The sequence below is a fragment of the Candidatus Mycobacterium wuenschmannii genome, from assembly GCF_030252325.1.
GTDB lineage: Bacteria > Actinomycetota > Actinomycetes > Mycobacteriales > Mycobacteriaceae > Mycobacterium > Mycobacterium wuenschmannii.
This window is the reverse complement of sequence record NZ_CP126981.1, coordinates 2,455,608-2,511,665: the sequence shown is the minus strand read 5'-3', so window position 1 is coordinate 2,511,665 and position 56,058 is coordinate 2,455,608. Positions and strand designations below refer to the sequence as shown.

The 56,058-nt window shown below is 66.3% G+C and carries 57 protein-coding genes, 1 pseudogene and 1 riboswitch (2 of these 59 running past the window's edge); of the genes and pseudogenes, 32 read left to right on the top strand and 26 right to left on the bottom strand.

What is annotated here, in order from left to right; translation table 11 throughout:
• The 5 genes from glyA to PT015_RS11810 all read left to right on the top strand — a co-directional run.
• Nucleotides 1-371, top strand: the final stretch of a protein-coding gene (gene glyA, locus PT015_RS11830; protein ID WP_285191068.1) for a serine hydroxymethyltransferase. The gene continues 904 nt to the left of window position 1, outside the view; only the last 371 of its 1,275 coding nucleotides appear in the window; its start codon lies off the left edge, out of view; it ends in the stop codon at nt 369-371.
• Between the two features lie 61 nt (nt 372-432).
• The gene (locus PT015_RS11825; protein WP_285190801.1) at nt 433-1,263 is read left to right on the top strand and encodes an acyl-ACP desaturase; all 831 of its coding nucleotides are present in this window, start codon (nt 433-435) and stop codon (nt 1,261-1,263) included.
• Between the two features lie 300 nt (nt 1,264-1,563).
• On the top strand, nt 1,564-2,874 hold the full coding sequence (locus tag PT015_RS11820; RefSeq protein ID WP_285191067.1) for a PhoH family protein: 1,311 nt from the start codon (nt 1,564-1,566) through the stop codon (nt 2,872-2,874).
• 26 nt (nt 2,875-2,900) lie between these two features.
• The gene (locus PT015_RS11815) at nt 2,901-3,785 is read left to right on the top strand and encodes a polysaccharide deacetylase family protein (RefSeq protein ID WP_285190800.1); all 885 of its coding nucleotides are present in this window, start codon (nt 2,901-2,903) and stop codon (nt 3,783-3,785) included.
• Nucleotides 3,742-4,593 carry an alpha/beta fold hydrolase gene (locus PT015_RS11810; RefSeq protein WP_285190799.1) on the top strand — a complete coding sequence of 284 codons (852 nt, stop codon included), beginning with the start codon at nt 3,742-3,744 and terminating at the stop codon, nt 4,591-4,593. The genes PT015_RS11815 and PT015_RS11810 overlap by 44 nt, the downstream gene beginning before the upstream one ends.
• Before the next feature lie 4 nt (nt 4,594-4,597).
• Here the strand turns inward: PT015_RS11810 and PT015_RS11805 are convergent, their stop codons facing one another.
• The 3 genes from PT015_RS11805 to glpX are packed head-to-tail and all read right to left on the bottom strand — an operon-like array spanning nt 4,598 to nt 7,661.
• The gene (locus tag PT015_RS11805; protein ID WP_285190798.1) at nt 4,598-5,062 is read right to left on the bottom strand and encodes an ester cyclase; all 465 of its coding nucleotides are present in this window, start codon (nt 5,060-5,062) and stop codon (nt 4,598-4,600) included.
• A gap of 2 nt (nt 5,063-5,064) precedes the next feature.
• Complete coding sequence (locus tag PT015_RS11800; protein ID WP_285190797.1) at nt 5,065-6,462, bottom strand: class II fumarate hydratase; 1,398 nt, start codon at nt 6,460-6,462, stop codon at nt 5,065-5,067.
• A 26-nt stretch (nt 6,463-6,488) separates the two neighbouring features.
• Entirely contained in the window at nt 6,489-7,661 is a 1,173-nt protein-coding gene (glpX, locus tag PT015_RS11795; protein WP_390887974.1) for a class II fructose-bisphosphatase, read from the bottom strand.
• Between glpX and PT015_RS11790 the strand changes: the two genes are divergently transcribed.
• Nucleotides 7,573-8,229: a DUF4245 domain-containing protein gene (locus tag PT015_RS11790; protein WP_285190795.1), complete on the top strand. Its 657-nt coding sequence runs from the start codon at nt 7,573-7,575 to the stop codon at nt 8,227-8,229. The genes glpX and PT015_RS11790 overlap by 89 nt on opposite strands.
• Nucleotides 8,230-8,240: 11 nt before the next feature.
• Entirely contained in the window at nt 8,241-9,038 is a 798-nt protein-coding gene (locus PT015_RS11785) for a dienelactone hydrolase family protein (RefSeq protein ID WP_285190794.1), read from the top strand.
• Here the strand turns inward: PT015_RS11785 and PT015_RS11780 are convergent.
• The 7 genes from PT015_RS11780 to PT015_RS11750 form a co-directional block, all read right to left on the bottom strand.
• Complete coding sequence (locus PT015_RS11780) at nt 9,035-9,886, bottom strand: SDR family NAD(P)-dependent oxidoreductase (protein WP_285190793.1); 852 nt, start codon at nt 9,884-9,886, stop codon at nt 9,035-9,037. The genes PT015_RS11785 and PT015_RS11780 overlap by 4 nt on opposite strands.
• Nucleotides 9,883-10,638 (bottom strand): SDR family NAD(P)-dependent oxidoreductase, encoded by a 756-nt coding sequence (locus tag PT015_RS11775; RefSeq protein ID WP_285190792.1) that lies wholly within the window; start codon nt 10,636-10,638, stop codon nt 9,883-9,885. The genes PT015_RS11780 and PT015_RS11775 overlap by 4 nt, the downstream gene beginning before the upstream one ends.
• On the bottom strand, nt 10,635-11,681 hold the full coding sequence (locus tag PT015_RS11770) for an NAD-dependent epimerase/dehydratase family protein (RefSeq protein WP_285190791.1): 1,047 nt from the start codon (nt 11,679-11,681) through the stop codon (nt 10,635-10,637). Before PT015_RS11770 ends, PT015_RS11775 begins: the two co-directional genes overlap by 4 nt.
• A 37-nt stretch (nt 11,682-11,718) precedes the next feature.
• Nucleotides 11,719-12,846: a 3-beta-hydroxysteroid dehydrogenase gene (locus tag PT015_RS11765; RefSeq protein WP_285190790.1), complete on the bottom strand. Its 1,128-nt coding sequence runs from the start codon at nt 12,844-12,846 to the stop codon at nt 11,719-11,721.
• A 63-nt stretch (nt 12,847-12,909) separates the two neighbouring features.
• A complete protein-coding gene (locus PT015_RS11760) occupies nt 12,910-13,137 on the bottom strand; it encodes an exodeoxyribonuclease VII small subunit (RefSeq protein WP_285190789.1) in 228 nt (75 codons plus the stop codon).
• Nucleotides 13,134-14,360: an exodeoxyribonuclease VII large subunit gene (gene xseA / locus PT015_RS11755; RefSeq protein ID WP_285190788.1), complete on the bottom strand. Its 1,227-nt coding sequence runs from the start codon at nt 14,358-14,360 to the stop codon at nt 13,134-13,136. Before xseA ends, PT015_RS11760 begins: the two co-directional genes overlap by 4 nt.
• A complete protein-coding gene (locus PT015_RS11750; protein WP_285190787.1) occupies nt 14,357-14,923 on the bottom strand; it encodes a lipid droplet-associated protein in 567 nt (188 codons plus the stop codon). Before PT015_RS11750 ends, xseA begins: the two co-directional genes overlap by 4 nt.
• Before the next feature lie 88 nt (nt 14,924-15,011).
• Between PT015_RS11750 and PT015_RS11745 the strand changes: the two genes are divergently transcribed.
• Complete coding sequence (locus PT015_RS11745) at nt 15,012-16,013, top strand: 4-hydroxy-3-methylbut-2-enyl diphosphate reductase (protein ID WP_285190786.1); 1,002 nt, start codon at nt 15,012-15,014, stop codon at nt 16,011-16,013.
• Here the strand turns inward: PT015_RS11745 and PT015_RS11740 are convergent.
• Entirely contained in the window at nt 16,010-17,041 is a 1,032-nt protein-coding gene (locus tag PT015_RS11740; RefSeq protein ID WP_285190785.1) for a DUF6542 domain-containing protein, read from the bottom strand. The two genes, PT015_RS11745 and PT015_RS11740, sit on opposite strands and share 4 nt — an antisense overlap.
• 87 nt (nt 17,042-17,128) lie before the next feature.
• Here PT015_RS11740 and ychF point away from each other — a divergent pair, with 87 nt between their 5' ends.
• The 3 genes from ychF to PT015_RS11725 all read left to right on the top strand — a co-directional run bounded on the left by ychF (nt 17,129) and on the right by PT015_RS11725 (nt 20,141).
• A complete protein-coding gene (gene ychF, locus PT015_RS11735) occupies nt 17,129-18,229 on the top strand; it encodes a redox-regulated ATPase YchF (protein ID WP_285190784.1) in 1,101 nt (366 codons plus the stop codon).
• A 207-nt stretch (nt 18,230-18,436) separates the two neighbouring features.
• Nucleotides 18,437-18,880, top strand: a complete 444-nt coding sequence (locus PT015_RS11730; protein ID WP_285190782.1) for a hypothetical protein — start codon at nt 18,437-18,439, stop codon at nt 18,878-18,880.
• Between the two features lie 361 nt (nt 18,881-19,241).
• Nucleotides 19,242-20,141: a PE-PPE domain-containing protein gene (locus PT015_RS11725; protein WP_285190781.1), complete on the top strand. Its 900-nt coding sequence runs from the start codon at nt 19,242-19,244 to the stop codon at nt 20,139-20,141.
• Between the two features lie 11 nt (nt 20,142-20,152).
• On the opposite strand, the gene PT015_RS24690 is transcribed toward PT015_RS11725, so the two are convergent.
• Nucleotides 20,153-21,109, bottom strand: a complete 957-nt coding sequence (locus tag PT015_RS24690) for a peroxiredoxin (RefSeq protein ID WP_285190780.1) — start codon at nt 21,107-21,109, stop codon at nt 20,153-20,155.
• A gap of 93 nt (nt 21,110-21,202) precedes the next feature.
• Between PT015_RS24690 and PT015_RS11715 the strand changes: the two genes are divergently transcribed.
• Both PT015_RS11715 and PT015_RS11710 read left to right on the top strand, forming a co-directional pair.
• A complete protein-coding gene (locus PT015_RS11715) occupies nt 21,203-21,586 on the top strand; it encodes a PH domain-containing protein (protein ID WP_285190779.1) in 384 nt (127 codons plus the stop codon).
• Between the two features lie 22 nt (nt 21,587-21,608).
• Complete coding sequence (locus PT015_RS11710) at nt 21,609-22,631, top strand: DUF6670 family protein (protein ID WP_285190778.1); 1,023 nt, start codon at nt 21,609-21,611, stop codon at nt 22,629-22,631.
• Between the two features lie 4 nt (nt 22,632-22,635).
• Here the strand turns inward: PT015_RS11710 and PT015_RS11705 are convergent, their stop codons facing one another.
• A complete protein-coding gene (locus tag PT015_RS11705) occupies nt 22,636-23,001 on the bottom strand; it encodes a hypothetical protein (RefSeq protein WP_285190777.1) in 366 nt (121 codons plus the stop codon).
• A gap of 111 nt (nt 23,002-23,112) precedes the next feature.
• On the opposite strand from PT015_RS11705, the pseudogene PT015_RS11700 reads away from it, so the two are divergent.
• From PT015_RS11700 to PT015_RS11680, 5 genes and pseudogenes are all read left to right on the top strand, one after another.
• Nucleotides 23,113-23,349: pseudogene (locus tag PT015_RS11700) on the top strand (VOC family protein); the annotation flags it as partial.
• A gap of 181 nt (nt 23,350-23,530) precedes the next feature.
• Nucleotides 23,531-23,866: a hypothetical protein gene (locus tag PT015_RS11695; RefSeq protein WP_285190776.1), complete on the top strand. Its 336-nt coding sequence runs from the start codon at nt 23,531-23,533 to the stop codon at nt 23,864-23,866.
• A gap of 45 nt (nt 23,867-23,911) precedes the next feature.
• Nucleotides 23,912-24,427, top strand: coding sequence for a restriction endonuclease (locus tag PT015_RS11690; protein WP_285190775.1), 516 nt, complete (start codon nt 23,912-23,914; stop codon nt 24,425-24,427).
• Nucleotides 24,428-24,464: 37 nt separating this feature from the next.
• Nucleotides 24,465-24,806 carry a hypothetical protein gene (locus tag PT015_RS11685; protein ID WP_285190774.1) on the top strand — a complete coding sequence of 114 codons (342 nt, stop codon included), beginning with the start codon at nt 24,465-24,467 and terminating at the stop codon, nt 24,804-24,806.
• Between the two features lie 39 nt (nt 24,807-24,845).
• Nucleotides 24,846-25,244, top strand: coding sequence for a VOC family protein (locus PT015_RS11680; RefSeq protein WP_285190773.1), 399 nt, complete (start codon nt 24,846-24,848; stop codon nt 25,242-25,244).
• Here the strand turns inward: PT015_RS11680 and PT015_RS11675 are convergent.
• Nucleotides 25,228-25,845 (bottom strand): TetR/AcrR family transcriptional regulator, encoded by a 618-nt coding sequence (locus tag PT015_RS11675; RefSeq protein WP_285190771.1) that lies wholly within the window; start codon nt 25,843-25,845, stop codon nt 25,228-25,230. The genes PT015_RS11680 and PT015_RS11675 overlap by 17 nt on opposite strands.
• 87 nt (nt 25,846-25,932) lie before the next feature.
• On the opposite strand from PT015_RS11675, the gene PT015_RS11670 reads away from it, so the two are divergent.
• The gene (locus PT015_RS11670) at nt 25,933-26,841 is read left to right on the top strand and encodes a metal-dependent hydrolase (RefSeq protein WP_285190770.1); all 909 of its coding nucleotides are present in this window, start codon (nt 25,933-25,935) and stop codon (nt 26,839-26,841) included.
• Nucleotides 26,841-27,947, top strand: a complete 1,107-nt coding sequence (locus PT015_RS11665; protein WP_285190769.1) for a DUF7802 domain-containing protein — start codon at nt 26,841-26,843, stop codon at nt 27,945-27,947. Before PT015_RS11670 ends, PT015_RS11665 begins: the two co-directional genes overlap by 1 nt.
• Here the strand turns inward: PT015_RS11665 and PT015_RS11660 are convergent.
• Complete coding sequence (locus tag PT015_RS11660; RefSeq protein ID WP_285190768.1) at nt 27,829-28,524, bottom strand: guanylate cyclase; 696 nt, start codon at nt 28,522-28,524, stop codon at nt 27,829-27,831. The two genes, PT015_RS11665 and PT015_RS11660, sit on opposite strands and share 119 nt — an antisense overlap.
• 75 nt (nt 28,525-28,599) lie before the next feature.
• Between PT015_RS11660 and PT015_RS11655 the strand changes: the two genes are divergently transcribed.
• On the top strand, nt 28,600-28,758 hold the full coding sequence (locus tag PT015_RS11655; RefSeq protein WP_197503136.1) for a hypothetical protein: 159 nt from the start codon (nt 28,600-28,602) through the stop codon (nt 28,756-28,758).
• A gap of 10 nt (nt 28,759-28,768) precedes the next feature.
• Here the strand turns inward: PT015_RS11655 and PT015_RS11650 are convergent, their stop codons facing one another.
• Both PT015_RS11650 and PT015_RS11645 read right to left on the bottom strand, forming a co-directional pair.
• Nucleotides 28,769-29,746: an IS481 family transposase gene (locus tag PT015_RS11650; protein WP_285190767.1), complete on the bottom strand. Its 978-nt coding sequence runs from the start codon at nt 29,744-29,746 to the stop codon at nt 28,769-28,771.
• 109 nt (nt 29,747-29,855) lie between these two features.
• Complete coding sequence (locus PT015_RS11645) at nt 29,856-30,644, bottom strand: adenylate/guanylate cyclase domain-containing protein (protein WP_285190766.1); 789 nt, start codon at nt 30,642-30,644, stop codon at nt 29,856-29,858.
• Between the two features lie 261 nt (nt 30,645-30,905).
• Between PT015_RS11645 and PT015_RS11640 the strand changes: the two genes are divergently transcribed.
• Nucleotides 30,906-32,303 (top strand): glucose-6-phosphate dehydrogenase, encoded by a 1,398-nt coding sequence (locus PT015_RS11640; protein WP_285190765.1) that lies wholly within the window; start codon nt 30,906-30,908, stop codon nt 32,301-32,303.
• A gap of 17 nt (nt 32,304-32,320) precedes the next feature.
• Nucleotides 32,321-33,349 (top strand): phosphogluconate dehydrogenase (NAD(+)-dependent, decarboxylating), encoded by a 1,029-nt coding sequence (gnd, locus tag PT015_RS11635; RefSeq protein WP_285190764.1) that lies wholly within the window; start codon nt 32,321-32,323, stop codon nt 33,347-33,349.
• Here gnd and PT015_RS11630 read toward each other — a convergent pair whose 3' ends face one another.
• Nucleotides 33,350-34,216 (bottom strand): alpha/beta fold hydrolase, encoded by an 867-nt coding sequence (locus PT015_RS11630; RefSeq protein ID WP_285190763.1) that lies wholly within the window; start codon nt 34,214-34,216, stop codon nt 33,350-33,352.
• 104 nt (nt 34,217-34,320) lie between these two features.
• On the opposite strand from PT015_RS11630, the gene PT015_RS11625 reads away from it, so the two are divergent.
• From PT015_RS11625 to PT015_RS11615, 3 genes are all read left to right on the top strand, one after another.
• Complete coding sequence (locus PT015_RS11625) at nt 34,321-34,797, top strand: VOC family protein (protein ID WP_285190762.1); 477 nt, start codon at nt 34,321-34,323, stop codon at nt 34,795-34,797.
• A gap of 79 nt (nt 34,798-34,876) precedes the next feature.
• The gene (locus PT015_RS11620) at nt 34,877-35,773 is read left to right on the top strand and encodes an alpha/beta fold hydrolase (RefSeq protein WP_285190760.1); all 897 of its coding nucleotides are present in this window, start codon (nt 34,877-34,879) and stop codon (nt 35,771-35,773) included.
• A 46-nt stretch (nt 35,774-35,819) separates the two neighbouring features.
• Nucleotides 35,820-36,173, top strand: coding sequence for a DUF732 domain-containing protein (locus PT015_RS11615; protein WP_285190759.1), 354 nt, complete (start codon nt 35,820-35,822; stop codon nt 36,171-36,173).
• Here PT015_RS11615 and PT015_RS11610 read toward each other — a convergent pair.
• Entirely contained in the window at nt 36,170-37,531 is a 1,362-nt protein-coding gene (locus PT015_RS11610; RefSeq protein ID WP_285190758.1) for an HNH endonuclease signature motif containing protein, read from the bottom strand. The genes PT015_RS11615 and PT015_RS11610 overlap by 4 nt on opposite strands.
• Nucleotides 37,532-37,622: 91 nt before the next feature.
• Here PT015_RS11610 and PT015_RS11605 point away from each other — a divergent pair, with 91 nt between their 5' ends.
• Nucleotides 37,623-38,861 carry a WS/DGAT domain-containing protein gene (locus PT015_RS11605; protein ID WP_285190757.1) on the top strand — a complete coding sequence of 413 codons (1,239 nt, stop codon included), beginning with the start codon at nt 37,623-37,625 and terminating at the stop codon, nt 38,859-38,861.
• A gap of 4 nt (nt 38,862-38,865) precedes the next feature.
• On the opposite strand, the gene PT015_RS11600 is transcribed toward PT015_RS11605, so the two are convergent.
• Genes PT015_RS11600 through PT015_RS11590 form a run of 3 tightly spaced genes read right to left on the bottom strand, consistent with a single transcriptional unit; the run spans nt 38,866 to nt 41,485 of the window.
• A complete protein-coding gene (locus PT015_RS11600) occupies nt 38,866-39,423 on the bottom strand; it encodes a MarR family transcriptional regulator (protein ID WP_285190756.1) in 558 nt (185 codons plus the stop codon).
• On the bottom strand, nt 39,420-40,889 hold the full coding sequence (locus tag PT015_RS11595; RefSeq protein WP_285191065.1) for a pyruvate, phosphate dikinase: 1,470 nt from the start codon (nt 40,887-40,889) through the stop codon (nt 39,420-39,422). The genes PT015_RS11600 and PT015_RS11595 overlap by 4 nt, the downstream gene beginning before the upstream one ends.
• Before the next feature lie 23 nt (nt 40,890-40,912).
• On the bottom strand, nt 40,913-41,485 hold the full coding sequence (locus tag PT015_RS11590; RefSeq protein ID WP_285191064.1) for an NADPH-dependent F420 reductase: 573 nt from the start codon (nt 41,483-41,485) through the stop codon (nt 40,913-40,915).
• Between the two features lie 123 nt (nt 41,486-41,608).
• Between PT015_RS11590 and PT015_RS11585 the strand changes: the two genes are divergently transcribed.
• Nucleotides 41,609-42,124 carry a DoxX family protein gene (locus tag PT015_RS11585; RefSeq protein ID WP_285190755.1) on the top strand — a complete coding sequence of 172 codons (516 nt, stop codon included), beginning with the start codon at nt 41,609-41,611 and terminating at the stop codon, nt 42,122-42,124.
• Here PT015_RS11585 and PT015_RS11580 read toward each other — a convergent pair.
• Nucleotides 42,108-43,565 (bottom strand): short-chain fatty acyl-CoA regulator family protein, encoded by a 1,458-nt coding sequence (locus PT015_RS11580; RefSeq protein ID WP_390887973.1) that lies wholly within the window; start codon nt 43,563-43,565, stop codon nt 42,108-42,110. The two genes, PT015_RS11585 and PT015_RS11580, sit on opposite strands and share 17 nt — an antisense overlap.
• Nucleotides 43,566-43,652: 87 nt before the next feature.
• Here PT015_RS11580 and prpD point away from each other — a divergent pair, with 87 nt between their 5' ends.
• From prpD to PT015_RS11560, 4 genes are read left to right on the top strand one after another with little or no spacing between them, the layout of a single operon-like run.
• Entirely contained in the window at nt 43,653-45,158 is a 1,506-nt protein-coding gene (gene prpD, locus PT015_RS11575) for a 2-methylcitrate dehydratase PrpD (RefSeq protein ID WP_285190753.1), read from the top strand.
• Nucleotides 45,155-46,072, top strand: a complete 918-nt coding sequence (gene prpB / locus PT015_RS11570) for a methylisocitrate lyase (protein WP_285190752.1) — start codon at nt 45,155-45,157, stop codon at nt 46,070-46,072. The genes prpD and prpB overlap by 4 nt, the downstream gene beginning before the upstream one ends.
• Nucleotides 46,069-47,196, top strand: a complete 1,128-nt coding sequence (locus tag PT015_RS11565) for a bifunctional 2-methylcitrate synthase/citrate synthase (protein ID WP_285190751.1) — start codon at nt 46,069-46,071, stop codon at nt 47,194-47,196. Before prpB ends, PT015_RS11565 begins: the two co-directional genes overlap by 4 nt.
• Nucleotides 47,197-47,199: 3 nt before the next feature.
• On the top strand, nt 47,200-50,586 hold the full coding sequence (locus PT015_RS11560; RefSeq protein ID WP_285190750.1) for a pyruvate carboxylase: 3,387 nt from the start codon (nt 47,200-47,202) through the stop codon (nt 50,584-50,586).
• On the opposite strand, the gene PT015_RS11555 is transcribed toward PT015_RS11560, so the two are convergent.
• The 3 genes from PT015_RS11555 to PT015_RS11545 all read right to left on the bottom strand — a co-directional run.
• Nucleotides 50,566-51,489: a mycobacterial-type methylenetetrahydrofolate reductase gene (locus PT015_RS11555; protein WP_285190749.1), complete on the bottom strand. Its 924-nt coding sequence runs from the start codon at nt 51,487-51,489 to the stop codon at nt 50,566-50,568. The genes PT015_RS11560 and PT015_RS11555 overlap by 21 nt on opposite strands.
• A gap of 116 nt (nt 51,490-51,605) precedes the next feature.
• A riboswitch (cobalamin riboswitch) is annotated at nt 51,606-51,793 on the bottom strand.
• A gap of 53 nt (nt 51,794-51,846) precedes the next feature.
• The gene (locus tag PT015_RS11550; protein WP_285190748.1) at nt 51,847-54,714 is read right to left on the bottom strand and encodes an MMPL/RND family transporter; all 2,868 of its coding nucleotides are present in this window, start codon (nt 54,712-54,714) and stop codon (nt 51,847-51,849) included.
• A 24-nt stretch (nt 54,715-54,738) separates the two neighbouring features.
• Nucleotides 54,739-56,058: the end of an AMP-binding protein gene (locus PT015_RS11545; RefSeq protein WP_285190747.1), read on the bottom strand. It continues 2,862 nt past the right edge of the window; 1,320 of the gene's 4,182 nt are visible here — the last part of the coding sequence; the start codon falls outside the window, past its right edge; it ends in the stop codon at nt 54,739-54,741.

Below are 56,058 nucleotides of genomic sequence, written 5' to 3'. Positions count from 1 at the left end.
TCGCCAAGGCGGGCGTCTCGGTGGTCAGCCGCGGCACCGATGTGCACCTGGTGCTGGTCGACTTGCGCGACTCGCCGCTGGACGGTCAGGCCGCCGAGGACCTGCTGCACGACGTCGGCATCACCGTGAACCGCAACGCGGTGCCCAATGACCCGCGGCCGCCGATGGTCACCTCCGGCCTGCGGGTCGGCACCCCGGCGCTGGCCACCCGCGGTTTCGGCGACGCCGAGTTCAGCGAGGTCGCTGACGTCATCGCGACCGCGCTGGCCGCCGGTACCGCCGCTGACGTCGCGTCGCTGCGGGACCGTGTCACGCGTCTGGCCAGGGAGTTTCCGCTCTACGACGGCCTGGAGGACTGGTCGCTCGCCTGACCGCACCGACCCGCGCGGGTCAGATTTCGGATAACTGTGTACGCGGGTTATAGTTACTTTTATGGCTGTCAAACCCGTCGCTGACGCATTGATGCTCGAGCTCGAGCCGGTGGTCGGCGCGAACCTCGACCGGCATATCGGCACCGAGAAGACTTGGTACGCGCACGACTTCGTGCCGTTCGACCAGGGTGAGAACTTCGCCTTCCTCGGTGGCCGCGACTGGGACCCCGCCGACGTGACGCTGCCGAAGGCCATCACCGACGCCTGCGAGATCCTGCTGATCATCAAGGACAACCTGGCCGGCTATCACCGCGAACTCGTCGAGCACTTCATCCTCGAGGACATGTGGGGCCAGTGGATCGGCCGTTGGACCGCCGAGGAGCACCTGCACGCGATCGCGTTGCGCGAATACTTCGTCGTCACCCGTGAGATCGACCCGACCGCCAACGAGGACGTCCGCTTCGAGCACGTCGCGAACAAGGGCTACCGCGCCGACCAGTTCTCCAAGATCGAGACCCTGGTGTTCATGGCGCTGTTCGAGGGCTCCCATGCGGTCTTCAGCAACAATCTGGCGGCGCAGATCGAGGAACCGGTGCTGGCCGGGCTGATCACCCACATCGCGCGGGACGAGGTGCGGCACGAGGAATTCTTCGCCAACCTGGTCGCGCATTTGCTGACCTACAGCCGCGACGAGACCGTCGCCGCGATCGCCGCGCGCGCGGCAGAGATCGACGTCATCGGTGCGGACATCGACGCCTACGCGGACAAGGTGCAGATCGTTGCCGAGGCAGGCATTTTCGGCCCCGACCAACTGCGCGAGGTCATCTCCAAGCGGATCACCGCCTGGGGCGTGGCCGACGAGCCTGCCCTTCAGCAGTTCGTCATCAGCTAGTCACGGCGCGCCTGCGCGGCGCGTGTGCTTCGACGCGGGTACCGTCGCAGTCGATGGCTAGCGACATGCTCTGCTATCCGGGCGGCGCCTCTCGATTCGACCTCGAAAGGACCGCCGGCCCCGGTCCTTGCGCCGCGGCCCCCGCCGATTCGTCCGTGCGGGCCGCACGGGCATTTAGCCCGGTGAGAAAGCCTCGCGCGCTTGGGTGGTGGTGGGGACTCCACCCGCATGCGGCAGCGAGCCGGGCGATGAGCTCGAGGAGCGCTCGTGACTGAATCTCCGGCGGTTATTTCGGACCAGATGGACCAGGACACCATCAGGACCTACGTGCTCGACACGTCGGTGCTGCTGTCCGACCCGTGGGCCTGCTCCCGCTTCGCCGAACACGAAGTCGTCGTTCCGCTGGTGGTGATCAGCGAGCTGGAAGCCAAACGGCACCACCACGAGTTGGGTTGGTTCGCCCGTCAGGCGCTCCGCTTGTTCGACGACATGCGCATCGAGCACGGGCGCCTCGATCAGCCCATTCCCGTTGGGACACAAGGCGGTACGCTGCACGTCGAACTCAACCACCAGGACCCGTCGGTGCTGCCGGCCGGTTTCCGCACCGACACCAACGACTCCCGCATCCTGTGCTGCGCGGCCAACCTCGCCGCCGAGGGCAAGCGAGTCACGTTGGTCTCCAAGGACATTCCGCTGCGCGTCAAGGCCGGCGCGGTCGGCCTGGCCGCCGACGAGTACCACGCGCAGGACGTCGTGGTCTCCGGCTGGACCGGCATGACCGAGGTGGAAACCACCGCAGATGACATCGACGTGCTGTTCGCCGACGGCGAGGTCGACCTCGAAGCTGCGCGAGACCTGCCGTGCCACACCGGAATTCGTCTGCTGGCCGGTAGCTCACATGCACTCGGCCGGGTGAACGCCCACAAGAAGGTGCAGCTGGTCCGCGGCGATCGCGAAGTGTTCGGCCTCCGGGGAAGGTCAGCCGAACAACGCGTCGCCCTCGATCTGCTGCTCGACGAGTCGGTCGGCATCGTGTCGCTGGGCGGCAAGGCCGGCACCGGGAAGTCGGCGCTGGCCCTGTGCGCCGGCCTGGAAGCCGTGCTGGAGCGGCGCACCCAGCGCAAGGTGGTCGTGTTCCGTCCGCTCTACGCGGTGGGCGGTCAGGAGTTGGGCTACCTGCCCGGCAGCGAGAGCGAGAAGATGGGCCCCTGGGCTCAGGCCGTCTTCGACACCCTTGAAGGGCTGGCCAGCCCGGCGGTGCTGGAAGAGGTGTTGTCCCGCGGCATGCTCGAGGTGTTGCCGCTGACTCACATTCGCGGTCGCTCGCTGCACGACTCCTTCGTGATCGTCGACGAGGCCCAGTCACTGGAACGCAACGTGTTGCTGACCGTGCTGTCCCGACTGGGTGCTGGCTCGCGGGTGGTGCTGACCCACGACGTCGCGCAGCGCGACAACCTCCGCGTCGGTCGGCACGACGGCGTCGCGGCGGTGGTCGAGAAGCTCAAGGGGCACCCGCTGTTCGCGCACATCACGCTGCTGCGCAGCGAGCGGTCGCCGATCGCGGCGCTGGTCACCGAGATGCTGGAAGAGATCAGCGGCGCTCCGATCTAAATCTCTGCGGCCGGTAAACTTCGGCCGTGCCGAAACGACCCGACAGCCAGAAGTGGCGGTACCTGCGGACCGTCGCCGGCGTCGCGGCCGCCGCGGTCGTGGTCACGGTCGGAGCGCTCACCGGACACGTCCGGTTTGCCCACGCCAACGACGTGGTGGATTGCGCACAGGTCAAGTGCGTGGCGCTGACGTTCGACGACGGGCCGACGCCGTTCACCGACCGGTTGCTGGGCATCCTGAAGGCCAACGACGCCAAGGCGACGTTCTTCGAAATCGGCAACAAGGTCGCCGCCAACCCGGCGGGCGCCAAGCGGGTCGTCGAGGCCGGCATGGAACTCGGCAGCCACACCTGGGAGCACCCCAACATGACGACGCTGCCGGCCGCCGACGTGCCGAGTCAGTTCTCCCGGGCGACCGACGCGATCGCCGCGGCCACCGGGGTGCGGCCGACACTGTGGCGGCCGCCGGGCGGGCTGACCAACGCCGCCGTCAACGAGCAGGCCGCCAAAGCCGGTCAGGCCGCAATCCTGTGGGACGTCATCCCGTTCGACTGGATGAACGACTCCAACACCGCGGCCACCAGGTTCATGTTGTTCACCCAGATCAAGCCCGGGTCGGTGGTGCTGATGCACGACACCTACTCCAGCACCGTAGATCTCGTGGAGCAGTTCATCCCGGTGCTCAAGGCCAACAACTATCACCTGGTCACGGTCAGCCACCTGCTGGGCACGCGCGCACCCGGCAGCGTGTACGGCTCACGCGACAACGGCCCGCCGGCCAACGCACTGCACGACATCCCGGCCTCGGAGATCCCGTCACTGCCGCATACGCCGTCACCCGCACCGATGCCGAACTTTCCGATCACCGATGTGGCAGGCCAGAATTCGGGCGGACCGAACAACGGGAGCTAGGGCGATTCACCGATTCGAGCTGCCTGACGGCGCCGCGCTGACCTACACCGATACCGGCCAGGGGCGGCCCGTTCTCCTGCTGCACGGCGTCTGCATGTCGCGAATGTTCTTCGAGCGCAACATCGCTCCGCTATCCCGGCAGCATCGCGTGATCGCGGTGGACTTCCGTTCGCACGGTAAATCACCCAGACGCGAGGGCGGTCACACTGTGGCGCAGTACGCGCGCGACGTGCACGCGTTGATCGAGCACCTCGGCATGGATGGCGTTATCGCGATCGGGTGGTCGATGGGAAATTTCGTGCTGTGGGACTACCTACGGCAATTCGGCGCCGACCAATTCACCTGCTTTGTCAATGTCTCCCAAGGACCTTCGGACCTGATCCAGGAAGACTGGCCGATCGGCTTCGCCGACATCCCGCAACTGCACGGCTTTGTCGCGGACATCCAGGACGACTTCCGGGCATTCCTGGCCGATTACATCCCCACCATGTTCAAGAACGAACTCCCACCCGAGCAGCTGACCAGATTCGTCGACTCGGCCTGCGCCGTGGGCGCCAACGCTGGAGCACTGATCCTGATCGACCAGACGCTGCAGGACTACCGAACCGACATACCCGGCTTCACCGTTCCGCATCTGCTGGTGTGGGGTCGCGACGAGAAGACGATGAAGCTGGCGTCCCAGGACTGGCTGATGAAGCAACTGCCCAGCGCCGAGTCGGTCGTATTCGACGACAGCGGGCACTGCCCGATGTGGGAAGAGGCGGACCGCTTCAACGACATCGTCGTCGACTGGATCAGCCGCCACTAGAACCCTACTGCCCGGGCAGGTCACCCGCCGCGGCCAACGCCAGCAGCTCACCCCGCCCGATCTGGGTGACCAAGCTGGCACTGTCAAAGTAGATGCGCTCGTTGGTGATTCGCTCACCGTCGAAGGAGAACACCGCGATGATCGGCACCCGGAACGCCTTGCCGGTCGGCGGCATGCCATAGAACTCGCCGAGATTCGTTCCCAGAAGGTCGAATTCGGTGATCACCGCGTCGTGTGTCACGTGGAAGCGCGCGTTCTCATGACGCTGGTCGGGGAAGGCGGTGCGCGTGATCCGGTAGTAGTTCATGACCTCGTCGTCGCCGTCGTACACCTGGCCGGTGGCCATGATCTCGTAGCGCGGATGCCCGTTGAAGGTCGCCAGCGTGCGATCGAACTCCTTGGTCACCTCGGTGTCCATGTGCTCCTGGATGAGCGCGAGGCGGCGTTGGCGGAGTCCGTCGTCGAGCATGGCTACTCCTTGACTTTGGCCATCGCGAGCACGTCGAGACGGCGGTCCAGTTCCTCTTCGGACAGCTTGTCACCGATCAGGCCGCGGTCGATGACCGTTTGCCGAATCGTCTTCTTTTCCTTGACCGCCTGCTTGGCCACCGCGGCGGCCTCCTCGTAGCCGATCGCCGAGTTCAGCGGCGTCACGATCGACGGCGACGACTCGGCCAGTTCGCGCAGGTGCTCCTCGTTTGCCTTCAGGCCGACAATGCAGCGCTCGGCGAACAGCGTCGAGACGTTGGTCAGCAGCTTGAACGACTCCAGGATGTTGCGGGCCATCATCGGGATGTAGACGTTCAACTCGAACGCGCCCGACAGCCCACCGACGGTGATGGCCGCGTCGTTGCCGATGACCTGCGCGGCGACCTGGGTAACCGCTTCTGGCAGAACGGGATTGACCTTGCCCGGCATGATCGAGCTGCCCGGCTGCAGGTCCGGCAGCTGGATTTCGGCCAGGCCGGTCAGCGGTCCGGAGCCCATCCAGCGGACGTCGTTGGCGATCTTGGTCAGCGACACCGCGATCGTGCGCAGCGCACCGGATGCCTCGACCAGCCCGTCACGGGCGGCCTGGGCCTCGAAAGAGTCGGTCGCCGTGCGCAGTTCGGTCACGCCGGTGTCCTTGACCAGTACCTCGACCACCTTGGTGCCGAAGCCGTCGGGGGCGTTGAGCCCGGTGCCGACCGCGGTGCCGCCGATCGCCAGCTCGCCCAGGCGCGGCAGCGCCGCCTGCACCCGCTCGATGCCGGCCTCGATCTGACGCGCGTACCCGGAGAACTCCTGGCCCAGGGTGACCGGGACGGCGTCCATCAGGTGGGTGCGTCCCGACTTGACCACGGTGCGCCACTCACGGGCCTTGCCGGCCAGCGCATCGTGCAGCACCTGCAACGACGGAATGAGTTGGCGCACAGCGGCTTCGGTGGCGGCGATGTGGGTGGCGGTCGGGAACGTGTCGTTGGACGACTGCGACATGTTGACGTCGTCGTTCGGGTGCACCGTCACGCCGTTGGCCGCCGCGATGCTGGCGATCACCTCGTTGGTGTTCATGTTGGAACTGGTGCCGGAGCCGGTCTGGAACACGTCGATCGGGAACTGGTCGTCGTGCTTGCCGTCGGCGATCTCGGCCGCGGCGGCGATGATCGCGTCGGCCTTGTCCGCGGCCAGCAGACCGAGGTCCTTGTTGACCTGGGCGCAGGCGCCCTTCAGCAGGCCGAGCGCGCGGATCTGGGTGCGCTCCAGGCCGCGGCCGGAGATCGGAAAGTTCTCGACAGCGCGCTGAGTCTGGGCCCGCCACAACGCTTTCGCGGGCACCCGAACCTCGCCCATGGTGTCGTGTTCGATGCGGTATTCGGTGTCGTCCGCCATTGAGAAACGTCCTCGCTAGGTAGTTGTTACGGCAGGGGGTATGCGGCGCTGCTGTCGCCGGTGAAGTCGATCGCGGAGTATTCGTTGAGCTTGGCCAGCCGGTGGAAGCCCTCGACCATGCGCAGCGTGCCGGACTTGGACCGCATCACGATCGACTGGGTGGTGCAGCCGCCCGGCTCGTAGCGGACGCCCTTCAGCAGGTCGCCGTCAGTGACGCCGGTGGCGCAGAAGAAGACGTTCTCGCCGGACACCAGATCGCGGACGGTCAATACGGCGTCGAGGTCGTAGCCGGCGTCCAGCGCCTTGCGCCGTTCGGCGTCGTCGGTCGGTGCCAGCTGGGCCTGCAGTTCGCCACCCATGCAGCGGATCGCGGCCGCGGCGATGATGCCCTCGGGCGTGCCGCCGATGCCGGCCAGCATGTCGGTGCCGGAGCCGGGACGGCAGGCCGAGATCGCGCCCGCCACGTCGCCGTCGGTGATCAGTCGGATCCGCGCGCCGGTGGCGCGCGCGTCGGCGATCAGCTGCTCGTGCCGCGGCCGGTCCAGGATGCACACCGTCATGTCCGGCACCGAGAGGCCCTTGACCTTGGCGACCGCGCGGATGTTGTCGGCGATCGGCTTGGTGATGTCGAGGACGTGGGCCGCCTCGGGGCCGACGGCGATCTTGTTCATGTAGAACACCGCCGACGGGTCGAACATCGCGCCGCGGTCGGCGACCGCGAGCACCGAGATGGCGTTGGGCATGCCCTTGCTCATCAGCGTGGTGCCGTCGACCGGGTCGACCGCGAAGTCGCACTCCGGGCCGTCGCCGTTGCCGACGTGCTCGCCGTTGTAGAGCATCGGCGCTTCGTCTTTCTCGCCTTCGCCGATGACCACGACGCCGCGCATCGACACCGAGTTCACCAGCTGGCGAATGGCGTCGACGGCCGCGCCGTCGCCACCCTCCTTGTCGCCGCGGCCCACCCAGCGGCCGGCGGCCATGGCGCCCGCCTCGGTGACGCGGACGAGCTCGAGGGCGAGGTTGCGGTCCGGGGCTTCACGACGGCTCTCGCTCATAACGGTCGATTGTCCCAGAGGCAGGTTGCCGCTCGGGAGCTGGGATACTCGTGCTGTGACGACGCAGCCACCGCCCTCGGCTGAACAGCCGGAGCCCTCACCCAGACCCGCGAAGCCCCGGCTGCTGCAGGACGGCCGGGACATGTTCTGGTCGATTGCCCCGTTGGTGCTGGCCTGCATCGCGCTGGCGGGGGTGGTGGGGATGTGCTCGTTCTCCCCGAGCGGCGTCAACCGCGGGCCGGTGCCGGCCTACGACGCGGCCGGCGCGCTCAAGGCCGACGCGCTGGCCCTCGGTTTCCCCGTCCGGCTGCCGCAGCTGCCGCCGGGCTGGCAGGCCAACTCGGGCGGGCGCGGCGGGATCGCCGACGGCCGCATCGACGCGGCCGGTCGGACGCTGCGCGCCGTCACCTCCACCGTCGGCTACATCAGCCCGGGCGGTCTGTACCTGCGCCTGACCCAGAGCAACGCCGACGAGGACAAGCTGGTCGGCTCCATCCACCCGTCCATGGTTCCGAACGGGACCGTCGACGTGAACGGCGTCCGCTGGGTCACCTATCAGGGCGACGACGGGGTAGAGCCGGTGTGGACGACACGACTCGACGGCCCTACCGGTCCGGAGCAGGTCGGCATCACCGGCGCCGGCAGCACCGACGAGTTTCGTACGCTGGCGGCGGCCGTTCAGACACAGCAGCCGCTGCCTGCCCGTCGATAGGAGAACCGTCCATGACCGCACCGGAAGCCGACCTGACGGGCTGGACCGCGACGCCGTTCACCGGCGGCGGTTACACCCACGACGTCTACCGCCGCGGCGACGGGCCCGGCGTCGTGCTGATCCCCGAGATTCCCGGCATCCACCCGGGCGTGCTCGGGCTGGGAAACCATCTGGTGGACAACGGTTTCACCGTCGCCATCCCGTCGCCGTTCGGAGAACCGGGACGTCCAGTGACGCCGGGCTATTTGCTGTCGACCCTTCGGAAGGTCTGCGTGGCACGGGAATTCGCCGCGCTCGCAACCAACAAGCACCGGCCGATCGCGGACTTCCTGCGCGCGCTGGCCCGCGACCTCAACGGGTCGACGCCCGGCAAAGGCGTCGGCGTGATCGGCCAGTGCTTCACCGGTGGCTTCGCGCTGGCGGCGGCGGTCGACGACAGCGTGTTGGCGCCGGTGCTCAGCCAGCCGTCGACGCCGTTCCCCATCACCCCCCGCATGAAGCGCGATCCCGGCCTGAGCGACGTCGAGCTGAACGCCTTCAAAGACCGCGCCGCCAAGGAGGGCGTGTGCGCGATGGGCTTGCGGTTCAGCAAGGATCCGTTGTCGCCTGGCGAGCGGTTTGTCACGCTCAAGGACCGACTCGGCGACGCGTTCGAGGTGATCGAGATCGACTCCGGCCCCGGCAACGAGCACGGCTTCACCCGGGCGACGCACTCGGTGCTGACCCTCGAGGTCCGCGAGGTCGACGGGCATCCCGCCTACGAGGCGCGCAAGCGCGTCGTGGAATTCCTCAACGAGCGCCTGCGTTAAAGGGTGCCGGCGTTAGCCGCCTGCCGCTTGCGCTGTTCCGCGATGAAGCGGATTGACATGCGTTGCAACAGATTCGGCGCGAGCCGGGCGAAGACCCAAGACGCGTAGGCTTGCCGCGGCTTCACCAGCAGTGCCTTTTTGCGTGCGATCGCTCTGAGCGTGTCGGCGGCCAGCTTGTCGGCGCTGTAGGCGTTCTTCATGCCCTGGCCGCGCAAGTAGTAGTCGCGGCCGACGAAGCCGCCGATCGCGCCCTTGTCCAGGATCGGCGTCTCGACAGCGCCGGGGCAGACGGCCAGCACGCCCACGCCGTGCGGGATCGCTTCGGAGCGCAGCGCCAGCGACAGCCCGACGATCGCGTGCTTGGTCATCACGTAACTGGTGATCTGGCCGGCCGCGGTCAACCCGGCCATCGATGCGGTGTTGACGATGTGCCCGTGGCCCTGGCGCAGCATCACCGGGTAGGCGGCGGTCACACCGTGTACCACGCCGCGGATGTTGACGTCGATGATCGCGTTCCACTGGTCCAGCGTCAGCAGTTCGGTGTCGCCGCCCCAAGCGATTCCGGCGTTGTTGAACATCAGGTCGAGCCGTCCGGCGCGCGCGACGACGTCGTCGACGGCGGCTTGCACCGCGTCGGGGTCGGTGACGTCGAGGGTCGCCGATGTCGCGGTGCCGGGACCTTTCAGGGTCTCGGCCGTGCGGGCCGCGGCCGCGCCGTCGACGTCGGTGCACACCACGTCGGCGCCGGCTGCCGCCAGCGCGCGGCACAGCGCCGCCCCGATGCCGGATCCGGCGCCGGTGACGATGGCCTGCCGGCCCGTGAAACTTCCAGTGCCCGTGATACTCATTGCGCCGCAAGCTTCATGACGTGGCTCATCAGATCGGGATAACGCTTCATGTGGGCCCCGCCGTTGATGTCGAGCACCTCGCCGGTGAGCCACGGCGCCGTGCACAGGAACAGCACGGCGTCGGCGATGTCCTCGGGCGTGCCGGCCCGGCCCAGTGGGGTGTTCTCGACGTACTCCTCGACGACGCCGGGGATCTGGGTCGCCGGCTCGGTCAGCGGCGTGTGCACGAACCCGGGCGCGACGGCGTTGACCCGAATGCCTTGCGGTGCAAGCTCCAACGCGGCGACCTGGGTCAGCATCGACAGCCCCGCCTTGGCGGCGCAGTAGGCGCTCATCGCGGCGGCGGGCTGCCGGCCGTTCAGCGAACTGATCGACACCAGCGCGCCGCCGTCGTGCAAACGTGGCGCGGCGTGCTTGATCACCAGGAAGGCGCCGTTCAGGCAGACGTCGACAACCCCGCGGAAGTCGTCGGCCGACAATTCGGTGATCAACCCGAGCGCGCTGTAGCCCGCCGTGTTCACCACGATATCGAGATCACCGGCGCGCTCGAACAGCGACCGCACCGAGTCCTCGTCGGTGACGTCGACCGCCGCCGCGCTGTGCGGATCACCGAGTTCGGTTGCGACGGAACGCGCTCCGTCGGCATTGCGGTCGGCGACGACCACCCGGCAACCGTCGGCCGCCAGTGCGTGACACACGGCTTTGCCGATACCCGAGGCGCCGCCCACCACGACAGCTGTCCGACCTGTCACAGGTGTCCCTCCCACTTCGCATCGATGACGCCCCACGGGTCGGCGTAGTGCCCGGGGTAGCGATGGTACGGCGAGCGGCGTTTCAGCAGCGCACGTGTCAGCGGCGCGATCACCCGAGCCGGGTGGCGGCGCCAACCCATCCGCGTCGCGGTCTCCGCCAGCAGCTGCGGCCACGAGATACGCTGGAAATCAAGCGCATTGGCCGACCGGCTGGTGTCCATCCAGTCGGTGGCGAACCAGTTGCCATCGTGGTCCGGGTCGCCTTTGCGGCCGGTGGGGATGCCGCCGGCCAGACCCATCGCCGCCGCTGTCGATGGCGCGATGTCGCCCTGCACCAGTCGGTGCGAATCGTCGCCGCCGATCAGCAGGGTCTCGCCGACGACTGGTGCGGTAGTCGCGGCGATGAACGCCCGTGCGACGTCGCGCACGTCGACGGTCTGGATCCGCCCGTCGATGGGCAGCGAACCCTCGAAGAAGATGGTGTCCAGGTCCACATCGAGCCGAGGCTCGGCGGTGAGCACCCCACCGAGTCGCAGGATCACCCAGTCCAATGACGATGCACGGACCAGTTTCTCGGCCTCCACCTTGTGCGTGCCGTAGATGTCCGACGGCCGCAGCGGGGTGTCGGCGGTGAGCACGTCGTTGATGCGGTGCGGATTGCGGGCGCCGTAGGCGGCGACGCTGGATGCCTGAATGAAACGCGGTGGGTTCGGCAATGCGGCGGCGGTGTCGATCAGCAGGCCGGTCGCATCGATGTTCACCCGCCGGGCCAACTCCGGCCGGGCGTAGCAGACCGGTGGGATGATCGCGGCCAGGTGGATGATCGCCGACGGCGAAACCGCTTGCAGCAGTTCGGAAACCGCTTGCGGGTCGGTGAGGTCGGCCCAGCGCACCTCGGTCGACGGCATCGCCGCGGCGGCCTTGCGATTGGCCGGAACGTCGAGATCGGTGGCCACGACATGCCGCCCCTCGACCGTCAACTGTCGCACCGTCTCCGAGCCCACCAACCCGAACGCGCCGGTGACAAGCACGGTCTGGGCCATAGGCGATTACGCTACACGCCGTCGCGGAATCTCCCGGCTATTCGGCGACGGCGGGTGCGACAACCGCGACCGGCGCGGGGTGGGCGGCCGCCTTCATCTGATCGAACAACTCGGTGTAGTACGGCAGGCATTCGGCCATCGCCTGCTCGGTGGTGAACAGCGGCCGGTAGCCGAGGTCGCGGGTCGCCTTGGCCACGGAGAAGTAGTTGTCGAGGTACAGCCGCTCGACGGCCAGTGGCTCCAGCATCGGCTCACGGATGCCGAACCGGAAATGCAGCCGCTGCCAGCCCAGCATCGCTGCGCGCACCAGCCTGCCGGACACCCGCAGCCGCGGCAGCCGCTGTCCGCAGGCCGCCACGACGGGCCGGGCGAACTCGAACATGTTGATCGGCTCGGCGTCGTTGATGAAGTACGCCTGGCCTGGTGCCGTCCCGCCCGGCACCAGGTGCTGCGCGGCGAGGATGAAACCGTGAATCAGGTTGTGCACGTAGGAGTTATCCAGCCGGGCGGATTTGCGACCCACCAGCACCTTGACGTGTCCGGCGAGCACGCTCTCGAACACCTTGCGGAACATCGTCTGATCGCCCCGACCCCAGATGCCACTCGGTCGGATCGAGCAGGTCAACAGTCCATCAATGCCATTCTGGGACAACACAAATCGCTCGGCGACGACCTTGGTCTCGGTGTAGAGGTCGGCGAACCGGTCGGTGTAGGGCAGCGACTCGTCGCCGCCGGAGATGGGCTTGCCGCCCATGACCACGCTGTTGGAGGCGGTGTAGACGAACCGTTTGACGCCGGCCGCCTGCGCGGCGTGCACGAGATTTTTGGTGCCCTCGACGTTGACGGCGAAGCTGCGCTGCCGATATTCGTCGGTGACCGATGCGCCGCCCATCAACTCGATCAGTGCCGCGGTGTGGAAGACGGTGTCGACGCCGGCGACCGCGCCCGCGACGACGTCCCGATCGCAAATGTCACCCTGCAGCACCTCCAGGCCGGGCCGCTCCGGGAGTGGGGACGGCGCTCGGTCGAAGGACCGCACTTGATAGCCCCGCTCGAGCAGGGTGGTCACCAGGTTGGCGCCGACGAATCCCGAGCCGCCGGTGACCAGCACCCGGCCCAGCTCGACGGTCGGCGCAGGTGAAGAGGACGCAGCGGAGTCAACCATGCCGACGAGAGTAACTGAAACGTGTTCCAGTTTCGACCAAACGACAGAGAATTGCTTGCGTTGTCAAGAATCTTGCGCGTCGCCGGCGGCGAGCGCATCGGTCACCCTCTTGCGTGCTCCAGCTAAGTGCTCTTCGCAGCGTTTGGCCAGCTGTTCGCCTCTTTCCCAAAGTTTCAGCGATGCATCGAGGTCCAGCCCGCCCTGCTCCAACTGGCGCACCACCTCGATCAGTTCGTCGCGGCACTGCTCGTATCCGAGCTGACTAATAGGCGTCACTTCATCACCCGTCATCGGCTGGCCCCTTCACTTGTCGCCACGATTGCCCCGTCGCTGACCCGTACTCGTAACCTGCTGCCCGCCGGGGCGTCGTCAGCGGATCGGAGCACCGCCGCGGCCCCGTCGGCCCCGACCGTCTGCACCACGGCGTAGCCGCGGGCCAGCGTGGCCGCCGGCCCCAGTGTCGTCAATCGGGCCGACAGATGCCCGACTCGCTCGGCCTGCACGTCGATCAGCCGGGTGATGTCGCGCCGGACCGCGGACCGGGCCCGGTGGATCTCCTCGCCCCGCGCGTCGAGTGCGGCCAGCGGCTCGGCCAGCGCCGGCCGGCTGCGCAACTGCGCGAGCACGCGCTCTTCCCGGCCGACCCAATTGCGCAACGCCTGCGCGCTGCGCCGGCGCAGGTCGTGGATCAGGTGCTGTTCGGCCGCGGTATCCGGGACGATCTTCTTCGCGGCGTCCGTGGGGGTGGCGGCGCGCAGATCGGCGATCAGATCGCACAACGGGTTGTCCGGCTCGTGGCCGATCGCGCTGACGACCGGTGTGCGGCACGCCGCGATGGCCCGGCACAACGTCTCGTCGGAGAACGGCAGCAGGTCCTCCACACTGCCGCCGCCGCGGGCCAACACGATCACGTCGACCTCGGGGTCGGAGTCCAAATCCCGCAACGCCTTCACGATCTGTGCGACCGCCGTCGGCCCCTGCACCGCGGTGTTGCGCACAGCGAACCGCACCGCGGGCCACCGGGTCGCCGCCACCGTCGTCACGTCGTGTTCGGCGGCACTGGCCCGGCCGGTGACAAGACCGATCATGTTGGGCAGGAACGGAATTGGCCGCTTCAGTCGGGCGTCGAACAGTCCCTCGGCGGCCAGCAGCTGTCGCAATCGCTCGATGCGGGCCAGCAGCTCACCGATGCCCACCGCGCGAATCTCGTTGAGCCGCAACGTGAGCGTGCCCCGACCGGTGTAGAAGTTCGGCTTGCCGCAGACCACCACCTGCACGCCCTCGACCAGCTTGACCGGCGCGCTGTCGACCAACATGCGCGACGCGGTCACGCTCAGCGACATGTCGGCCGCCGGGTCACGCAGCACCATGAACACGGTTCTGGCACCGGGCCGAATGTTGATCTGCGTCAGCTGGCCCTCGACCCAGACCACGCCCAGCTTGTCGATCCACGCGGCGATCCGCGTCGCGACCGCGCGAACCGGGAAAGGGTCTTCGGCCGAGTTCTCGGTCACTTCGCCGTCGCGCGCGTGATCCTGTTGGCAAGCAGCGTCTGGAACGGGGCGCGACCCTTGGTGGCCTCTTCGTAGGCCAGCAGGGCTTCGAGCTCGGTGATGTCGAGAGATTGCAGCCGGGCCCGCAACTGGGCCAGGGTCAGCTGCTCGTAATCCAGTTCCTCGACCACCTCGGGGGTCGAGGCCGACTTGTTCGCCGGCTTGGCGGCCGATCGGGCCCACGTGTCGTCCGCCGCCTCGGGCGAGGAGTACAGCGCGAACCGGCCCTCGGTGCGACGCTCGGTATCGGCGGCCGCGCCGGCGTCCTCGTCAGCGGGCAGGTCCTCGTCGAACGTGGCCCACTCGGGTTGCTCGTCCTTGGGCGGGAAGATCTGCTCCAAGGTGGCGTCGCCCTTGATCACCAGCTCGGCGACGTTCTGCTGGAACCGCATCACGACGTGCGCGGCCGTGCTGGCCAGCGTCATCGGGTACATCAAGATGGTTTTCGGCAGCCTGATCGTCTCCTCGACGGCGATCGTGGCGGCGCCAACCAGCAGCCGAACCCCATACGGTGCAGTAGCCATGCGGTCAAGCCTGCCTTAACCGGCGGACAACTCCAAGCTGAGCGCGCGAGTTGGCGAGGTCGAGTCGGCAGAAAGTACCCTGGTTGGCATGCCACCGACCGTGAATATGGGCATCCCTGGTGCCACCGCCTCGGTGACCGAGCCCGTCACCGGCAAGCGAGTGCTGCTGGCCGAGCCGCGCGGATACTGCGCGGGCGTCGACCGCGCGGTGGAAACCGTCGAGCGCGCGCTGGAAAAGCACGGCGCGCCCGTCTACGTCCGCCACGAGATCGTGCACAACCGCCACGTCGTCGAGACGCTGGCGAACGCGGGCGCGATCTTCGTCGAGGAGACCGACGAGGTCCCCGAGGGCGCCATCGTGGTGTTCTCGGCCCACGGCGTCGCACCGACCGTGCACCAGACCGCCGCCGAGCGTCAGCTCAAGGTCATCGATGCGACCTGCCCGCTGGTCACCAAGGTCCACAACGAGGCCAAACGCTTCGCCCGCGACGACTTCGACATCCTGCTGATCGGTCACGACGGACACGAGGAGGTCATCGGCACCGCCGGTGAGGCCCCCGACCACGTGCAACTGGTCGACGGCCCGAGCGCTGTCGACGGCGTGACGGTGCGCGACGAGAACAAGGTGATCTGGCTGTCGCAGACCACGCTGTCGGTCGACGAGACGATGGAGACCGTGCAGCGGCTGCGGGCGAAATTTCCGAAGCTGCAGGACCCGCCGAGCGACGACATCTGCTACGCGACGCAGAACCGTCAGGTTGCGGTGAAGGCGATGGCGCCGGAGTGCGAGCTGGTCATCGTGGTTGGTTCGCGCAACTCGTCGAACTCGGTGCGGCTGGTCGAGGTCGCGCTGGGCGCCGGGTCGGATGCCTCGTACCTGGTGGATTACGCCGACGACATCGACCCGGCCTGGCTGGCGGGCGTGACCACCGTCGGCGTGACGTCCGGGGCATCGGTGCCCGAGATCTTGGTGCGTGGCGTGCTCGAGCGGCTGGCCGAGCACGGCTACGACGTGGTGCAACCGGTGACGACGGCCAACGAGACGCTGGTGTTCGCGCTGCCTCGGGAGATCAGGCCCGCCCGCAGCTAGTCCCGATCGGCCGATGGCCGGCGCGGACGGCGCGGGCGCTCGTCGTAAGACTCGTCGCCGGCGGCCTTCCGATACCTGACCTGCGAGATCGGGTGATGCGTCGCGCCATTGCCGTTGGGCGTCGGGCGGCGCCGCGGTGGGGGGGTGTCGAAGGGCTCACTCGGGTCGAACCGGCTGGTGCGGGGCTCCGGGCGGATCCGGCGAGCGCTCGGGTCGCGACGGCCTTCCCGCGACGGGCGGCCGCGCAACTCCGGATCCCGCGGTTGCCGGGTGCGGCGTGGCGGCTCGGCGTCATCGAATTCGCGCGCGGGACGGCGTCGCCGGGCTGGTTCGCGGGTCGGCTCGGCATCGTCGATCGGCGGTCGCGGGCGGCGGGTGCGCGACGAGGTAGCCGGACGCCTGCCGGTCCGGCGCTCAGCCGACGACGACCGCGTGGACCGCTCGACGGCGTGCTCGCGCCGCGCCCGCGGGCGGCCGGGCCGCTCGGTCGTCTCGGCCTCGTCATCGGCGACGCCGCGGTTCAAGAGTCCGGCGAGCTTGGCGGCCAGCCCCCTCCGTGCGACGTCGGCCGCGTCGGAGCCGTCGGCAGCGTCGGCCTGCAGCCGGCCCAGGAGCCAGCGCACGACGCCGATGATCAGCACGCCCGCCGAGGTGAACAGCATCAGCGGGAATCGCTCGATCAACGGGTAGCCGCAGTTGATCACGAGGTCTTTCACGCCGGTGAACTTGGCGCCGTGGAACACGAAGTAAGCGCCGGGCACCGCGAGGAACAAGATCAGCGGCGGCTGGATGACGGCGGTGAAGACGCCGTTCTGGCGGACGGCGAGCACCGCGGCAAGACAACCCAGGACGTAGAGCCCGGAAAAGACGCTGGTCAGCTCCTTGCCGGAGCCCGCGTCGAAGGCGAATCCGGCGGCGACGCCGGTGACCGCGACCACGATCGCGCCCCACCACGGCACCCCGGGAACCGACGGAACGATCGAGCGGTGATCCGCTGGTCCCGCGGACCGGTCCTGCTCTTCTGACACATGTCGACCGTACCGGCTGGACGCTGAAAGACGCGTAACGACCTCGTTAGCACTGGGTGGGCGCGCCACTCCTACACTTGGGTCCCTGTGAGCCTCAGCCTTGGGATCGTCGGTTTGCCGAATGTCGGTAAATCAACTCTGTTTAACGCGCTGACCAGAAACAACGTGGTCGCCGCCAACTACCCGTTCGCCACCATCGAACCGAACGAGGGCGTGGTGCCGCTGCCCGACCCGCGGCTCGACAAGCTCGCGGTGATGTTCGACTCCGAGAAGATCGTGCCCGCGCCGGTGACCTTCGTCGACATCGCCGGAATCGTGAAGGGTGCCTCCGAGGGGGCGGGCCTGGGCAACAAGTTCCTGGCCAACATTCGCGAGTGCGATGCCATCTGTCAGGTGGTCCGGGTGTTCGCCGACGACGACGTCGTGCACGTCGACGGCAAGGTCGACCCGAGCGCCGACATCGAGGTGATCGAGACCGAGTTGATCCTGGCCGACATGCAGACGTTGGAGAAGGCCGTGCCGCGGCTGGAGAAGGAAGCCCGCAACAACAAGGAGCGAAAGCCGTTGCTGGACGCGGCCGTTGCCGCGGAAGGCGTGCTGGACTCGGGCAAGACGCTGTTCGCCGCCGGCGTCGACGCGTCGGTTCTGCGCGAGCTGAACCTGATGACCACCAAGCCGTTTCTCTATGTGTTCAACGCCGACGAGTCGGTGCTGACCGACGAGGCCCGCAAGGACGAGTTGCGCGCGCTGGTCGCGCCCGCCGATGCGGTGTTCCTCGACGCCAAGATCGAGTCCGAGCTGATCGAGCTCGACGAGGAGTCCGCCGCGGAGCTGCTCGAGTCGATCGGTCAGACCGAGCGCGGCCTGGATGCATTGGCGCGGGCCGGTTTTCACACCTTGAAGCTGCAGACCTATTTGACCGCCGGACCAAAAGAGTCGCGAGCGTGGACGATTCACCAGGGCGACACCGCGCCGAAGGCGGCCGGGGTGATTCACACCGACTTCGAGAAGGGTTTCATCAAGGCCGAGATCGTGTCCTACGACGACCTGGTGACCGCCGGTTCGATGGCATCTGCCAAGTCCGCGGGCAAGGTGCGCATCGAGGGCAAGGACTACGTGATGGCCGACGGCGATGTGGTCGAGTTCCGGTTCCAAGCATCGTCAGGTGGGAAGTCGGCGGCACGCTGAACCAACGCACTTGACGAGTCGAGTCGGTATCCGGCGTCGTTTAGTCTCCGGCGTGAGTCACTTATCGATGCGTCGGCCCGTTGTAGGGCCTGATCTGCTTTTTCGAGTACCTCGCGCGACCTGGCGCGTCGGTCCAGCAGTGCGGTTAGGACTGCTGCAACGCGGGCTTCGACGTCTTCGACGATGTTGCTGCAATGACTAGATTCCATGTCCATCTATCCATCTGTCCATGTCCTGTCGCGACGGTTACCCTCTCTGCAGGGCAACAATTCTCGACAAGATGGGAAAGTCATGACAGTTGGGTCTGTGAGCGACCCATCGGGTGACGATGAACAGTCAGCAGCAGCCCTCGATGTGCGCCAGAACGCGATCGCGTTGCGCGAAAGGGAGCTGACCAGCCGCGAACACCTGGCCGACGAGCGCGACCGCATTGCCGACGATCGGGAACGGATCGCGGACGAGCGCGAGAAGATCGCCGACGCACGCGAGCGGTTAGCAGACGAACGCGACGGCTCGAGTGTCGAACAGGAAGTAGCGCGAAGACTTCGCGAAACGGACCGCGCAGAGCGTCAGGTCGCCGGCGAACGCCGTGAGGAGGCCGAAGTGACGCGTGAGATGGCCGCGACTGAGCGACGGGAACGCCTTCACTAGGAATCCTGACCCGGTCGAATTGCGGTCCAGCGTCTGAAGGCACGCCTTTCGATACCTGAAGTATCGAACTGCCCTTTCCTGACGAGAAATTCCAATCCAGTCAGCCGGAATCAAAGTCTAACTTTCCGGCAGACCAAGGAAATTAATGTGAAGTTCGAATGAGAAGTAATTGTCTTTCATTCGTTTAAAACGCTCCTAACAGCATTAATTGCTGACCAAAAAAGTCTTGAAGTTTAATTTTTAATTCGGCCTTTCGCACAAACCCTGAGCGTTAACTTATTCAAGCCTGAGTAATTGAACGGGCGTCGGGGGACTCGCCGTACGCGCAGGCAGCACCGTCGAGAACAGCTTTGGGGGACCGATGAAGAAAGTAATTCTGGGCGCCGCACTGTGCAGCGCGGGTATTGCGTTGGCGACGCCGGCCACCGCCGACGACGGCAACGATTGGCTGGCCGCTTTGACCGGTGATTGGTGGACGTCGTTAGTCGGCTCTACCTCCACCTCCACCTCCACCGCCGCCAACGACTGGTGGACCAGTGCCTTCGGCTGGCTGTTCGGCGTGACCGGCACCGACGGCTCCGAGGAATTGATCGATGACGCCGAAGGGTTCCTGGCGGGCTCGACTCATGCGCTTATCCTGGGCGCCACCGGAGTGCCGACGCCGAACGAGGCCTACATCAGCGCCGCGATGAACCTCTACCTCTTTCCGAACGGGTACGAAGGCGACGCCGCGACAACGCTGGCCCTGACTACCCCGCAGACCATGGACTTCGAAGCCAGCGTGGCGGAGGGTCAGCAGATCCTCATCAACGCGATCATGGAGGAGTACGACGCCGGCAGCATGGGTTGCGACCTTTCCGGGGTGTGCAGCGACCCGCTGACCATCTTCACGTACTCGCAGAGCGCCGCTATCGCCGCGTTGGCCGAGCAACAGCTCTTTGACGACGGAATCCCCAGCGACGCTTTACGTTTCGTGATGCTCGGCGCCAACCCGCTCGGTGTTCCGAACGACCTGTTTCCCACCGAGATCTTCAACATCGACGGCGACGTCTGGGCGGATCCCGCCTCCGTCGGCTCGACCTGGCAGGACATCTTCCTCGGGATGCAGCTGCACGAGGCCTACCTCGGCCTGTCGGCGGAGCAAATCGCCTCGGCGACAACGACAGTCGACGGCTTGACCACCATCAACGAAATCCCGACGCTCACCATGGCCGAGCTGTGGGAGGCGTTGATGGATGCGTGGGCCGCCGGGGTCACCTAACCAGCGGCGTGTTACGAGCTGGGTCGCAGCGCCCGTAGGCCGCGCAAGGTTCGTTCGATCAGTTCGCGCCGGTCGTCGACGGGCATCGAGTCGCCGAGCGGGGTATGCACGCGCAGATACCCCTGCGTCGCCAACTCGTCGATCAGGAACCGCGTCGCCCCGAGCGGCAAGGACAGTTGCGAGGCGATTTCCGCAACCGATGGGCCGCCGGCGCTGGCGGTCAGAATCTGGCCGCGCACATCGTTTTTCGACCAGCGCGCTTTCGCCTGCGTGGTGATGGCCTCGATCGGAGCGTCGAGGGCGATGTCGACGCCGGCGTCGGTGCGCCCGGCGGTCAGCGTGTACGGCCGCACCAGACTCGGCTCGACCGCGGATTCGGTGTCGACGAACCAATCCCCGACCGGAGGACTGTCGATCTCCGGTGGCGGTGCCGGCACCTCGCGGTTCTTCAGCAGCCACAACGCCTCGTCGGCGTGCGCCATGGCCCGCACCTCGCTGGAGACGACCTTGAGAATGGTGCGGTCGGTGTCGATGACGAATGTGGTTCGCCGCACCGGCAGAAATCGGGCCAGCAGGCCGCGGCGCCGGGTGTGCCGTCCGCGTCGGGACGTCTCCCGCTCCACCACGGAGTTGCGCAGCCTGGCCAGGCGGCCGCGGTGCACCCCGAAGAGTTCGGAGACCACGCCGTCGGTGTCGGAGAGCAGCGGATAGTCGAACGATCGCTGCTGGGCGAAGTGGGCCTGCTTATCGACGGAGTCGGTGCTGATGCCCACCCGCTGGGCGCCCACCCGGGCGAACTCGTCGCTCAGATTGCGGAAATGGCAGGCCTGGGCAGTGCAGATGGGCGAGGAGGCCAGCGGAAAGAAGAACAGCACCACCGGCCCCTCGGAGAGCAGCGCAGACAAGATCCGAGGCCGACCGGCGTGGTCGTACAGGGTGAAGTCAGGCGCCCTATCGCCCGCGAACATCAGCAAAGAGTAGCGCTAGGCGACGTCGTCTACAGCCGAGTCAGATAATTCGGTTGTCGTCGAGGTCAGGCGCCGTCGCGCGACAATATCGACGTGGACTTCGCGATGCGTTACGACCGCTGGTATCTCCCGCTGGCAACCGTCGTCGGACTCGGACCGAAGCGCACGATGATCAGAGTGACCGATGACGCGCTGCAGGTCAGGCACGGCTGGGCTTTTCGGTTGGACGTCCCGCTGACGAAGATCGCGTCGGTGCGCGCCATCGACCGGCGGCCCTTCTCGTGGGGAGTCCACCCAAGCGGAGACGTGTGGTTGGTCAACGGATCGCGCGACGGCATCGTGGAGATCGCGCTCGCGCCGGCGGTTACCTCGAAATCGGTTCGGCTGCAGAGCAATAGCTGGGGTGAGGTTCGTACGCTGTGCCTCAGCCTGGTGGACCCGGAAGATTTCGTCACTGTGCTCAGGACCTACATCTAGTTCCGGCAAATAAGGTCTAGCCATGATCGCATCGGCAGTGTCAGCGTTCGCGCAACGCCTCAACCGCAACAGCCGCCGAATCGGCCGTCCTTTCGATCCCCGCACGCCGCTCGCGCCGCCCCACGGTGTGCGGTCGAGTTGGGCGCACTACGGGCTGATGGTCCCGAACCTGCCCGAGCCGTACCGCACCTTCGGGGTCATGTCGATCGTCGGGACGCCGGGTATCGCGATCTTCTCCAACGATCATGCGATCACCACCAGCGCGCGCGATACCGCATATCTGGTCTCGGCCACCGGCGGTATGCGTGGCGAGGGCCTGCACACCTACTCGATCGCGCGGGACTGCGAATTCAGCGCCGACGGCCGCCTCGTTCGCTTCGGAGACGACCTGACCATCGAAGGCGCCTACCCGGACTTTCACCTCCGGCGCTTTCATCGCGATGTGTCCGTCGACCTCGCCATCCGGGCGACGGACAAGGTGACGTATTTCGTCGATCTGCCGGGTGACCTCTACACCCACTGGAGCCTGCTGTGCCAGTACGACGGATCGCTTGGCGGACAGTCGATTTCCGGATTGTGCACGCTCGAGTACGCCACCGGCATCGGGCTGCACTCCGTCCGGATACCCGGCAGCCCGAACCTGCCGGTGCCGTTCTTCTCCTATCACGTCCTCAACATCGACGACCGCACCCAGGTGTTGACGTCGAAGGTGGTGGGCGCGGGCGGCATCGAACTCATCTACGCGACATGGATTCGCGGACTGGACGACTACGGGTCCGAACTGCTCGACACCACGTTCGAGATCGAGGAATACGAGCCGACGCCGCGTCCGACGCCAGGCGGCCACGACATGCCCATGCCTGCCACCGTGCGATGGTCGGCGCGCCAGGACGGGGTCGAGGTGATCAGCGTCAGCGGCCGGTGCAACGGCGACTGGGTGTACGGGCTGGGAGCCGGATTCGTTGGCAGCTACGACTATGTCGGAACGTTCCGTGGCACCGCGATTCGCGGCACCGCGTATTTCGAATACGTCGACCTGCGATGAGTGCCTACGGGTGGTTGTCGATCCGGCAGTTCGTGAAGGACTCGGGGTCGCAGTAGACACCCATCGGCGGCCCGGGCCTGGCCGGCGGATTGTCGCCGTCCCAGATCAGGCTGGAGACGTTGCCCATCCCGGGCCACAGGAAGTAGTAGGTGTGGCAGACGTTCCAGTCCCAATTCAACGGATCGGTGACGTGGTTTCCGGTAGCCGGCCGGGGTTGTTCGCCAGGGCACCAGTGATGCGGCGGTCCCCACCCGTTGTCGTCGGTAGGGGCCGGAATGCCAGGCTGTGCCTGGGCGGTGGCGACCATGCCGAGGCTGCCCGACATCAGAGCGGCGGCCGTCAGGCCCGCGAGAACGCGGCTTGTGTTCATTGCTCGACCTTTCGTTGGCAACGACGATTGCCCGATCGTGCGCCGCGAGCCGGTGTCATGGACGAGAACCGCACAATCATGCTGGAATTGCTCACAAGTCGAGGAGGCGCAATGCGGTGGCGGGGTGTCAGTCACGTCGAGTTCGCGGTGCTCGATTACGAGAAATCGATCGAGTTCTACGACGCGCTGTTCGGCTGGCTGGGCTTCAGTAGCTTCTCGTCACTCGACATGGAATACCAGTCGATTTACTACATGACACGAAATGTCAACCCGCACAGCTACATCGGCATCCAGCCGGCCCGCGCCGGGACGAGGTTGACGCACGCCGATCAAGCCGTCGGCATCAATGAGCCGGAAAGACCTCGCACCCACGGTGCCCGGCGTTCTCCTGCAGGCGCGAAGGGCGCTGTCCTAGCTACGGATTCACCGGCTCCGCCGCAGAATGATCCGAGCTTTCATCCGTAACTCATAGCGAATACCAGGGATATCCCCGTAGCGCCGCGCGGGCTCCCGTACCTAGGCTCGGCCGATGGCAGACAAGCGATTTGGGGTAATGGCGGCGCTGCTGGCGAGCGTCGCGGTGGCAATGGCGGTCCCGGCTCATGCCGAACTCACCGGCGGTACCTATCACGTCACGGGGGATGGACTGCGAGACGGCGGCTTCGAGTGGGCGATGTCGTCCTGTGGCGCGGGGTGTCTCAGCATCGACGGTGGTGCACATGGTCAGTTGCACCGGCAGGGCGGTGGCTGGTCCGGCACCACCAACGCCGGTTGCGCGACGACCATCGACGACGGTGCGCTGACCGGCACCTACCATTGCCCGATGATTGCTCCCATCGCCATTCAACTGACCAAAACCGGCTGAGTCCTCACCGCGAATGTCGGTGGCCGCTTTTACCATCGACGCGAGATGACGATCACCAACCTGTTCCTCCCGGTCTACTTCGGGATTTTTGCGGGCCTCGTCGCCCACAGCGTCGGGGTGGGTCTGGCGGGCGCCGCCGTCGGATTGCTGCTCGCCGTTGTCCTCTCGGCCGAGCGGCGGCGGCCCAAGGACGGCATGGCGGCGGTCGACGCCATGACGGGAACCGATTTCGAGGACTACGTCGCGGCCCGCCTGCATCGCGCCGGCTGGGACGTGATGTTCACCCCGGCCAGCGGCGATTACGGCGTCGACCTGATCGCCCGGCGGGATGACGCGTCGATCGCGGTCCAGTGCAAGCGTCTAGGCAGGCCGGTCGGCGTCGCCGCGGTGCAGCAGGTGGTCGCCGGCGCCCGGCACCACGACTGCGTGCGAAGCATCGTCATCAGCAACCAGGAGTTCACCGATGCGGCCAAGAAGCTGGCCTTCACCCACAATTGCCAGCTGATCGGCCGTCGCACGCTGCAGTCGTGGGTGCCGCCTCCCGCCCGCCGTGCGGTTTAGCGCCGCGCCCGAGTCTGACTAGGGCACACTCTGGGAGATGGTGACGATGAAGCGGGCGATGCTCGTCGCGATCTCGGCGCTGGCACTTGCCGGCGGGATTTCGAACGCGGCCCCGCCACCGGCCTTCCACTGGTGTCCCGGCCAGCCTTGGGACCAAAGCTGGGGCAGCATCTACGACTGGGACTGGAACCAGTGCCATGACTGGCAGCGCGCCGCCGGCCAGGGTGGGCCGATAGGGAACGGCCCGTGGGGCCTACCGCCGGCCTGGGCGTCGCCGCAACCTCCACCGCCACCGTGGGCCCCGGGCGCCCAGGTGATGTGGAATATGACCGCACGCGCTTGGGGCTTCTGGAACAACAAGATCTGGACGCCGATCTGACGGGCTTTCTTGTCACAGGCGCCGCCTAACATCGCCCGCATGACATTCGTATCGACTCGGCTCATCACCGCCGACGTGCAGCAACTCGTTGACTTCTACGAGCAGGTGACGCAGACGCCCGCGGTGTGGGGCAACGAGCTGTTCGCCGAGATACCTACTGACGTCGGCACTTTGGCGATCGGCAGCGAGAAGACCGTGCCGCTGTTCGGCGCCGGGTCTGCCGAGCCGGCCGCCAACCGTAGCGCGATCATCGAGTTCCTCGTCGACGACGTGGATGCCGAGTACGAGCGCCTGCGTCCCCATGTCGGTGAGGTCGTGACGGCGCCGACGACCATGCCGTGGGGCAACCGCGCGCTGCTGTTTCGGGATCCGGACGGCAATCTCGTCAATCTGTTCACCCCGGTGACGGACGAGGCCCGGGCTAAGTTCTGGAGCTGACACTGCCCGGAGGCGATAGTGCCGGGCCGACCCAGCGGCGGAGGTAGCCGCGCAGTTCGCCCGCCGAACGTGGCGGATCCGGTGGCGCGATGACCATCGACTGAATCATCCGCAGCAGGAACTCGATCAACTCGTCGATGGTCGCGTCGTCGAAACCCAGTTGATCCCAGTCGATCTGGGCATGATGCAGGATCGCCCGGCATCGTTCGATGACCTCGGGCGTCAACATCGCGCGGCTGAACGTGTTGGAGCGGTCGTTGGCCAGCAGCAGCACCAGCTGCGGTTCGTGTGGCAGCCGCTCGACGATGTGCGCGACGACCTCGACGAGCTGGCTGGCGACGTCGAGGTCGGCCACCAGTCGGTCGATCTGCGCGACGAAGCTGCCGAGTGCCACCTCTGCGACCGCGGTGAACAGCTCCTCGGTGCCGGCGAAGTAGCGGTACACGGTCCGCCGGGTGATCCCCAGCGCATCGGCGATGTCAGCCACCGTGGTGTGCGCCGCGCCTCGGCGGTCGACCTGCCGCAACGCCGCGTCGACGATTCGCTTGCGCGCCTCCGCGTCGTCCGCCGGCGGCGACCCCGCCCAGCCTTTGCGTCCCATCAGCCTTGACTCTCCCGCTTCGTTGAGCCAAGAATACACACATGACACATTCCTGAGCATTGTGTGCAATTACCGACTGGAGCGTTGATGACAGCCCTCGAAGTTCGCCGCCCGAAGTTCGACTTCACCGGCGACGTGCCCTGGGAGTGGAACCCGGCCAACCCGCGGTTCTCGTTCTTCATGAACGCGACGTCGATCATCGCGATCTGCTTCGAGCAATTCATCGTCGCCGCCGTCCAGGAAGCCAAGCCGCTGATCACTGACCCGCAGGTGGCCGCCGAGGCGACGGCGTTCCTGCGACAGGAGGCCCAGCACTCCAGCACGCACCGCAAGCATGTCTCGGCGCTCGTCAAGCGATACCCCGGACTGCAGACCACCTTTGACGCCGCGACCGTCAGCTTCGACGAGGTCACCAGCACCACCCCGCTGAAGTACCGGCTGGCCTACATCGCCGACCTGGAGGCCACGTTCACCCCGAGCTTCAAGATGTTGCTCGACAACGAGGCGACGCTGTTCCGCCCGGGCGACGAGCGGGTCGCGTCGTTGTTCCTGTGGCACTTCGTCGAAGAGGTGGAACACCGGAGTTCGGCCCTGGTCATCTACGACTCCGTGGTGGGCGACAACTGGTATCGGATTCGCGCCCTGCCCAGAATCTTTCGCCACCTCATCGAGGTGACGCGGATCATCGCCGACGGTGTGAACGCCCACGTACCCGAGGCGGACCGCAAGGTCGATGCCCGGACACTGCTGCCGACGTTCGGGCTGAAACAGGGTCTGCGCGCCAGGCTGGCCCGGGAGCGCTCGACGATTCCCAACGCCTTCGCCACCGTGCCCCGCCTGCAGCGTTTCCGCGCCGTGAGCCGAGTCTTGTTGAGCCAGACGCCCTATCACAACCCGGAGCACCAGCCGCTGCCGCGCTTCGCCGACGCGTGGTTCGAGCGCTGGAACGGCGGCGGCGACGTGACGCATTGGTACACCGGTCGGGCCGCGTCCTGATGGCCCAGCAGTGCACCGCGGCGTTCGACGAGATCGCCGGTCCGCTGGGTCATTTCAGCTGCCGGCACGCTCCGGCGCTCGTCCACCTGCGCAATCCGCTGCACCTGACCAACCTGACGCTGCCCGTCGTGGAGTTCATGATGGTCACCGGCGCGGTGCTGGCGCTGGTGCACGCCATCCGTCGGCTTCGCCGCCACGGCGATCCGACCAACCTCGCACTCTGGTTCGCCACGGTCGTCTACCTGTTCGTCATCGAGGTCCCGCTGTACTTCCCGAACGTCTTCGGGATCGAGGACCAGCTGGGAATCGTGTTCGTGCACAACGTCTTCACCGTCGACTTCCTGTTCGACCGGCTGCCGCTCTACATCGTCGCGCTGTACCCGGCCGTGGTCAGCGTGGCCTACGAGATCGTCCGCGGCCTGGGGGTGTTTCGCGATCGGGGGATCATCGTCGGCGCCGTCTGCGTCGGCTTCGTCCACCACTGCTTCTACGAGATCTTCGACCAACTCGGGCCCCAATTGCATTGGTGGGCATGGAACACCGCCAACCCGATCAATCACCCGATGCTGACCGCGGTGCCGATGACAAGCGTGTTCATTTTCGCCACCCTCGGTCCCATCGTCGTCACGGTGCTCGTGCTGCGACTGGTCCAAGGGCCCCATCGGGTGGGGCGGACGGTGCTCGCCGGCGCGCTGGTACCGGTCGGCATCGCCGTGCTGAGCATTCCGACGTCGTTGTTCGGCGGCCCGCACCCGCACACCGCGGTGCAGGCCGCGCTATTCACCGTCGAGTTGGCGGCCGTCGCCGTGGTCGCGTTGCCGGCGCTGATCGGCCAGTCACGGAACGTAACGCCGGAGCCCAGCGGGCTCGTTCGCGTCTTCGGGCCGCTGTACCTCGTTGTGCTGGCGGCACTCTGGATCACGGCGCTTCCGCCGACCGGGAACCTGCCTTACGCGGCGGGGTGTCTGGCACTCGCGGTGTGGGCGGTCAGTCTGCAACGACCGCGATCTCACGACCCAGGCGATACGGCGCGATCAGCGGCAGATCGTCACCGCTCCAAAACCGGCCCGGATCAAACCAATTCGTCCGCTTCTCGGTCTCGATGAGACCCATCTCCTCGTAGGTGACGGCGACCGTCTCTGCGCAGTAGGCGGATTCGAAGCGCCCGCTGCGCTGCTCAGCCCGCCGCCGCCGGGTCGACTCCCGAACTTTGGCGTCGATCCACGGGATTCCGCGCACCCAGTCATACCGGGTCGGCAGCTGACCGCGCAGCCACCGCAGCGTGAGCCGGGTGGTAGACGGGAACGGCGTGCCATCCATCCGCGCGATCACCTTCAACAACCGATTCTCCTGGGCGTGGTCGATATCCGGCGTCATCTGTCGGAACCAGGCCCGCTGCCCGTACTGCTTCAGCCACCGCTCGACAGCGTCACGCGCGTCGTTGAGTTGCACGCCGCGGTGGTTGGTGGCAGTCCAGACGTCGGTCAGCTTGTCGCCCAATTCGGCGTGCCACATCAGCGGCGGCAGGTCCTCGATCGCGACGGTCATGCCGACGTGATTGACCGGGCTGTTGGACATCGTCTGGATCGCGCGGTCGGGTCCGGAATGCCCGCGGAACAGCCAGACGTCGCCGGTCCTGGTTTGCTCGAGGGCTTGGCTCACGGTCACGGTGTGCGTATCCACTACCGAACCATATGCACATACCCACCCCGCCGGGATGCAGTCGCGAATAACCCCGATCATGAATAATCTGGGTCGATGCGCACCGTCTGGAAGTTGCTGGGATTGGCCGGAGTTGTCGGAGTGGCGGCCGGTGGCGTGCTGGTCGTCCGCGACCAACGGCGGCGGCGGGCCTACACGCCCAACGAGATCCGCGACCGCCTGCAGCAGCGCCTGGCCGAGGCCGGCGACGACTAGCTGTACTCGGCTAAGACGTTGTTGTCAGTCGGCTGATCGGGGGTTGGCCTCCGAGTGCTGTGTGGCGTCGTTGATTGTTGTAGTGGTCAAGCCAGGGGGCAAGGGCTGCGCTGCGGGCGTCATTGGTGGTGAAGATCTGGTGGTAGGCCCATTCGGTTTGCAGGGTTCGGTTGAAGCGCTCGACTTTGCCGTTCTGCCAAGGGCAATGCGGACGGATGAATTTGTGCGTGGCATTGAGCGAGGCGATCACGTCGGCCACGGCGGCTGATCGCCGGTAACTGAAGTGGTTGTCGGTGATGACGCGCTCGATGCTGGTGACGCCGTACGCCGCGAAATACGTGGCGGCCCGGGTGAGAAACGCCGCGCACGTTTGGCCTTTCTCGTCAGCAAGGATCTCGGAATACGCCAAACGGGAGTGGTCATCGACAGCTGAGTGCACGTAATCGAATCCGGTGCCGGCGACCTTGTGGGCGTAGGTATCTCCGGCAGCCCGGCCGTTGGCCTTCCATCCACCGCCGGCCGGGATGCGGCCAATCTTTTTGACGTCCATATGGATTAGCTCGCCAGGTCGTGCTCGTTCATAGCGGACCGCGGTGGTTTTCGATGCGCGGATTGGTGTGCCGGTGAGCGGATCACAGTCACGCAGATACGGCACCTGGTGGCGTCGCAGGATCGTACTGACGGTGCGCGGCGAGACTCCAAGCTCGGCCCCGATCCAGTCTTGGCCGCGGCGCTCGCGCAGACGCAGGGCGATCACCTGAGCTTCGATCTCGGGTGCCGTACGGCGCGGGCACCGCTGCGGCCGTGACGATCGATCCGCCAAACCCGCCGATCCGAGCTCGCGGAAACGCCGCACCCAGCGATGCGCGCACTGTCGTGAAACACCCAGTTCGGCCGCGACATGGGCAACCGGTCGTCGACCACCGATGATTCGATCGACGAGCAAAGCGCGGCCGTGAACGGTCAAACGGGCATTAGCGTGGGACACGAGGACCTCCGTGTGGTCGTGAAGACGTCAGATATCTCCACTAAGCCCGGAGGTCCTCCTCTCAATCAACAACCGTCACCAACGTGTCCGCCGAGTACAACTAGACGCTTCAGGCCGCGGCGACGGCATACAGCCGGTGGGTGCCGGCGAAGCCTTTCAGTTCGGCCTCACGGCCACCGTCGAACTCGAGATCGTCGCAGTCGCCGAGCGCGTCGCGCACCGTCGAGCTCACCAAAACCTCACCGCCGCAAGCCTCTGCGGCCACCCGCGCCGCCATCGCGACGTTTCGGCCGAACAGGTCGTCACCGCGGCGCACCGACCGTCCGACGTGAACGCCGATCCGAACCCGAATTCCGTTGCGGCGCTTACGGTGTGCGTCACGGTGCAGCGCATCCTGCATGTCGATGCCGCAGCGCACCGCCTCCTCGGCGCGGCCGAAAGCGATCATGAAGCCGTCGCCCTGGCTCTTCACCACGTGCCCAGCGTGCGCCTTGACCAGCTTGCGGACCTGCTTGTCGTGCTCGCCGATGAGTCGCACCCAGGCCCGGTCGCCGACGCGTTCGTTGAGCGCGGTGGACTCCTCGATGTCGGAGAACAGGATCGCGAACTTGCCGTCGTGGGTCACCCGCGCCAGGTCGGGACGTTCGACTTCGGCCCAGTCGGCCAGGTCTTCGATCGAACTGCGCACCGCGGCGCCGAACCCCTCCTTGCGCACCAGGTTCGCGGTCTCCCACACGGTCTTGACCGCCTTGGAACCGAAGCTCAACAGATCGGGTTGCCGCTGCAGCTCCTCGACGATTGCCTTGCTTCGCGACCACAGCCGCCACAGCACGCCGATCGCCACGGCCTCGATGAGCGTCACGGCGGCCAACGCGTACACCATGATGTGGTCGGGCATGTCATGGATCTTTCCTGATCCGCGGCGACTTTCGTGGCGGCCCCGCCGAATTGGCCAGAGAGTGTCGTCGGCGCGCTCAACCGGCAGGTGCGCGAAAGGTCAACTGAGCGTGTACCTTCCGCGAATTCTTCTACCAGCGGGTTTGACGGTGACTGCCAGCGGCTACGCAGCATGATCTCCGGTTGTCGCGCCGATCCGCAGTGTTTAGGGTTGTACCTGGCCACGGCGGGAGCCGAGTCGAATAACTCGTGGAGGTCCCGATTGGCCGAACCCGGCGCAGGAGCCTCAGATCTGCTGGTGGTTTTCGGAATCACCGGCGATCTGGCTCGCAAGATGACCTTCCAGGCGCTCTACCGTCTGGAGCGCCGCGGCTTGCTGGAGTGCCCGATTCTCGGCGTCGCCAGCGACGACATCGGCGTCGACGAGTTGATCACCCGGGCCCGCGCGGCGATCGAGGGTGCCGGCGAGACGATCGAGCGCGACGTCTTCGACCGGTTCGCCAAGCGGCTGTCCTACCTGCACGGCGACGTCACCGACTCGAAGCTCTACAGCGCGCTGGCCGAGCAGATCGGTCCCGGCCGCCGCTGCACGTTCTACCTGGAGATGCCGCCGTCGCTGTTCGCGCCGATCGTGGAGAACCTGGCCCAGGCGGGGCTACTGGGGAAGTCCCGCGTCGCGGTAGAGAAGCCGTTCGGGCACGACCTCAAGTCGGCGGGTGAGCTGAACTCCCGGTTGCGCGCGGTGCTCGACGAGGAACAGATCTTCCGAGTAGACCACTTCCTCGGCAAGGAACCGGTCGTCGAGCTGGAATACCTGCGGTTCGGCAACCTGGCGCTGGCCGAGATATGGAACCGCACCAGCATCTCCGAAATCCAGATCACCATGGCCGAGGACTTCGGCGTCGAGGATCGCGGCAGTTTCTACGACAGCGTCGGCACGTTGCGCGACGTCGTGCAGAACCACCTGCTTCAGGTGCTCGCCGGCGTCGCGATGGAGCCGCCCGTCGGGCCGAGCGCGGATGACCTCAACGACAAGAAGGCCGACGTCCTCCGTGCCATCCCGGCTGTCGATCCAGAGCGCGCGGTGCGCGGTCAGTACCGCGGCTACCGCGACATCGCGGGCGTGGCCAAGGATTCGGAGACCGAGACGTTCGTCGCGCTCCGGCTGGGGATCGACAACTGGCGCTGGGCTGGCGTGCCGATCTTCCTGCGCGCCGGTAAGGCGCTGACCGAGCGGGTCACCGAGGTGCGGCTGTTCACCCACCGCGTCCCGTCGCTGGCGTTTCTGGGTGGCCGCCGGCAGGCCCAGTCCAACCAGATCGTCCTGCGCATCGACCCCGACCCGGGGCTGCGGCTGCAGTTGACCGCCCTCGACGGTGACCGCTGGCGCGACCTGCATCTGGACTCGTCATTCATGGCCGACCTGGGGGAGCCGCTGCTGCCCTACGAGCGGTTGCTGCACGGGGCGCTCACGGGTGACCGCCAACTGTTCGCGCGCGAGGACGGCATCGAGGAGACCTGGCGCATCGTGCAGCCGTTGCTGGACAACCCCGGCGAGCTGCACCTCTACGAACCCGGCTCGTGGGGCCCGGACGCGGCCCGCGATTTGCTACGAGGACATCGCGGCTGGCAACAGCCGTGGCTAGCCAGTCACCACTAACAAGGAGAACGAGCGAGATGCAGTTAGGCATGATCGGCCTGGGCCGAATGGGCGCCAACATCGCCCGCCGCGTCGCCGACCACGGACACGAAGTCGTCGTCTACGACCACAGCGAGGACGCCGTCAAGGCGATGGCCGGCGAGCAGAACACGACCGGGGTGTTCTCGCTGAAGGAGCTCGCCGAGAAGATGTCGACGCCGCGAGTCGTCTGGGTGATGGTCCCCGCCGGGACCATCACGACCGGCGTGATCGAAGAGCTGGGCGACACCCTCGAATCCGGGGACATCGTCATCGACGGCGGAAACTCCTACTACCGCGACGATATGAAACATTCGAAGCTGTTGTCCGAGAAGGGCATTCACCTGATCGACTGCGGTACCAGCGGTGGTGTATGGGGTCGCGACCGGGGCTACTGCCTGATGATCGGCGGCGACGACTACGCCTTCGAGCACGCCGAGCCGCTGTTCTCCGTCATCGCTCCGGGCGTCGACGCCGCACCGCGCACACCGGGGCGGGACGGCGAGGTCGCGCAGCCCGAGAAGGGCTACCTGCACTGTGGTCCGTCCGGTGCGGGCCACTTCGTGAAGATGGTCCACAACGGCATCGAGTACGGGATGATGGCCTCAATTGCCGAGGGGCTCAACATCCTTCGCAACGCCGACATCGGCAAGCGGATCGAAGCGGGCGACGCCGAAACCGCCCCGCTCTCGGATCCCGAGGCCTACCAATACGAGTTCGACATCGAAGACATCGCCGAATTGTGGCGCCGCGGAAGCGTTGTCGGCTCCTGGCTGCTCGACCTGACCGCTATCGCGTTGCACGAGTCGCCGGATCTGCACGAGTTCTCCGGCCGGGTGTCGGACTCCGGTGAGGGTCGCTGGACCGCGATCGCGGCGATCGACGAAGGCGTCCCCGCGCCGGTGCTGACCACCGCACTGCAGTCCCGGTTCGCCTCACGCAGCCTCGACGACTTCGCCAGCAAGGCGCTGTCGGCGATGCGCAAACAGTTCGGCGGGCACGCGGAGAAGCCCGGCGTCGGTGGCTAGCTAGGGCCGCGTCGCGAACGTCACCACGACGTCACTGAACGCATCGTTGTCGTCGCCGGCGGCGGTGTGCCCGGCGCCGGACAACTCGACGAACTCCGCGTTCGGAACCGTTTCCAGGAAGTGCTCGACTCCCTCAGGGCTGACGACGTCGCTGAGCTTGCCGCGGATCAACAGCACCGGGATCGTCAGGTCGGCCGCGGCGCGCTCGAAGTTCTCGGTGCGCAATTCGGGGTCGTCGCCCGGCTTCGTCATGAACGCCGGGTCCCAATGCCAGTACCAGCGGCCGTCGCGTAACCGAAGGTTCTTCTTGAGGCCCTCCGGGCTGCGCGGCCGCGTCCGGTGCGGCAGGTAGGCGGCGACGGCGTCCGCGGCCTCGTCGAGGGTGGCGAACCCGTGCAGCCCGCTGAACATGAAGTCGCGGATGCGGGCGCTGCCGTTCTTCTCGAAGCGCGGCACGACGTCGACGAGGATCAGCCGGGTGACCCGCTCGGGGCCGGCCCGATCGGCGACCAGGATTCCGGTCAACCCACCCATGCTGGCGCCGATCAGGATCACCGGTCGGGCGATCACGTCGAGGACGTGCATGACGTCGGCGGTCAGCGTCTCGATGTCGTAGTCGGCGTTGGGGGAGCGGTCGCTGTCGCCGTGGCCGCGGCTGTCCAGCGCGACGACGTGGAAGCCGTGGTCGGCAAGGATCTGGCCGGTGTTCTTCCAGGAGTGCCGGTTCTGCCCGCCGCCGTGCAGCATGAGGATCGACGGCCGGCCGGCGGCCTCCTCAGTGCCGCGGCCCCACTCGTCTGCGACCAGGGTGAGCCCCTGAACCCCGGAGAATTCGACGGTCTTGGGGGTGTTGCGCACTGCGGTCACGGGCAGTCCTCTCGGTCGATCGCACTTTGACGTTACTCAGATGAGTTTTGGAATTCGCCGGGGTCTACCTATCCAGACACTCGCAACGACTTCCAGGAGAGCGCATGCCCCCGATCACGCCGACGCTGTGGTTCGACAACAACCTCGAAGAGGCGGCGACGTTCTACGCCTCGATCTTTCCCAACTCGAGCCTCGACGGCCTGCACCGGACCACTGATGCGGGGCCAGGCGAGCCAGGATCGGTGCTGTCCGGCAGCTTCGTTCTGGACGGTCAACGGTTTATCGGAATCAATGGCGGGCCGCACTTCCAGTTCAACGAAGCGGTGTCGTTCACGATCAACTGCAAGGACCAGGACGAGGTCGATTTCTACTGGGACCGACTGACCGCTGACGGTGGCCAGGAATCGCAGTGCGGCTGGTGCAAGGACAAGTTCGGCCTGAGCTGGCAGGTCGTTCCGCAGCGGCTGTATGACCTGCTCAGCGACCCGGATCCGGCTCGCGCCACCGCGGCCACCCAGGCGATGTACGGGATGCACAAGATCGTGGTTGCCGATCTGGAGAAAGCGGCTGCTTCGGTCTGACATCTTGCGCGACCACGTACGTTGGGCACTGTGCCCGCGGTCAACGGCTGACTGATCGCCTACGTGAAGGATTCAGGTGATGACCAAACACCGTTGGATCGACGTCAAAGCGCCCGCCGTCGAGCTGAAGGCTCTGACGTGGGGACCGCCCAGCGCGCCGATTGCGTTGTGTCTGCACGGTTTTCCTGACACCGCTTATGGCTGGCGCAAGGTTGCGCCGCGACTGGCCGAGGCGGGCTGGCGGGTGGTGGCGCCGTTCATGCGCGGGTATGCGCCGTCGTCGATACCGTCTGACGGCAGCTATCACATCGGGGCGCTGATGGACGATGCGCTGCAGGTGCGCGCCGCCATCGGTGGCACCGACCGCGACGTCATCATCGGCCACGACTGGGGGGCGATGGCCGCCAATGGTCTGGCGGCGATTCCCGACAGTCCTTTCGACAAGGCGGTGATCATGTCGGTGCCGCCGGCTGCGGCGTTTCGGGGCAAGGTGTCCGACACCGGTCGGCTGCTGGCTCAGATTCCGCCGCAACTGTTGCGCAGCTGGTACATCATGTATTTCCAATTGCCCTGGCTGCCAGAGCGTTCCGCGTCCTGGGTGCTGCCGCGACTCTGGAAAACCTGGTCGCCCGGCTACGACGCCAAGACCGACCTGCGCCACGTCGACGCCGCGATCGGCACGCCCGAGAGCTGGCGTGCCGCGCTCGGCCCGTACCGGGCGACGATCCGCAACACCCGTCCGCCGACCCAGTACCGCGACCTGCATCGGCATTGGACGGCGCGGCCCAAGCTGCCGAGCCTGTACCTGCACGGCCGTGACGACGGTTGCATGACAGCGGCTTTCACGCGCTGGATTCCCAACGCCTTGCCCGACGACAGCGACGTGACCGTCGTCGACAGCGCCGGGCACTTCCTGCAACTCGACGAGCCGGACAAGGTTGCCGATCTGGTGCTGAGCTTCATCGGCTCCGCATAGCGGTCGCTGAAGTCGCGGATTGCGGCGATCGATGTCAGGCTGAGCCATGGTTGGCAACTTTTTCGCCTGGCTGGCAGCCGCTGGCGCGGCGGTCGTGACGGCGGGGGCGGTCGCACATGCCGACCCGCAGGACGACCAGTTTCTCGCGCTGCTGGCTCGCGACGGGATCACCGCGGGCCCACCCGAGGAGTTGATCGCCCTGGCGCACGAGCGCTGCGACGACGACAAGCTCTCTCGCTCAAACATTTTCACTCTTCGCCTCGGGGCGCTGCCCAGTCCATTCAGCACCGCCCTGCTGCAGCTTTCCGGCAAGTTGGTCAACCAGGGTCTGGCCGGCGCGCAGGTGCGACCGTTTCTGCTCGACGCCATCAGCGTCTACTGCCCCGACGCGCACAGCTAGGGTGCCTCGTCGTCGTCGCTGTCCCGTAGCTGTTTTTCGGGGTGGTGGTAGGTGTTGGTGCGGGGTTGGCCGTGGTCGAGGTGGGGTGGTGGGATCCATTCGGTTTCGTACCGGTGGTTTTTGCGGGTCTTCCAGCCTTTTTCGGTCATCTCATGGTTGGGGTGGCAGGCGAGGGTGAGGGTGTTGACGTCGGTGACGGGGTTGTTTCGGTAGGGGTCGTCGTGGTGGACCTCGCACCGGTCGGCGGGCGTAGGGCAGCCGGGGAAGGTGCAGCCGCGATCTCGGGCGTGGAGGACGAGGCGTTGGGCCGGGGTGGCCAGGCGTTTGGTGTGATACAGCGCCAGGGCTTTGCCGTTGTGGAAGATCGCCAGGTAGTGGTGGGCGTGGGAGCCGAGCCGGATCACATCCGACATGGGTAGCAGGGTGCCGCCGCTGGTGAGGCCGCGGCCGGCGCCTCGTTCCAACTCCTGCAGGGTGGTGGTGACGATGATGCTGGCGGGCAGGCCGTTGTGCTGACCCAGATCGCCGGAGGCCAGCAGTGCTCGGCCGGCGGCCAGGAGCGCGTCGTGGGTGCGCTGCGCCAGGCTGCGGGTGTCGCCTTGGATCTGGGCTTCTGAGGGTGTGCCGCTGATGCAGGGTTCGTGGTCGTCGGGGTTGCACATGCCGGGGGCGGCGAGCTTGGCGAAGACAGCGTCCCATGTCGCCCGCGCCTCGGGCGTCAGGTAGCCGGTCACCTTGCTCATACCGTCGATGTCTTGCTTACCGATCGTGACGCCGCGCCGTTTGGCGCGGTCGACGTCGGAGAAGTCGCCGTCAGGGTTGAGACAGTCCATCAACTTGTCGGCGAGCTTGGCCAGTTCGTCGGGCCGGTGCTGCAGGCTCAGTCCAGCCAACCGGGCCTCGGCGATGCCGCGGGTCTCGATGTCGACGAAGTCGGGGATCCGCTGCCAGAACGAGCGGATCACCGCGACATGACCGGCACCCACGTGCCCGTGGCGCTGCGCGGCGGCGGTGGCCTCCAATACCGGCGACAACGCCTCCCCGTTCAGCGCCCGCCGCTCGCCCAGATCCTCGGCTTCGTGTACGCGCCGCGACGCCTCGGAACGGGTGATCCGCAACCGATCCGCCAACACCGCCGGCAACTTCCCGCCCAACACCGCCGGCTCCACCCGGGCCAACTCGGTGAGCAGTGCGTGTTCGATCGCGGGCTGCATCCGCCGAAACGTCTCGAAGCGTTCCAGCACCGCGAGGCGCTCCGGGGTGGTGAGTGCATCGAAGCTCAGGTCGAGGGCGGCTTTGTAGCCGGCCTCCAGGGCGTCGAGCACCCCGACAACCTCCTCACGACTACTCGAACGCATGTTCGAATTATAACGACACCCTCCGACAAAGGCACCCGGCTGAAGCCTGCCTCTGGATAAAGCCGCGACTGTGGATACCTAGGATGCTGAGATGTCGAACCGGATGACTGCGATCGACGCGCAGTTCTACTGGATGTCGGCCAAGGTCCCCACCGACGAGATCATGCTCTACGCATTCGACGGTGTGCCAACCGATTTCGAGCGCACCGTCGACGAGATCCTGGCCAGAGCAAACGACTGCCGCGCTCTGGCGGTCCGCGTGGAAGACGGGTCGCCCTTGACTTATCCGCGGTGGGTGCCGACCACCGTCGAGCGAGACTGGATCGCGCGACACGACCTGGCCGACACTCGGTGGCAGAGCTGCATCGATGCGGTGGCCAAGCTGGGCGATGACCCCCTCGATGTCTGTACGGCGCCGTGGCGCATGCACGTTTACACCCCGGTGCATGGCATTCCGGGCAGCACCGGCCCCGGCACGGTCGCGGTCATGCAATTCGCGCACACGCTATCCGACGGCCCGCGGGCAATTGCGTTGGCCGCCTGGCTATTCGGCCGACCGGACCCAGTCGCCCCGGTGGCGGTGGAGCGGCCGGGCTTCCTGCCATTGCGCGCGATCGAGGCCGCCCGCGCCCATCGTAAACTGGTCAGCGACACCCAATTCGGGCTGCTGCCACCCGCTATCGGACCTCGACCGGCATTGTCCACCAACGCTTTTCCGACGGGACGACGCTCCGCACGCACGCTGGTGCGAAACCGCACTGAACTGCACGGACCCACTGCCACCGTCGCGACGCTGGCCGCCGTCACCGGGGCGCTCACAGCGCACTTGGGCGACGAGGCCGAGGACGCTGTCGCCGAGGTGACGATGGCCAAACCCGGCGTGCCCCGGTCCAACAACCATTTCGCCAACGTGACCGTCGGGCTGTACCCACAGCTCGACCGCGCCGATCGCTTGCAGCGGATCGCCGCAGATCTGACCAATGCCCGCCGCCGCGCGGAGCACCCGGCATTCCGGGCGGCGGACCGAGCGTTCGCCGCGACGCCTGCGCCGCTGTTGCGTTGGGGAATAAGTCTTTTCGACCCCAACGACCAGCCGTCGCTGGTGGCGGGAAACACCGTCATCTCCAGCATCTTCCGTGGCCTGGCCGATCTGCATTTCGGCGACGCGCCGGTGTTACTGACCGCTGTGTATCCGGGGCTGTCGCCGGCGATGGGACTCGTCCACGGCGTCTGGGGCATCGGCGACACCGTGACCGTCAGCGTGCACGCCGCGGAGTCGGCCGTTGGTGACATCGACGACTACGTCACGCTGCTGGACGCCGAGCTGTAATCGCTTACGCGTCTTCACCTTCGCGGGTCAGTCCCGCAGCCAGGATCAGCTCCTCGTGCAGTTCGAACCAGACGGTGTGGTACGAGTCGATCAGCGGCCGGGAAAGCCACATCGTGTCGCCGGCGTGCACCCGGTCGAGTGCCGCTTGTAACTTCTCCGAGTAACGACCCAGCCGCGGAAGCTCCGCGGCGGCACTGTCCACCAGAGGCGTCACTCGCCGATGCACCTCATCGAGGCGGGCCAGCACGGCGGCGTCGTAGTCGGGGTCGTCGTGAGTGTTGGGCTGACCGCCCCGGAGTTGCCAGTCGGTGACCAGCGCCTTGAACTCGACATTGACCGAGCGGAACTCGCCGTGCACCGCCGCCAGCGCCGCGGCGTCGGCGGACGACCGCTCCGCGGCCAGTAGCTCGGCGAGCCGCGTGCGGCCCTCGGGGCTCAACCGGATCATCGGCCCGTCGAGCAGCAGCCCCGATGCGACCAACGCGTCGACGTCCCCGTCCACGTCCTCGCGGCGAGCCCGACCTTTCAGTCGAACAGTCTGTAGGACAACAAGATCGGTCATGACGAGACTCGGACCGCCTCCAGCATGGCGACCAGTCCGCCGGCGTGCGCTCGTGGCGGGCTGACTCGCCGCGCGATGTCGGCCAGCTCACGAAGCTCGGGCGTATTGTCCTCGGACCACGCGGACAACGGCAGGCTGCCGGAGCGCACCTCGCCGGAATTGCCGTCGACCGTGACGAGCTTGCCCGCCAGCGTCGCCGCCACTCCACTGCCGCAGCCGACCACGGCCACCCGGCCCAACTCACGGCTCACCACCGCCGCATGGCTGGTGGCGCCCCCGGTCTCGGTGACAATGCCTCGTGCGACCAGCATGCCGTGAATGTCGTCCGGGCTGGTGTGGCTGCGGACCAGGATGACGTCCTCGCCCCGATCGGCAGCGTCGATGGCCGCGTCCACCTCGGTGTAGGCCCGACCCGAGGCGATGCCGGGGCCGGCCGGCAGCCCGGTGGTCAAAAGCTCTGCGGCCAAACGTGTTTCCGGTTGCAGCGACGGCTGTAGCAGTACGCCCACGTCGGCCGGTGTCACCCGTCGCAGCGTCTCGGCCTCGTCGATCAGGCCGTCGTGAAGCAGTTGCAGCGCCAGTCGCACGGCTGCCTGTGCCGAGCGCTTCGCGGCCCGGGTCTGCAGCAGCCACAACGTGCCGTCCTCGACGGTGAACTCGATCTCCTGCACGTCTGCCGTCAACCGCTCCAATGTTTCGGCGGCACGGATCAATTCGGCGTAGACGGCTGGCTGCTGGTCGCGCAGACAAGTGATCGGCTCGACGTCGACCGTGCCTGACACCACGTCGTCGCCCTGCCCGCCCGGCAGCCACTCGCCGTACTCGTCGCCGGATCCCGTCATCGGGTTGCGCGAAAAGATCACGCCGGCACCGGAATTGCGGCCTAGGTTGCCGAAGGTCATTGCCTGCACGACCACCGCGGTGCCGCCGTGGCCGTCGAAGCCGTGGTGGGTGCGGTAGGCAACGGCACGCGGCGAGTCCCACGAGGCGAACACCGCCTCGATCGCGGCGCGCAGTTGGTCGTACGGGTCGGCGGGCACCGGGCCGGTCGCGATGCGCGTGAAAGACTCGGTGAAGCGCCGACGGGAATCGCGGGCGAACGACACCGAACCCGCTGCCGCCAAGGCCTTTTCGACAGCGTCGTCGAAGCCGAGGTCCAGCAGGGTGTCCATCATTCCCGGCATCGAGACCGCCGCACCGGAACGCACACTGACCAGCAGCGGATGCGGCCCGTCGCCGAAGGTCCGCGAGGTCGCCGCCTCCAGGGTGCGTATCCCGTCCAGCACATCCGACCAGATCGCGTCGATGGTCGACCTGGGATCGGCGCGATACCGCGCGCCGACTTCGGCGGTGATGCAGAACGCGGGTGGCACCGGCAAGCCGTTGCGGCGCATCATGTCGATGCCGTAACCCTTGTGGCCCAGCACTTCTGGCGGAGCCGTGGCGGCGCCGTCCAGCAGTATCACCGCCCGTGTCGACATGTAAGAGTTCAGGATTGACCGCGCAGCAGGCCGAATCCGAAGCCGGTGCCGAGACCGCGGCGCAAGGCGAGGTGGATCCAGAGCAGCGCGTACGGCTCGAGCAGCCGGGCCAGCGCCAGCTCGCCGGCGTCGACGGTCTCGAATCCCAGCTCACCGACCAGACCGGCCGTCACCGACTTGGCCGCGTCGTCATCGCCGCAGACGAACATCACCGGAGTGCCGTCGAGTTGGGGGTGGTCCATCATCGGGGCGCCGATCTGGTTCATCGCCTTGCAGACCCGCGCACCCGTCGCCCAGCCGGCCACCAGCTCGGCGCCCGAGCTGGATAGCCCGACCTCGAGCGTGCTGAAGTCGGGGGACAGCGGGTTGGTTGCGTCGATGACAACCTTCCCGGCGAGGTCGCCGCAGCTCTGCACGGCGTCCTGGGTGCCTTGCCACGGGGTGCACAACACCACCACGTCGGCAGTGTCCGCGGCGGCGAAATTGGTCCGTACAGAACCGAGCTCCGCGTGCTTCGGGTCGTCGGGATTGCGCACGCCGAAGGTCACGTCGTGGCCGCCGGTGCGCCAGGCGGTGCCCAGCGTGCGGCCGACGTTGCCCGCTCCAATGATCGCGATCTTGATGGGTCGCTCCTTTATGTCGGGTGCGGCTGGCAGGATACCTCTGCCTATCCCGTGCCTACCCGATGATCTAGGTTCGAGTCTATGAATGATGGCTTTGACGTCGCCTTGCTGATCCTGCGGCTGGTGCTGGGCCTGACGCTGGCCGCGCACGGCTACAACAAGTTCTTCGGCGGTGGCCGGATCCCCGGCACCGCGGGCTGGTTCGAGAGCATCGGGATGAAGTACGGCAAATTCCAGGCCGTCGTCGCCGCGAGCACCGAGATCGCCGCCGGGCTCGGCCTGGCCGCGGGCCTGCTCACGCCGATTCCCGCCGCCGGGTTTGTTGCGCTGATGCTGGTCGCGGCCTGGACGGTGCACCGCCACAACGGCTTCTTCATCGTCAAGGAGGGCTGGGAGTACAACCTGATCCTGGCCGTCGCGGCGGTGGCCATCGCGGGGACCGGGCCCGGCAGGTTCAGCCTGGACTACGAGATCTTCGGCCCGACGCTGTTCCACCCCGGCTGGCACGGACTGTTCGGTTCGCTGCTGCTGGGCATCGGCGGGGCGCTCGGCCAGCTGGCGCTGTTCTACCGGCCCCCGGTCAAGCCGGCCCAGTAGCCGGCGAGTACGGCAGCCCGCTGCCGGTGTTCTCGTCGACCGCGACGCGCCCACCCAGGTACGGGAAGGCGCGCTGCGCGCAGACCGATCGGTTGCAGATCTTGCAGCCCGCACCGATCGGCACTGCGGTGCTCGGATCGTCGAGGGCCACGCCCGTGGAGTAGACGAGCTTGTCGGCGTGCACCAAGTCGCAACCCAGGCCGATGGCGAAGCTCTTGTGTTGTCCGAGGTAGCCCTGACCCTCGGGCGGGGTGGTTTTCGCGAGCCAGAAATAGGACCGTCCGTCCGGCATCTGCGCGACCTGGGTGACGATCCGCCCCGGCTGCGCGAAGGCGTCGTGCACGACCCACAGCGGGCAGCTGCCGCCGACGCGGCTGAAGTGAAATGCGGTAGCGGACTGTCGCTTCGAGATGTTGCCGGCCTTGTCCGTGCGCACGAAGATGAACGGCACGCCACGCAGCTTCGGCCGCTGCAGCGTCGATAGCCGGTGACACACGGTCTCGAAGCCGACCTCGAAACGGCGGGCGAGCAGGTCGATGTCGTACCGCAATTCGGTTGCGGCACGGTGAAATTGGCGGTAGGGCAGCAGAAAGGCGCCGGCGAAGTAATTGGCCAGACCGATGCGGGCCACACCGCGGGATTCCGACGTGAGCTGATCGTCGGTGGCGATGAGCTTCGACAACAGCTCTCGCTGGCTCACCAATGCCAACTGGGTGGCGATCTGGAAGGCGCGCTGACCCGGCAGCAGCCAGTGGGCGATGCGTAGCACCTTGACATCGGGATCGTAGGAACGCTTGGTCTGCTCGCCGAGGCCGGCGTCGATCATCACCCGAACGCCGAACCGCTCGAACATCATCGTCGACAGTTGAACGTCCAGACCGCCCAACGTCATTCCGCTGTCGACGAACATTCGCTCAGCCGCTTCGTCGAGCTCGCCGACGTAGTTGTTCCGGTCGTAAAAGAAATCGCGCACCTCCTCGAACGGCATCGGGCGCTCGGAGGGTAGCGGCGTCTCCGTCGTCGCGTGCGAGCGGTAGGCCTCCAGTTCTTCGGTCGCATCCCGCAGCCGTCGGTACACGCCGACCAGGTTCCGGCCCACCTCCGGCATTCTGGCCACCAGTTCTTCGATGTGCGCTGCGCTGACGGAGTCGTCGGATGCGGCCGCGGTGAATACGTCGGACAGGTCTGCTACCAGCCGCGCGTCCGCGTCCGAGGAGAAGTAGTTCGCCGGCAGGTCGAACCGCTCGGTGAGCGCCAGCAGCACGGGCACTGTGATGGGCCGCTGGTCGTTCTCCAACTGATTCACGTAGCTGGTCGACAGATTCAACGCCCGGGCCAGCGCCGCCTGACTGAGGCCGCGTTCGTTTCTCAGCCGGCGCAGCCGGGCACCCGAAAACGTCTTCGCCACGCGACGAACTGTACCCCGCGCGTGCGTACACAACGTTCGCAATTTGCGCCAAGCAAGGACGCAAATTTACGCATATTCAGGACCTTTCGCATGGAGCGAAGTTTGCATAGTGTGCGAATCATGTTGACCCACGAGGTGCGGACCCACCGCAGCGCCGACGATTTTCCGATCACCGAGCACCTGGCTTACAAGATCGCCCAAGTGGCCGTCGACCCGGTCGCGGTCGCACCGGAGACCGAAGCAATGGTGATCAACCGGATCATCGACAACGCGGCTGTCAGTGCCGCCTCCGTTATCCGGCGCCCGGTCACGACAGCCCGTCAGCAAGCTCTGGCCCATCGGGCGCGATCGGGGGCGACCGTCTTCGGCGTCGACGGCAGCTACTCCGCAGAATGGGCGGCCTGGGCCAACGGCGTGGCCGTGCGCGAACTGGACTACCACGACACCTTCCTGGCGGCCGAGTACTCGCACCCCGGCGACAACATCCCGCCACTGGTCGCGGTGGCCCAGCAACTCGGTGTCCGCGGCAGCGACCTGATCCGCGGTCTGGCCACGGCCTACGAGGTCCAGGTCGACCTGGTCAAGGGAATCTGCCTGCACGAGCACAAGATCGACCACGTCGCACACCTCGGCCCGTCGGTCGCCGCCGGACTGGGGACCATGCTGCGGCTCGACGTCGACACGATCTACCAGGCAATCGGGCAGGCGCTGCACCTGACCACTGCGACCCGGCAGTCCCGTAAGGGGTCGATCTCGAGCTGGAAGGCCTTCGCGCCGGCGCTGGCCGGCAAGGTCGCCATCGAGGCCGTCGACCGCGCGATGCGCGGCGAGGGCGCGCCCGCACCGATCTGGGAGGGCGAGGACGGCGTCATCGCCTGGCTGCTCTCCGGCCCCGGACACACTTACCACGTACCGCTGCCCGAGCCCGGTGAAGCCAAGCGCGCCATCCTGGACACCTACACCAAGGAGCACTCCGCCGAATACCAGAGTCAGGCCCCTATCGACCTGGCCCGCCGGCTGCGGGAGCGCATCGGCCACTTGGACCAGATCGCGACGATCGTGCTCAACACCAGCCACCACACGCATTACGTGATCGGCACCGGTTCCGGCGACCCGCAGAAGTTCGACCCGGACGCCTCGCGCGAGACGCTGGACCACTCGCTGCCCTATATCTTCGCGGTCGCGCTGCAAGACGGCAGCTGGGATCACGAGCGCTCGTATGCACCCGAGCGGGCGCACCGGCCCGACACCGTCGAGCTGTGGCACAAGATATCCACGGTCGAGGACCCCGAGTGGACCCGCCGCTACCACTCGAACGACCCGGCCGAGAAGGCATTCGGCGCGCGCGCAGAGGTGACACTCAAGAGCGGCGAGGTGCTCACCGACGAACTCGCCGTCGCCGACGCGCATCCGTTGGGCGCTCGGCCGTTCGAGCGCGAGCAGTACATCGGTAAGTTCTCGCATCTGGCCGACGGAGTGGTGGATCCCGCTGAGCAGCAACGGTTCCTGCACGCCGTGCAGGACGTCAGCGCGCTCAAGGGCGGCGACCTGGTTGCGCTCAATGTGCGGGTACTGCCCGAGGTGCTGGATAAGGCGCCGACGATTCCGTCCGGGATCTTCCGGTGACCGGTTTGCTGGGTGCGGCATCCAGCGCCGCCGACAAGCGCGCAGCCTTTCGGGCGGGGCTGAATTCGGGCCGGCTGCAACGCTTCCCGGGGGCCTTCTCACCGCTCGTCGCCAAGCTCGTCGCAGAGATCGGATTCGAGGGGGTCTACGTCTCGGGCGCGGTGCTGTCGGCCGACCTCGGACTGCCCGACATCGGGCTGACCACACTGACCGAGGTCGCCGGCCGCGGCGCTCAGATCGCCGCGGTGACCGACCTGCCCACGCTGATCGATGCCGACACCGGATTCGGCGAGCCGATGAGTGCGGCGCGCACCATCACGCAGCTGGAGGACGCCGGCCTGGCCGGCTGCCATCTCGAGGACCAGGTCAACCCTAAGCGGTGCGGCCACCTGGACGGCAAAGCCGTTGTGCCGACCGCGGATATGATCAAGCGGCTGCGCGCCGCGGTGGCCGCCCGCCGCGATCCCAACTTCGTCATCTGTGCGCGCACCGACGCCGCGGGCATCGAGGGCATCGATGCCGCCGTCGAGCGGGCCAGGGCGTACGCCGACGCCGGCGCCGACCTGATCTTCACCGAGGCTCTCAACGGGCCGGTGGACTTCGAGAAGTTCCGTGCCGCAGTGGATGTTCCGCTGCTGGCCAACATGACCGAGTTCGGCAAGTCGGACCTGCTGACCACCTCGCAGCTGACCGACATCGGCTACAACGTCGTGATCTACCCGGTCACCACATTGCGCCTCGCGATGTTCGCGGTCGAAGAGGGTCTGCGCGAAATCGAGACCAAGGGAACGCAATCCGGCCTACTCGACCAGATGCAGCACCGCAGCCGGCTCTACGAACTCTTGCGCTACGCCGACTACAACCAGTTCGACGACGAGATTTTCAACTTCACCGTGAAAGGGCACGACCAATGACCACTGTCGCTCCTGCCGAGCCGAAAATCTACAAGGGATTAGCCGGCGTCGTCGTCGACACCACCGCGATTTCCAAGGTGGTGCCCGAGACGAACTCGCTGACCTACCGCGGCTACCCGGTCCAGGACCTGGCCGCGCACTGCAGCTTCGAGCAGGTCGCCTACCTGCTCTGGCACGGCGAACTGCCGAACGACGGCGAACTGGCGCTGTTCAACCAGCGCGAACGGGCCAGCCGGCGGATCGACCGATCGCTGCAGTCACTGCTGGACAAGCTGCCCGACACCTGCCACCCGATGGACGTGGTGCGCACCGCGATCAGCTACCTCGGCGCCGAAGACCCCGAGGAGGACGACAGCTCGGAGTCGGCCAATTACGCTAAGTCGCTGCGGATGTTCGCCGCGCTGCCCACCATCGTGGCCTACGACATCCGGCGCCGCCGCGGTCTGCCGCCCATCCAGCCGCACAGCCACCTCGGCTACGCGCAGAACTTTCTGAACATGTGCTTCGGGGAGGTACCCGAGCCGGTCATCGTCTCGGCCTTCGAGCAGTCGATGATCCTCTACGCGGAGCACAGCTTCAACGCGTCGACATTCGCCGCCCGGGTAGTGACGTCCACGCAGTCGGACATCTACAGCGCGGTGACCGCGGGAATCGGCGCTCTCAAGGGCTCGCTGCACGGTGGCGCCAACGAGGCGGTCATGCACGACATGATCGAGATCGGCACTCCCGGCAAAGCTTCGGAGTGGCTGCGAGACAAGATCTCTCGTAAAGACAAGGTGATGGGCTTCGGGCACCGAGTCTACAAGAACGGCGACTCCCGGGTGCCGACGATGAAGCTGGCGCTCGGCCGGGTTGCCGCCGTTCGCGACGGCCAGAAGTGGCTCGACATCTACCAAATCCTCGAGGAGGAGATGTACGCCGCCACCAAGATCAAGCCCAATCTGGATTTCCCCACCGGGCCTGCGTATTACCTGATGGGATTCGACATCCCCAGCTTCACTCCGCTTTTCGTGATGAGTCGCATCACCGGTTGGACCGCGCACATCATGGAGCAGGCCGCGTCCAATGCACTGATTCGGCCGCTGTCCCAGTACTCAGGCCAGCCGCAACGCAGTCTGTCGTAGGCGATGTTCGCCAAGATCCTCGTCGCCAACCGCGGCGAGATCGCGATACGCGCCTTTCGTGCGGCCTACGAACTCGGTGTCGGCACGGTAGCGGTTTATCCGTTCGAGGACCGAAACTCGCTGCACCGGTTGAAGGCCGACGAGTCGTATCAGATCGGTCAGCCCGGGCACCCGGTCCGGGCCTACCTTTCCGTCGACGAGGTCGTAGCCACCGCAATCGCGTGCGGGGCGGACGCGATTTATCCCGGATACGGATTCCTGTCCGAGAATCCGCTGCTGGCCTCCGCGTGCGCCAAACGGGGTATCACCTTCGTCGGCCCCAGCGCAGAGGTATTGGCGCTGACCGGCAACAAGTCTCGCGCCATCGCAGCGGCTCGCTCAGCCGGCCTGCCCGTTCTGGCTTCGTCGGAGCCCTCGTCGACGCTGGACGAATTGGTCAGTGCGGCAGAGTCGTTGACCTATCCATTGTTCGTTAAGGCGGTGGCGGGCGGTGGTGGTCGCGGCATGCGACGGGTGACGGACGCCGCGGAGCTACCGGAGGCGATCGAGGCCGCGAGCCGCGAGGCGGAGTCGGCGTTCGGTGACCCCGCCGTTTTCCTCGAGCAAGCCGTCGTCAACCCGCGGCACATCGAAGTGCAAATCCTGGCCGACACCCGCGGCGACGTAATCCACCTCTACGAGAGGGACTGCTCTGTGCAACGACGCCACCAAAAGGTCATCGAGCTCGCGCCGGCGCAGAACCTGGACCCTGTAGTGCGCGAGAAGATCTGCTCGGACGCGGTGGCCTTCGCGCGGGAGATCGGTTACAGCTGCGCCGGCACCGTCGAGTTCCTGCTCGACGAGAACAACCAGCATGTCTTCATCGAGATGAACCCCCGCATCCAAGTCGAGCACACCGTCACCGAAGAGATCACCGACGTCGACCTGGTCTCGGCGCAGATCAGAATCGCTGCCGGGGAAACGCTGGCACAGCTTGGCCTGCAGCAGGATTCGATCGTTGCGCGCGGTGCGGCCGTGCAATGCCGGATCACCACCGAGGATCCGTCCAACAACTTCCGGCCCGACACCGGCCGCATCACCACTTATCGCTCACCCGGTGGAGCCGGCATCCGGCTGGACGGCGGAACGCCGTTGGGAGCGGAAGTCAGCGCATATTTCGACTCGATGTTGATCAAGCTGACGTGCCGCGGCCGCGATTTCAACACCGCCGTGCAGCGGGCCCGCCGCGCGGTCGCGGAGTTCCGGATCCGCGGGGTGTCCACGAATATTCCGTTCCTGCAGGCGGTTCTGGACGATCCCGACTTCCAGGCCGGCCGCGTCACCACGTCGTTCATCGACGAGCGCTCGGACCTGCTGACCGCCTACAGCTCGGCGGACCGCGGCACGAAGATTCTCAACTATCTGGCCGACGTGACGGTCAACAAGCCGCACGGCGAACGCCCGTCGACCGTGTATCCGCACGACAAGCTGCCCGACACGGACATCTCGACCGTGCCGCCGCCAGGGTCGAAGCAACGGCTCATCGAGCTCGGCCCGGAAGGATTCGCCGCCTGGTTGCGCGAGTCGCGCGCCGTAGGTGTCACCGACACCACGTTCCGCGACGCACACCAGTCGCTGCTGGCCACCCGACTGCGCAGCACCGGTCTGCTCAAGGTGGCACCGTACATCGCGCGGTCGATGCCGGAGTTGCTGTCGGTCGAATGCTGGGGCGGGGCGACTTACGATGTGGCACTACGGTTTCTGAAGGAAGATCCGTGGGAGCGGCTGGCGGCGCTGCGCGAGGCCATCCCGAACATCTGCCTGCAGATGCTGCTGCGCGGCCGCAACACCGTCGGGTACACCCCGTATCCGACGATCGTGACGTCGGCGTTCGTCCAGGAGGCTGCGGCGACGGGTGTCGACATTTTCCGGATCTTCGACGCGCTCAACAATGTGGACTCGATGCGGCCCGCGATCGACGCGGTGCGTGAAACCGGAAGCGCGATGGCCGAAGTCGCGATGTCCTATACCGGTGACCTCAGCGACCCCGGTGAAAGCCTCTACACGCTGGACTATTACCTGAAGCTGGCCGAGCAGATCGTCGAAGCCGGCGCGCACGTGTTGGCGATCAAGGACATGGCCGGCCTGCTGCGGGCGCCGGCGGCGACCACGTTGGTCACGGCGTTGAAGTCGCGGTTCGACCTGCCCGTGCACGTGCACACCCACGACACCGCAGGCGGTCAGCTGGCGAGCTACGTCGCGGCCTGGCAGGCCGGCGCCGATGCGGTCGACGGCGCCGCTGCGCCGATGGCGGGCACCACCAGCCAGCCGGCGCTGAGTTCGATCGTGGCCGCTGCCGCGCACACCGAATACGACACCGGTTTGTCGTTGCCCGCTATCTGCGACCTCGAGCCGTATTGGGAAGCCCTGCGAAAGGTCTACCGTCCGTTCGAATCCGGATTGCCATCCCCGACCGGACGCGTGTACTCCCACGAGATTCCCGGCGGGCAGTTGTCGAACCTGCGTCAGCAGGCGATCTCGCTCGGGCTGGGCGACCGGTTCGAGCAGATCGAGGAGAGCTACGCGGCTGCGGACCGCGTTCTGGGCCGGCTGGTCAAGGTGACACCGTCCAGCAAGGTCGTCGGTGACCTTGCGTTGGCGTTGGTGGCCGCGGGCGCCTCGGCCGACGAGTTCGCGGCCGAGCCCGACCACTACGACATCCCCGACTCGGTGATCGGATTCCTGCGCGGCGAGCTCGGCGACCCACCAGGCGGCTGGCCGGAACCGTTGCGCAGCAGGGCTCTTGACGGCCGTGGCGCCGCCAAGCCCGAACAGGAGTTGACGGCCGAGGACGAGGATCAGATCTCCCGGCCCGGACGGGTGCGTCAGGCCGCACTGAATCGGCTACTGTTCCCCGCGCCGACACGGGAGTTCCTCAGCCACCGAGAGGAATTCGGTGACACCTCGAGTTTGAGCGCCAATCAGTTCTTTTATGGACTACGACACGGCGACGAACATCGGGTGGAGCTGGAGAAGGGCGTCGAGCTACTGATCGGGCTAGAGGCGATCTCCGAACCCGACGAGCGTGGCATGCGCACTGTGATGTGCATCCTCAACGGTCAGCTCCGGCCGGTGCTGGTCCGCGACCGCAATGTCGCCACCGACGTGCCCGTCGCGGAGAAGGCGGACAGGAGCAATCCCGGCCACTTGGCAGCTCCGTTCGCCGGCGTCGTCACTGTGGTTGTGGCCGAAGGGGATTCGGTCGCGGCGGGACAGAACGTCGCGACCATCGAGGCGATGAAGATGGAAGCCGGCATCGCGGCGCCGAGAGCGGGCACGGTGAAGCGTGTGGTCGTAGCGGCAACCGCGCAGGTCGAGGGCGGAGATCTACTAATCGAGCTCGACGAGTGAGACTGCGTTGTCGTCGGCGTTCGGCGACCAGTAGTCCAGCATTTCGGCGAACGTGTCGAACGCCGGCGCCGAATTACCGTAGGGCGCTTCGAAATGCAGGCTCAGCGGAAAGCTGAGGTCGACAACCCCGTCGATGACGCGCTTGTACAGGTCGAGCAGGTCGCGTCGCTTGGCCGAGGGCTCGCTGCCGGCCAGCCGCCGGACGAAGGCCTGTTCGGCCGCCACCGCCGCATTGCCGGGATCCTGGATGAGCCAATCGATCAAGCCGTTCTCGGTCTCCATTTTCGGGACGAAGCCGAACGACAGCAGGATTTCGGGCCGGTGGTCAGTGGTACGGGCGAACTCCTTGAGAAACGTGACGATGGCGTCGGAGTACAGCAGCTGCGTCATGCCGAACGTGGCGCCCTTGTCGCACTTGAAGTGAAAGCGTCCGCGCTCGCCGTCACGCGTCGGAATCAGGATCACGCCGCGGTTCGTGACGACATCGTCGAAGATCGACAACGCGTCGGTCGGCGCAACACCGGCGCCCTCGCCGTCGTTCATCGTCCTCGGTACGCCGACGAAGATCACACCGTCGAATCCGGCGTCGCTGAGGGCGCCGATCCTATCCCGCAACGCAGCCTCGTCCAGGAACGCCGTGACCTGAGTGCACAACCCATGCACGCCAGGCAGTTCCGGGCTGATCAGCTTCCAGAAGTCGAGCACATCGAGCTTGGGTTTCATCTCCACGGGCCGGTCGTCGTCCTCGGCGATGATTCCCGGCATCATCACATGGCCGACCCGCCCCGCGATGCCGGACTTTTCCGTGTAGCGCAGCACCTTCAGCGCTTCTTCGTGAGCCTGCTCGGCTCCGTGATCTTGGTTGGGCGGTACCAACTCCAGTGCGATGGTGTTCAAGGGCACGACTGGTCTCCAGCTATCGTCAGGATGGAGATCGCCCACGAACGTCTGCCCACGCGGTCGCCGACCGCAGAGAAGGACATCCGCCCATTCCACGAGGCGATGCACCGCCGGACGCGGCGCGCCCGGCACAGCTGGCAGGTCTTCGGACTCGCAGGCGCGCACTTGATCAGTGCACCTAATGGCCGTCGCTTCCCAGTCGATGTGACCAGTGCCGTTGACGGCGGTCGTTCCTGCATACCGCTGCGGGACAGTTCCGGTTTCTCACCGGATTCCCTCTCGCGGCGCCGAGAGCGCCGCTCGATGCCAGGGTCGTTGCGGCCCCGGCAGACCAGTTGCGCGGTCATCGTACCTTGGGTGCTAGTGGTTCGCGGCCAGCAACCGATCCACTGGACTTCCACTCGTCGGCGTGTGTCGAATGCGAGCAGGCCGCGAGCGAACTTTGATGGGCCACCAGAACCAGCGACCGAGCAGTGCTGCGACAGACGGTGTCATGAAGGCGCGCACGATCAGAGTGTCAAATAGAAGTCCGAGGCCGATGGTGGTACCGACCTGACCGATCATCCGGACGTCACTGACCACCATGGAAGCCATCGTGAACGCAAATACCAGGCCGGCGTTGGTCACGACTTTGCCTGTGCCGCCCATGGATCGGATCATTCCGGTGTTGAGGCCGGCGTGGAGTTCCTGTTTGAATCGGGACACCAGTAGCAGGTTGTAGTCCGAACCCACCGCCAGCAGCACGATGACCGACATCGCGAGTACCAGCCAGTGCAAGGGCACGCCCAACAGGTACTGCCAGACGAGAACGGACAGCCCGAACGAGGCGCCGAGAGAGATCAGCACGGTTCCCACGATGACGGCGGCGGCGATGAATGCCCGGGTCAACACCAGCATGATGATGAAAATCAAACAAAGCGAGGCTATCCCGGCAATCACAAGATCCCACTTCGCTCCCTCGGAGATGTCTTTGAAAACGGCTCCCATACCGGCCAGGTAGATCTTCGAGTCTTCCAGCGGGGTTCCCTTCAGCGCCTCCTCGGCCGCCGTGCGGATCGCGTCGATACTCGCAATTCCCTCCGCCGATGCGGGATCGCTGCGGTGCAGGATGATGAATCTGGCGGCACGGCCGTCAGGGGACAGGAAGTTGGCCATCGCGCGCTTGAAGTCTGGGTTCGCGAAAACCTCAGGGGGCAAATAGAACGAGTCGTCGTTCTTGGCGGTGTCGAACGCGTGACCCATGGCTGAGGCGTTCTCGCTCATCGTGTCCATCTGGCTGAAGATTCCCGACATGGTGCTGTGGGTTGTGAGCATCATGTCGCGCATCTTTGCCATCGTCTCGATCATCGGTGGGAACTCCGAAATCATCTGCGGCATCAACCGATCGAAGTCTTTGATGTCCGTGACGAGCGTGTCGAACTTTGCGCTGATCCGGTCGACGCCATCCATCGCATCGAAAATCGATCGCAGCGACCAGCACACGGGGATGTCGAAACAGTGTTTCTCCCAATAGAAGTAAGAGCGGATCGGCCGCCACTCGTCGTCGAAATTGGCGATGTCGTCTCGCAGTTCGTTGGTGATCTGTTGGATCTCTGAGGTGTCACCCACCATGTGATGGGTGGTGGCGACGAGCTGCGCGGTCACGCCATAGATCCGCTGCATCGAGGCGATCGTCTTGTCCAGCTCGTGGGCCTGCTCGAGCATGTCGTTCATCCGGTCGCGCTGAAATTTCATTGTCTGGACTGAAGCCGCGTTCTGCATGCTGATCTGGAACGGGATCGTGGTGTGGTCCATCGTCGTCCCCTGGGGCCGAGTTATCGCCTGCACGCGAGAAATACCGGGAACTTTGAAGATGCCCTTGGCCAGCTTGTCCAGAATCAGGAAGTCGGCAGGATTGCGCAAGTCGTGATCCGCCTCGATCATCAGGATCTCAGGCTTCATTCGAGCTTGGGAGAAGTGCCGGTCGGCGGCGGTGAAACCCTGGTTGGCGGGAATGGACGTGGGTAGATATGCGCGGTCGTCATAGCTGGGCTGGTAGCCGGTCAAACTCACCAGACCGACGAGGGCAATCGCGCCCGTCGCAAGCAGGATCGGCAGCGGCCAGCGGACCACCGCAGTCCCAACTCGTCGCCAACCGCGGAAATTCAGCTGTCGCTTCGGGTCGAACGCGCCGAAGCGGCCGCCGACGACCACGACGGCAGGTCCCAACGAAAGCGCGACGAGGACAGCGACCAGCATGCCGACCGCGCAAGGCAGTCCGAGCGTCTGAAAGTAGGGCATCCGCGCAAAGCTCAGGCAAAAAGTTGCGGCCGCGATCGTCAGACCGGACCCGAGGATGACGTGGGCGGTCCCTTTGTACATGGTGTAGAAGGCGGCTTCGCGGTCCGCGCCGGCGTGCCTGGCCTCCTGATACCTGCCCACGAGAAAAATCCCATAGTCGGTCCCGGCGGCCATCGCCAGCGACGTGAGAAGGCTGACCGCAAACGTCGACAGCCCAGCCAGTCCGACATGCGCAAGCAGCGCGACAGCGCCTCGTGCAGCGGACAACTCGATACCGACCGTGAGCAAGAGCAGAAGTGCGGTGACGGTTGAGCGGTAGACCAGGAGAAGCATGATCAAGATCACCGCGACAGACGTCAGCGTCATCTTGATCATCGACTTGTCGCCGCTGGCATGCATGTCCGCGGCCATCGCCGAAGCGCCGGTGACGTAAGCGCTCACCCCGGGTGGTGGCGCTTCGCTGTTGACAATGGCGCGAACCGCGTCCACCGATTCGTTGGCTAGTTGTTCGCCTTGGTTGCCGGCGAGGTTGACCTGAACGGTGGCTGCCCGCGCGTCGTTGCTCTGTGCGCCGCCCGCGGTGAGCGGATCACCCCAGAAGTCCTGAATACCAACAACATGCGCCTTGTCCTGGCGGAGCTTGCGCACCAGCTTGTCGTAGTAGGTGTGGGCGTCGCTGCCCAGAGGTTTGGCACCCTCCAAGACAATCATCGCCACGCTGTCGGTCTCCCCTTCTTTGAAGGTTCGACCGATGCGCTTGAGCGCCACCAGCGACGGTGCATCTTTGGGACTCAACGACACCGAGCGCTCTTGTCCGACGACTTCCAGCGGCGGAACGCAGATGTTGAGGGCCGCGACCACCGCTATCCACAGCAGGATGATCGGGATGGCGAATCGGTGAATTGTCCTGGCCAGCAACGGGCGGTCGGCTTCGAGGTGCTCGCTCATCGAAGTAGGTAATCAGGAGAAGATTTAACGTGTTGTACCACAGAGTTTTCCGTCATGAGAGTCTTCCGAGTAGCGACAGACGGCAGCATCGACGATCGCTTCCATCGATTGTTGTTGTGTTTTCAGCTCGCCGACAGCTTCGACACCGAGGGTGACGGTCGGGTAGTCGGAGAGGTAGTCCGCGTACGAGCGGCCGCCCAGCATCATGCCCAAGGTGATCCAGGCGTCGACCACCGACCACCGTCGCGGGTTCAGTTGAGCCCAATCACTGCTGTCCACGCGACTTTTCCACTCGGCAATGTCGAGTTCTTCGGAGCCGTAACGGCCCAAGAAGTCTCGATACGCGAGCTGTTGTCCCCGCACTACTGTGAGGCCGCATCGGGGTTGCGATTGGGGTTCGAGAGCCAAAATGCTGACTGCTGCCGCTCGGGCAGTGGTGACCTCCTCGGTAAGGGTCAGCGCGGGACGAGCACCCAGCGCAGCGCAGGCGTCGGCCACGGCCACCAAAACGTCTGCCGAATCGCGCATCTGGTAGTCCTCACCCAGCACTCTGGGCAGCCGGATCAGCCTGAAGTCCAGGTCTGGACGTGAGCTCGCTACCGTAATCTCGGCCAGCGACTTGGATGCCGCGTAGGGGTAGGGCGCCCGTCGCGGGTCGGTGACGCGCGCCGCCGTCACATCGGCGCTCACGACGTGGGTCGACAAGTGCGCCAACATTGCGCCGCGGTTCGCGCAGAGTTCGGTGAGCTGCGAGACGAACTCGACGTTGGCGAAGCGAAGCTCGCGGTAGGGGACCAGGACATTGGTGTTGCCAATGCAGTTGATCACCGTTCCGGCGTCGGCCACGAGGTGGGCCACGTCGGCGGCGGCGAATTCCGACGGGAGGTGCTCGACGCGCAGGCCGCCCGAATCGCGAAGCGCCACCCACGGGCCGTGTGCGGGCAGATCCGTCCTGGTGACGAAGACGAGCTCCGGGAGATCTGCACCCGATCGTCTGTGGTCGAGATACGCCTGGGCAAAGCCGGTGCCGAGGATTCCCGTTGCGCCGAGTACGACGATCGAGCGTTGCCCTCGTCTCTCGGTCGACCGTCGATCGATCGAGCCCGTTATAGACGTGCGCGCGGTGAGTTCCGACAGATCCTGTTCGATGCAGTCTGCGGTGGCGGTGTCCATCCAATCGTCCACCAGCGGCTCGGACTCGACGAGGTTGATGGCGGTGTCCGCGCTGATCAAGTCGAGGATGGTGATGTGCCAACCGAGATAGCTGCGAGACTCGGGCAGGATTCTGATGAGATCCAGCGAGCCGACACCCTCATCGAGAAGTGACGACGACGGCCCGATGCG

Bases quoted from the DNA above. Each gene is read 5' to 3' on its own strand.
- PT015_RS11615 (WP_285190759.1), top strand. From the start codon at position 35,820: ATGGTTGGCAACTTTTTCGCCTGGCTGGCAGCCGCTGGCGCGGCGGTC.
- PT015_RS11685 (WP_285190774.1), top strand. From the start codon at position 24,465: ATGGTGACGATGAAGCGGGCGATGCTCGTCGCGATCTCGGCGCTGGCA.
- gnd (WP_285190764.1), top strand. From the start codon at position 32,321: ATGCAGTTAGGCATGATCGGCCTGGGCCGAATGGGCGCCAACATCGCC.
- PT015_RS11800 (WP_285190797.1), bottom strand. From the start codon at position 6,462: ATGGCGGACGACACCGAATACCGCATCGAACACGACACCATGGGCGAG.
- PT015_RS11665 (WP_285190769.1), top strand. From the start codon at position 26,841: ATGGCCCAGCAGTGCACCGCGGCGTTCGACGAGATCGCCGGTCCGCTG.
- PT015_RS11745 (WP_285190786.1), top strand. From the start codon at position 15,012: ATGCCACCGACCGTGAATATGGGCATCCCTGGTGCCACCGCCTCGGTG.
- PT015_RS11690 (WP_285190775.1), top strand. From the start codon at position 23,912: ATGACGATCACCAACCTGTTCCTCCCGGTCTACTTCGGGATTTTTGCG.
- PT015_RS11780 (WP_285190793.1), bottom strand. From the start codon at position 9,886: ATGAGTATCACGGGCACTGGAAGTTTCACGGGCCGGCAGGCCATCGTC.
- PT015_RS11770 (WP_285190791.1), bottom strand. From the start codon at position 11,681: ATGGCCCAGACCGTGCTTGTCACCGGCGCGTTCGGGTTGGTGGGCTCG.
- PT015_RS11625 (WP_285190762.1), top strand. From the start codon at position 34,321: ATGCCCCCGATCACGCCGACGCTGTGGTTCGACAACAACCTCGAAGAG.
- PT015_RS11705 (WP_285190777.1), bottom strand. From the start codon at position 23,001: ATGAACACAAGCCGCGTTCTCGCGGGCCTGACGGCCGCCGCTCTGATG.
- PT015_RS11560 (WP_285190750.1), top strand. From the start codon at position 47,200: ATGTTCGCCAAGATCCTCGTCGCCAACCGCGGCGAGATCGCGATACGC.
- PT015_RS11550 (WP_285190748.1), bottom strand. From the start codon at position 54,714: ATGAGCGAGCACCTCGAAGCCGACCGCCCGTTGCTGGCCAGGACAATT.
- PT015_RS11785 (WP_285190794.1), top strand. From the start codon at position 8,241: ATGACCGCACCGGAAGCCGACCTGACGGGCTGGACCGCGACGCCGTTC.
- PT015_RS11725 (WP_285190781.1), top strand. From the start codon at position 19,242: ATGAAGAAAGTAATTCTGGGCGCCGCACTGTGCAGCGCGGGTATTGCG.
- prpD (WP_285190753.1), top strand. From the start codon at position 43,653: ATGTTGACCCACGAGGTGCGGACCCACCGCAGCGCCGACGATTTTCCG.
- PT015_RS11600 (WP_285190756.1), bottom strand. From the start codon at position 39,423: ATGACCGATCTTGTTGTCCTACAGACTGTTCGACTGAAAGGTCGGGCT.
- PT015_RS11760 (WP_285190789.1), bottom strand. From the start codon at position 13,137: ATGACGGGTGATGAAGTGACGCCTATTAGTCAGCTCGGATACGAGCAG.
- PT015_RS11670 (WP_285190770.1), top strand. From the start codon at position 25,933: ATGACAGCCCTCGAAGTTCGCCGCCCGAAGTTCGACTTCACCGGCGAC.
- PT015_RS11620 (WP_285190760.1), top strand. From the start codon at position 34,877: ATGACCAAACACCGTTGGATCGACGTCAAAGCGCCCGCCGTCGAGCTG.
- PT015_RS11825 (WP_285190801.1), top strand. From the start codon at position 433: ATGGCTGTCAAACCCGTCGCTGACGCATTGATGCTCGAGCTCGAGCCG.
- PT015_RS11765 (WP_285190790.1), bottom strand. From the start codon at position 12,846: ATGGTTGACTCCGCTGCGTCCTCTTCACCTGCGCCGACCGTCGAGCTG.
- PT015_RS11805 (WP_285190798.1), bottom strand. From the start codon at position 5,062: ATGCTCGACGACGGACTCCGCCAACGCCGCCTCGCGCTCATCCAGGAG.
- PT015_RS11655 (WP_197503136.1), top strand. From the start codon at position 28,600: ATGCGCACCGTCTGGAAGTTGCTGGGATTGGCCGGAGTTGTCGGAGTG.
- glpX (WP_390887974.1), bottom strand. From the start codon at position 7,661: ATGTCCCGGCCGTCCTGCAGCAGCCGGGGCTTCGCGGGTCTGGGTGAG.
- PT015_RS11680 (WP_285190773.1), top strand. From the start codon at position 24,846: ATGACATTCGTATCGACTCGGCTCATCACCGCCGACGTGCAGCAACTC.
- PT015_RS11585 (WP_285190755.1), top strand. From the start codon at position 41,609: ATGAATGATGGCTTTGACGTCGCCTTGCTGATCCTGCGGCTGGTGCTG.
- PT015_RS11820 (WP_285191067.1), top strand. From the start codon at position 1,564: ATGGACCAGGACACCATCAGGACCTACGTGCTCGACACGTCGGTGCTG.
- PT015_RS24690 (WP_285190780.1), bottom strand. From the start codon at position 21,109: ATGTTCGCGGGCGATAGGGCGCCTGACTTCACCCTGTACGACCACGCC.
- PT015_RS11695 (WP_285190776.1), top strand. From the start codon at position 23,531: ATGGCAGACAAGCGATTTGGGGTAATGGCGGCGCTGCTGGCGAGCGTC.
- PT015_RS11610 (WP_285190758.1), bottom strand. From the start codon at position 37,531: ATGCGTTCGAGTAGTCGTGAGGAGGTTGTCGGGGTGCTCGACGCCCTG.
- PT015_RS11810 (WP_285190799.1), top strand. From the start codon at position 3,742: ATGTGGCAGGCCAGAATTCGGGCGGACCGAACAACGGGAGCTAGGGCG.
- PT015_RS11750 (WP_285190787.1), bottom strand. From the start codon at position 14,923: ATGGCTACTGCACCGTATGGGGTTCGGCTGCTGGTTGGCGCCGCCACG.
- PT015_RS11645 (WP_285190766.1), bottom strand. From the start codon at position 30,644: ATGCCCGACCACATCATGGTGTACGCGTTGGCCGCCGTGACGCTCATC.
- PT015_RS11730 (WP_285190782.1), top strand. From the start codon at position 18,437: ATGTCCATCTATCCATCTGTCCATGTCCTGTCGCGACGGTTACCCTCT.
- PT015_RS11710 (WP_285190778.1), top strand. From the start codon at position 21,609: ATGATCGCATCGGCAGTGTCAGCGTTCGCGCAACGCCTCAACCGCAAC.
- PT015_RS11565 (WP_285190751.1), top strand. From the start codon at position 46,069: ATGACCACTGTCGCTCCTGCCGAGCCGAAAATCTACAAGGGATTAGCC.
- PT015_RS11605 (WP_285190757.1), top strand. From the start codon at position 37,623: ATGTCGAACCGGATGACTGCGATCGACGCGCAGTTCTACTGGATGTCG.
- PT015_RS11675 (WP_285190771.1), bottom strand. From the start codon at position 25,845: ATGGGACGCAAAGGCTGGGCGGGGTCGCCGCCGGCGGACGACGCGGAG.